This is a genomic window from Aestuariivivens marinum (assembly GCF_022662175.1).
GTDB classification, from domain to species: domain Bacteria; phylum Bacteroidota; class Bacteroidia; order Flavobacteriales; family Flavobacteriaceae; genus Aestuariivivens; species Aestuariivivens marinum.
This window is the reverse complement of sequence record NZ_JAKMCR010000001.1, coordinates 749,730-807,400: the sequence shown is the minus strand read 5'-3', so window position 1 is coordinate 807,400 and position 57,671 is coordinate 749,730. Positions and strand designations below refer to the sequence as shown.

The window sequence follows — 57,671 nt, the reverse complement described above, 5'->3', positions numbered from 1 at the left end:
GTAATATAATTGCCATGGCGTACCATAACCAATGGATTCACATTTTTAAGTGTAATGACGCCTATGACTTCACCATTAAATACCGCGCGAACCTGTTCCCCCTTTTCAGTTACGATGCGTACACCATTGCTTTTTATGGTAAGTGACCTGTTAATAGGATGGGGTTGGGTACCATAACGTACTTTTACAATGCCACTTTCTACTGGCCAAGGTAGTTTCCCTTTGTTGGCCAAAAAGTTTGAGGCCAATATTTTTTCTTCGGGTGTTAGGGCAAAATTAGTTGATGATGTAGATTTACCCGCCCGCTTATTTGAAAGTACTATGGCTGCCTTAATTATTTTTTCAATCTCTCTATCTATACGGGCTGCCTCTTGCTGTTTCGCTCTTATTTGTGCCGTATATTTATTAATATTCTTTTTAATGGAACGCATCAACACTTCATGTTGCTGCCTTGTAGATTCAAGTGTTTTTTGAGTTGTTCTATTGTCTGCAATCAGCTTTTCCTTTTCTGCCCGTTGTTTCAATAAATCCTGATTTGTCTGTTGCAGTTCTTGAGTTTTTGCCTTAATGGTTTCGCCTTGTTGCCTCTGGTGATTGGTGTATTGTTTAATGTATTGTAAGCGCTTGTAAGCTTGCTTAAAATCGTTTGAAGACAATAAAAACATAACCCTACTTTGTTTGTTTTTACTCTTATAGGACTTCACTATCATGGCCGCATAATCTTCCTTTAAGGCTTTTAATTCATCACGTAAAGCAGATATTTTTTTTTGATTGGCATTGATTTCCCTAGATAAATAGTTAGCTTGCTGGTTAGTGATTTTTATTAAATTATTAAGCACACTAATTTTATAATTGAAATCCTCTATAAGTGATAATTCCGATTTGGCCTTTGACTTGTTTTCAGCTTGTAAGGCATTCATTTTTTGGATTTCCCTACGTAATTCCAGTCTACGAGTTTCAAGTTCTAGCTTTCTGTTTTGTGAAAAAGCTAGTGTTGTGAAACACAATAACATGGTTAATATAACTCTAAATATGTGCTTATTTTTAGTCATTACAATTCTATTTCATCATATCCAGAAGGAATTTTAAAAGGAAACCTTAAGTCTTGATTTAATGACATACTTTTAAATTCCAGTTCAACCGTTAACTCCTCAATTGCTTCAACAGCAATAACCTTTATACGCTCTGGAAATGATTGTTTTTGCACTTCCTGATATTGTAAATAATCTATTTGTAAATGTCTTGATAACGCTGACTGAGAGATTTGTTGTGATTCTATTTTAAAATGCGATGGATTTAATATATAGAAAATATCGATAAGTTCCTGCTGTCTTTTAGGTTGTAAGGCATATTTCCTATCGTGAATGAATGAGCTGTACGAACCGTCTTTTAAGCTATATAATGCCTCTCCCAATAGCAAATTTTGAACCTTTTCAAAATCTAAATCAGTACCTAAAATTTTACTTAAATACTTATAATCCCCATCAAAATAAGTGTTGTCCAACTTGTTATAAAAACTCAACTTATCTGGTGTAATAAGCACTTTTACTAACGATATTGGTGATGAAGTCAATAATATTTGCTTATCTTTTTCCATACGCAAATTAACAGTATACCCTTTTGAGGAATTACCATTAATAATATCAATTTTAACCCGGGAAGCTAAAGTTTTAAATTTTGGGGTTCGTTTAATATTTTCCCTTATAACTTGCTTTGTCGTCAAATTTAAATTCGCTTCGCCTAAACTTAAGCTTTTGTAAGACTTACAGTTTAATACTAATAAGCATAATAAAAAAAGTATATAATGGTGCTTTTTCAAGAATCTATTTTTTATTAGACGTTTGTAATTGTTTTGCCTTATAACTAAACATTTTAGCCTTTACTGTATTGTTTAACAAAGTATAAGACTTACTTAATTGGTTATAAAAATCGATTTCCATTTTAGTGTTATCGACAATGTAATCTATCCCTTCTTCAAGAACTTCTAACGCCCTATTTGGTTGATTCATTGCATTCAAAGCAACACTACTGATTAAGTAAAATAGTGGTTGTGATGGATATTTTGAAAGTGCATCAGAGCTTTGCTCCAATACATGCTCAAATTGATTTAGATCCAATTTCAACAATAAAACATTTTGCAACACACTAAAGTTATTATTGTCTAATCGCAATACTGATTCAAAATAACTCAAGGCCTTTTCTTTGTTCCCTTTGGCCAAGTAATATTGGCCCAATTCTTCCAATGTTTTAATGTCGCTCTGACTTTCTGCCAAGATCGTAGCTTCTATCAATTGGGCCTCGTATTCCGGGTATTTGTCTACAAATTTTACAAAATCTGATAACACCTTAAGCTTGGCGTCTGGCTTGATTTCTTCACTTTTCAAAACAATCTTCATGGATTCAATTGCCTGCTCTGATTGGTTGTCGTCTAAATAAAACTTATAGAGAGCCAAATGTACCAATTGGGAATTGGGGTTAATTTTCAATAGTTCTTTTGCGGTTTCAAAAGCTTTATCTTTTTGATTGTTTTCACTATAGTGAAAAATAAGTGCTAAGTAATTGGATTCCTTTTTAGGAGTATCATTAACACGCTGTTCCAAATTCTTAATCTGTTCTTTTTTACGTCCCGTAGCTTTATAAATCTGATTACGCAACCGGTCTCTGTTTGTTGAAATGCCATGTGTTTTATCCAATTCGTCTAAAAGTGCTAATGCCTCATCATATTTTTTCGTCCTTACATAAAGTGTGGCCAAATCCTCTTTATAATCAGGGTGGTGCTTAACCAGTTGCTTAATGGTTTCTATTGCCTTTTCGAAATCGTTTTGAGCAGCATAAAACCCATATAGTTCATCCAAATACCATTCATTATCAGGTGCTTTACTGACCGCTTTTTTTAAGGCGTCTTCGGCAGCAGCAAAGTTTTTAAGTTTGTTGTAATTTTTTCCAAGCTCAAAATACAATACAGCTGGTTCATCATTTAAACCAATACATTTTAAAAGTGCCTCAACTGAACGGTCGTAATTTTCTATCCCCTTTTGCTTTAAGGCTTCATAAAAATATTCCTGAAACTGATCTTCAATATTACCTAAATCATCATCAGGTGTTTTATTAAAATCCACTTGAGCAGAATTAAACCGAGGAACAAGAAATAGTATTCCAAAAGACAAAATAATTATATAGGTCCTTGTCTGCATAAATTATGGGATATAACAAATCTTTTTCAAATAGTATTCCAAAATTTTAAATTAATAGGATTACTTTCTTCAAGGGAATGACAAAATATTATTCCAATACTGAATAATCGCCTATACTAACTGAAATATAATTTCCATTATACGTAACATGATTGCCAATCATGGCGTTGTCTAAATTAGCGTTTTTAATGGTTGTATAGGTTTGGATTAAGCTATTTTTAACGTTGGAATTTTCTATAATCGAATTTTCACCAATGGATACATTAGGTCCAATAGTTGTATTTATAAGTTTAACATTATCTCCAACAAAGCAAGGTTCAATAATTTGGGAATTTTCCAATTGAACAGTTGGCTCAACCAATTGTTCCTCGCCATCTTGCTGCAAAAACCCTAGCATTTTGGCATTTGTCTGAACAGTAATGGCCTTATTGCCGCAGTCCATCCACTCATCTACCTTTCCTGTTTTAAATATAAAGCCTTCGGCCATCATTCGTTTTATACCATCATTAATTTGGTACTCCCCTCCATTAGTAATATTTTCATTTAAAACCTCTTGTAGTTTGTTTTTTAAAACCCCCACATCCTTAAAATAGTATATGCCAATAACAGCATGATCACTTACGTAAATTTTGGGTTTCTCTACCAACTCAACAATTTCCTTTTTATCGTTAAGCTTTACCACACCATAAGCTTCTGGATTATCAACTTGTTTAGTCCAAATCACGCTATCGGCCTGATTGTCCAAATCGAAATCCGCTCGAATTAGTGTATCGGCATAAGCAATTACCGCAGGTCCAGACAAAGAAGGTTCGGCACACATAATAGCATGACCAGTTCCTAAGGGTTTATCTTGACGATAAATAGAGGCTTTGGCACCTAAGCTTTTAGCCAAATCTTCCAGGCTATCAATCACATCATTTCCAAACCAAGCGGAATCTCCTAAAACAAAGGCGATCTCTTCTATTGGTTGCTTTAATATCTTAGCAATATCTGTTACCAACCTATGTACAATAGGTTTTCCTGCCACCGGAATTAAAGGTTTTGGTACGGTTAAACTATGTGGGCGCAATCTGGAACCACGACCTGCCATGGGGACTATTATTTTCATTTTATGAGTTAAGTCGTCTTTCGATTAGTTGTCAATTTAATTTTTCCAAACACCTATTGTCAACAGATAGGTAAACAAATGTTTTATTTAACATTCTGGTTTCAAAAATCGTTAATTGTAATTCTCTATTTATTTTACCCCAGTACTTCCAAAGCCACCTTCTCCTCTTGAAGTTTCAGATAATGCTTCAACTTCAATCCATCCAGTACGTTCGTGCTTGGCAATCACTAATTGTGCAATGCGTTCCCCATTTTGAATTTCAAAATCCTCATTGGATAAATTCACTAAAATCACTCCTATTTCACCTCTATAATCGGCGTCAATAGTTCCAGGTGCATTTAATACTGTAATGCCTTTTTTAGCTGCCAAACCACTTCTTGGACGAACCTGAGCTTCATAACCTACAGGAAGTTCTATAAACAATCCTGTGCCTACTATACTACGCTCTAAAGGTTTTAGAGTTCTTGGTTCCGATAAATTAGCCCGTAAATCCATCCCTGCTGATGCTAAGGTTTCGTAATGGGGTAAATCGTGATTGGATTTATTTATGATTTTAATATTCATATTATTGTTTTAACAATTGTTTGATTTGTTTTTTCTCAGAAAAAAATACAATTCCCAAAAATACTAAAACAAAAACAGTATTCAAGTAATAATTACTATTGGTATATAAGACTAAAAGAGAAATTATAAGAGCCAAAGCTAAAAAAGTGCCTATTTTTTTTAATTGGTATGGTACAGGATAAAACCTTTGTCCTAAAATATAAGACAAAACCATCATTACACCGTAAGCTGCCAATGTTGCCCATGCCGAAGCCATAAAACCCATTTTAGGTATCATTATATAATTAAACGCGATAGTGATTAATGCTCCAATAACTGATAAATACATCCCATACCGTGTTTTATCAGTAAGTTTATACCAGATTGCCAAATTAAAATAAATACCTAAGCATAAATTGGCCAAAAGTACTATAGGCACTATGTCCAGGGCTATCCAATAACTTTTGTCTTTAACTAAAAAAACTTTGAAAATATCGAGGTAGGCCACTATGAAAATTAACATAAAACTTCCAAAAATTACAAAGTAATTCATAATAAGTGCATAAGTGTTTTTAGCATTGGTTTCCTTTGAATGTTTAAAGAAAAAAGGTTCTGCCCCTAATCTAAATCCTTGAATAAAGATGGTCATGAATACTGCAATTTTATAGCATCCGCTATAAGCTCCATTTATATCTTTTCCCAACATTTCAGGCAACAACCATTTGTCAAAATTCTCATTTATAACATAGGCTAATCCTGCTACCATTATCGGCCAGCCATAACGAAATAATTGCTTAAAAATGGTAACATCGAACTGAATTTTTGACTTAACGAAGTAAGGTAATAACAATATTAAGGTTGCTATGCTGGCTAATAGATTAGCAATAAAGATGTATTTTACCAAATCGTTACTGTCATAATCAAAAAACTGAATTCCAAATTTGGGAATAGCCCAAAGAAAAAAGAAATTGAGCACTACATAAATAGTGATATTGGAAAGCTTTATTACAGCAAACTTGATAGGTCTTCCTATTGCCCTTAAATACGCAAAAGGAACTACCACAAGTGTATCTAATACTAGCACCCCAATTAATAAATTGAAATAATTTAATTTAAGGTTTACTAAAGCAGCTAATTGCTCATTAAAACTAAAAACAATACTAAAAAATAGTACTGTAGTTGCTGTTAAACTAATCAATGCCGTTGAAAACACTTTCCCTTTTTCATTACTATTGCTAAAAAACCTAAAAAATGCAGTTTCCATTCCATAAGTTAATAATACATTAAAAAAGGCTGCGTAAACATAAAACGTAGTATTGTCAGAATAACTAGAAGTTTCTAAAGTGCTTGTATGTAAAGGCACCAAAATAAAATTCATTAATCTTGGTAAGACAGTTGCTAAACCATAAATAATGGTGTCTTTAAAAAACGTTCTTAATGTACTCAAATATATACCTTTTATATCGCTAAAAATACATTTTTAGAAAACGCTGACCAAAGATAAGTTAAAGCTTCTTTGATGGGGTGCTGGGATAAAAGATAGGTTTATTTTTAATAATCCCAGTAATTTTATAATATTTTCTTTTCCCTCTTTCTGTAAAGCTCAACACACATTCATCCTCCTTCAAATCAAAAGGGCTGTCTTGTTTTATTTTTGGTGCTTTATTACCATATTCAGCAAAGGGTTTGTTAGTCATTACAATATCTGGTTTAGTCGTGGCTATAGAGAACCTCCCAATATAAAGATTTGGGTTTGTTTCTTCTAATTTAACCCCTTTCCTTTTAAAATAAACACTGTCTAAAACAATTTCCGCCGATTTATTTTTAATAGGTATATAAATATTTATACCTGTACCTCCTTCCTTTAGTCCAGCAACCCAACTTTGGTAATACACTTCACCTATCTCTACAGCAATTGTATCTTGTAACTTTAATGTTGACGTACATTGAGAAAAACTTAAAGAGACAAAGGCAATTGTACTTAAGATTATATATTTACGAAATAAAATCATACTTTAAGGTTTTCTTTAAAGGTAATTAATCAAATTCTATTCCATAAAAAAACCTTACTATTCTTAGAAACAGTAAGGTTTATATATAATAGAGGTACTGAAACAAGTTCAGCATGATTATACTTAATTGTTTAAGGCTTCCGCTCCACCAACAATTTCCAAGATTTCATTGGTAATTGCTGCCTGACGTGCTTTATTATATGATAAAGTTAATTGATCTTTTAACTCTTTAGCATTATCGGTAGCTTTATGCATGGCCGTCATACGAGCGCCATGTTCAGAAGCAAACGAATCTCTAACCCCTTTGTATAATTGAGTTTTTAAAGACTTTGGAATTAACTGCTCAACGATTTCAGCTTTGCCTGGTTCGAAAATATAATCGGCAGTGGAAGTGGCAGCTCCTTCAACAGGAACGATTGGCAAAAATTGCTCGGTCATCACAATTTGGGTTGCTGCATTCTTGAATTTATTGTAAACAATTTCAATTTTATCAAACTCACCAGCAACAAACTTATCCATTAACAATTGGGCAATCTCGGCAACGTTATCAAAAGTTAAGCTATCGAATACCTCACTTTTGTTGGCAATAACCTTGTTGGTCTTTTTAAACGCATCATTAGCTTTTTTACCTATAGCCAAATACAATACTTCTTTACCAGCATAGGTTTGTGATGTTAACTTATTAACTTCTTTGATAATGTTGGAATTAAATGCTCCTGCTAACCCCCTGTTAGAAGTTATAGCTACAATTAAAACCTTGTTTACTTCACGTTGTGTCGAAAATTTACTCCCAGAATCAGCATCAAGCGTTGCACTCAAACTTTGTAAAAGCTCGGTAAGCTTATCGGCATACGGACGCATAGCTGTTATAGCATCTTGTGCTTTCTTTAACTTTGCAGCTGATACCATTTTCATGGCACTGGTAATCTGCATGGTTGAAGATACCGATGATATTCTGTTACGTATTTCTTTTAGATTAGCCATAATCTCTTTTTGTCATTCCGCATTAGATGCGGAATCTATTTTAATTGAACTTCAAATTATGAGATTCCTGCCTTCCCTTCGACTGCGCTCAGGATGACACACAGGAATGACAACATGCTTAATATTTCGCAGCTAAATCTTTACAAACACTTGTTAAAGTATCTGTAACCTCATCAGTTAATTTTCCTGCTTTAAGCGTATCTAAAACGTCTCTATGCTTAGCGTTTAAGAATTCAATAAAATCCCTTTCAAACTCTTTTACTTTTTCAACAGGAACGTTTCTTAATAAGTTTTTAGATCCAGCATAGATAATCGCAATTTGGTCTTCTACTGTATAAGGATCGTTTTGTGCTTGCTTTAATATTTCTACATTACGCTTACCTTTTTCAATTACATTTAAGGTAGATGCATCTAAGTCTGAACCAAACTTAGCAAAAGCTTCTAGCTCACGGTATTGTGCTTGGTCTAACTTTAATGTACCAGCTACCTTTTTCATGGATTTAATCTGAGCATTACCCCCCACACGAGATACCGAAATACCAACGTTAATCGCTGGACGTACACCAGAGTTAAACAAATCACCATCTAAGAATATCTGACCGTCGGTAATAGAAATTACGTTAGTTGGGATATATGCCGATACGTCTCCTGCTTGTGTTTCGATTATCGGTAAAGCAGTTAAAGAACCTCCTCCTTTTACAATTGGTTTCAACGATTCTGGAAGGTCGTTCATGTTTTGGGCAATAGCATCGTCGTTGATTACTTTTGCAGAACGCTCCAATAAACGTGAGTGTAAATAGAATACGTCTCCAGGATAGGCCTCACGTCCTGGTGGACGACGTAATAATAACGACACCTCACGATACGCTACCGCCTGTTTAGATAAATCATCATAAATGATTAATGCTGGACGACCAGTATCCCTAAAATACTCACCAATAGCAGCACCAGCCATAGGAGCATATACTTGCATTGGCGCAGGGTCGGATGCGTTTGCCGCAACAATAGTAGTATAGGCTAAGGCACCTCTATCTTCTAATGTTTTAGCTATGTTTGCTACGGTAGATGCTTTTTGACCTACAGCAACATATATACAGTATACAGGATCACCTGCATCGTAAAATTCTTTTTGATTTAAGATAGTATCGATACAAACTGTAGTTTTACCAGTTTGACGGTCACCAATTACCAACTCACGTTGTCCACGACCAACAGGAATCATTGCATCGATAGACTTAATACCTGTTTGTAATGGTTCGGTTACAGGCTCACGGAAAATTACCCCAGGTGCTTTACGTTCTAAGGGCATTTGGTAAGTATCTCCAGCAATAGGACCTTTACCGTCTATTGGGTTACCTAAGGTATCAACAACGCGCCCTACAATACCTTCTCCTACATTGATAGAAGCAATTTTATCGGTGCGCTTAACAGTTGATCCTTCTTTAATGTCTTTAGAATCCCCTAATAATACGATACCAACATTGTCTTCCTCAAGGTTAAGTACAATACCTTCTAAGCCACCTTCAAACTCTACTAACTCACCGTATTGTGCGTTAGACAATCCATATGCACGTACAATACCGTCACCTACAGTAAGTACTGTTCCTACTTCATTTAATGAAGCCGACGCTTCAAATCCTGCAAGTTGTTGTTTTAAGATTGCTGATACTTCAGCTGGTTTTACTTCTGCCATCTTATTTTAATTTAATGTAAATTCTCTTTTTAATTTGTTAAGCTTATTGGAAACACTAGCATCATATTGCTGATCCCCAATTCTTAAAATGAAACCACCTAAAATGCTTTCATCTACTATGTTTTCAAGCTCTACCGCTTTGTTTGTTAATTCCTTAATTTTCGCCAGTACTTTAAGTTCTAAATCATTGGTCATTGGAAAGGCTGTTGTAACCTTGGCCACTTCCTTACCCTCTAATTCATCAAACAGCACGCTGTACTTTTTGGCCACTTCATTTAGAATATCAATTCTTTTGTTCGTAATCAACACGTCGAACAATCCCGTTGTAATAACATTAAGCTTTGGAAAAACAGCCAACAATGCTGCTTTCTTAGTTTCAGATTTTGTTACCGCATTATTCAATAGATTGCTAAGTTCTTCACTTTGTTCAATAGTATTGGTGATCAGTTTCATATCATCATTCACAACACCGGCTTTCTTTTGCTCTGATGCCAATGCCAAAACTGCTTTTGCGTAACGTATTGCTGCTCTGCTTCCTGCCATTATATTTAGTTTAATGTTGCTTCACCTAACATAGACTCCACCAATTTTACTTGTTTGTCTTTATTAGATAATTCTTCACGAACTACTTTTTCTGCTATTTCAATAGATAGGTTAGCCACTTGCGCTTTTAAATCGGCGATAGCTGCTTTCTTTTCTGTTTCAATAGAAGCTTGTGCTTGGGCAATTAATTTAGCCGAAGCCTCCTTAGCTTCGTCTTTGGCATCCTCAATCATTTTATTCTTCATTTCCCTAGCTTCCTTCAACATGGCTTCACGCTCTGTTCTGGCTTCTTTTAACAACTTTTCGTTATCTGCCTGAAGATTTTCCATTTCTAATTTGGCTTTTTCGGCAGCATCCAATGCATTTTTAATACCTTCCTCTCTACTTTCTACAGCATCCAAAATAGGTTTCCATGCGAACTTTTTTAACAAAAAAACTAAAGCCAAAAACAAAACTGCCATCCAAACGAACAATCCTAAAGAAAAGCCTCCAAATAATTCTTCCATAATAAATTATATTTTTACCCTTAGACAAGCTCAGGGCATGTTTTTTTAATTTAATTTAAAAAGAACAGCTATAACCAACCGTTATAGCTGTTTCCTAGTTGTTTTACACTGCAAAAAGTGCAGCAAATCCAATACCTTCAATTAACGCTGCTGCAATAAGCATAGCGGTTTGAATTTTTCCTGTAGCTTCAGGTTGACGAGCGATTGCTTCCATAGCAGAACCACCGATTCTACCAATACCAATACCTGCTCCTATTACTACTAAACCTGCACCTACGATAGCTGGAATCTCCATAAAATATATAATTAATTAATTAAACATTCAATATTAATGATGATCGTGTTCTTCGACCGCCATACCAAAATACAATGCTGACAACACTGTAAAAATATAAGCCTGTAATGCTGCCACCAACAACTCCAAAATCCCCAACACAAAAGCCAACAAAAACGACAATGAACTACCTAACCAGTTATTGAAAATAAACATCATCCCTATAATACTCATGATTACCACGTGACCCGCTGTAATGTTTGCATACAAACGAATCATTAAGGCAAAAGGTTTAATAATGGTCCCCAATAATTCAATCGGAGCCAATATGATTTTCATTGGCACAGGAACCCCTGGCATCCAGAAAATATGCTTCCAATAGTTTTTGTTTCCTGAAAACGTAGTGATAAAATATGTGATTAATGCCAAACACAAAGTCACCGCTATATTGTTAGTCACGTTCATCCCTATTGGTGTTAACCCAAATAAGTTTACTATCCAGACAAAGAAAAATACGGTTAACAAATAACTCATGTATTTTTTATACTTCTTTTCCCCAATGTTTGGAATGGCAATCTCATCACGTACATATAACACAATAGGCTCCAAAAAACGCCCCATTCCTTTTGGCATACCATTATTGGTTTTATATGATTTAGCCATTCTGCTAAACATGAAAAATAAAATAGCAAAAACCATAGCGATTAATACTACATTTTTGGTGATAGAAAAATCTAACGGTTTTGCATTTGTCGGATGGTTTTCGGCATCATTATTAATTGTACCACTTTCATCCGTTTTATATATTTTATTATGATACAAAATATAGTGATTACCATCTACTTCAGCTACAGTTTCACCATGATGGAATTTTGAAGACGAAAATACTTTTAAACCATCATCCCATAGAATTACTGGTAACGGAAATCCAACGTGATTTTCTACACCCTCGTGAGTAGTATATGAAAACAATCCGAAATCATAAGAATCCAATAAGTGGTGCTGGATATATTCCTTAATCTCAGTCCTTAAATCTCCTTTAGGCTCATCGTGTCCGTGTTGTTCTTTTCCATAAGAGACAAAGGTTAATAAAAAAAGTAATGCTGTTATTGGTTTTAAAGCTATTTTTTTTCGCATATCACTTTATATAAGAGTGGCTTAAAAATCGCTGCAAAGGTAATTTTTTATCTCAAAAACAAAAACAATTTTTTCTTTTATTTCCTCGAGCAAAATGAATTGGGATTTTTAATGAAATTTGCTTCTGAAAAAATAGGGGTTGTTAAAGCTACAGATCTAATTATCAAGAGCGTTAAAACCTATAGACAATACTTATTGGTCAATTTCATTAAGCCATTTACTAAGACTTAAAGTTTCTAAAATCAACCCTGTTGCATAAGGTATAAAGAATGCAGCAAATTCTAATTTAGAAACATCTTCATCCTGCTTATAAATAGGATAAAAAACAATAAAGAATATGGTAAACTTTAATACACTACCTGCCAAAAACAAGAACCCCAATTGACTTTTATACTTATTTCGTAAAATATAAAGTAGTCCAAAAACCCCAATTACCAGTAACAGGTTTACGATATAGGATAAAACAATTTTATTTTCAAACAAAGGCTGTTCAAAAAGTTTTAAAAACCCCAAGTGTAAAACAAAAGTAATTGCCAAAAGACCTGTTACTTTTACAGTGAAGCGATAAAAAGGGTTCTGCATTAATTATTAATTCTATTGATTTGTTTTAGAACTACATAAAGTGAAACGCCAACGCCCAGAAGTGTCATAATTATTATATATAGCTTGTCTCCATTGTTGTATTTCACATCCAACCATTTACCTAAAAGCACGAATAGATAAATGGTAACACCCATTTGCACTGCAACACCAGAAAGTGCTGCAACATTTTTAAGCTGTTTTTTCGGATCCTGATCCTTGTTGTCTTTGTTGTTGTCCATTGTTCATTTCTTTTACTGCTCCTTTCATCATACAGGTCACATTAAACGTTGCACCTGGTTCTACAGCCAGTTTGCCTACTACCACTTCGCCTTGAATATAGGCAGTAGCTTTAAGGGTTAAAGTTCCTGAAAGGGCTAATTTGCCATCGAACTTACCCTCAAAATAAGCTTCTGTCCCTTGAAGGGTTCCCTTAATAGTGCCTTTTTTACCAACAACCACCTTACCTGTAGTTTTTAAATTGCCCTCTATGGCACCATCAATTCTTAAGTCCCCTTCACTATTAATATCACCTACTATTTTGGTGCCTTGTGCAATAATGTTTTGACTTGATGTTCCTTCTGTCATGTTTTTGTCTTTTTTGTTATCAGCAAACATAATATGTAAACTTAATTGTTATTTAAACTTAAATATGCTTCCAAGTTCTTATGGATTTGAATAATTTGATAATTACGTGAGGATATTGCAAAATACGGTTTTCCTATTCTGCGTTTATCTTCCTTAGTCAATAATTGGTCAAATGTCTGTGCTACTTGTCCATTGTTAAACCCATGAACAAGTACAAAAGCTGTTTCAGGACTATAAACATCTACAGATGACTTAAGGTCGTAATACTTCATGTTTTTTAGTACAGTATCCAATTCCTGTTGAAAGCCTAACATGATTTCCCTATCCGCTTTATCAAACTGAAAAACAACTTTATAATGATTTGAAATGCTATCGTTGGCCTGCACAAACTCTGTACTTGATAGCTGCGGCAACACCTTAGATTGTATGTCTTGTGCCTTTAGACCTTCGGGTGTGTTGGCATAAGTAACGGCTATGTAATTAATAGCTTCACTATAGGGTTTGTAGCCATATAATCGGCCAGTGGCCGTTGCCTTTAACAGTTCAAATTTAGAAACAATAGGGTCTCCATCAAATGCATTTATATATTCCTCACTCTTGGCTATTACCGTTTCATAATCTTGATTTAAATGTTGTTCATAAAGTGCCTCATAGACACTTTCTGGGCTGTTTTCATCTGCAAAACTGGCCAATTCTGGATTAGTTAGAATGGTCGCGTAGCGAGAATCTGGGTAGTTGGTAATGATTTCGTTTTTGGTAATTTCGGCTTCGCCGTTTTCACCTAACAATTCATAAATTTTATATAAATTATATTTTGAAGGCAATACCAAACGCTCCTCTGGATTGCTATTCAATAAATTTTGAAATTTGTCTTTTGCCAATTGGTACTCCTTGAATTTTTCCTTGTAAATGAGTCCCAATTGATAATAGGCATAGTTACGATCCTGCCATATACTATCGATTTCCTTTTCTTCGGAAGGAATCTTGGAAATATAAAATTGAGGATCATATCGTTCTTCTTCAGTTGCTGTGGCCAACAAATCGCCTCCAGATATAACTACAGCTCCTCCTTTTCCTGATTTACTGGACCATCGCCAATTATCTTCCAACGTTCTATTACCCCAAATTTTAACAAATTCATTTTTACCATAAGCCACGGTTGTTGGGTTGTAAAAATAAAATGTGCTCGCCTGCCCTGGCAATCCGCCAAAACTAGGGTTAGGGTTTTGACCCGATGGACTATTTAATGGTCTCCCTTTTATTCCTCCTGAAGTAATTATTCCTTTATTTCTACTAAGTGCTTCTTCAAGTTCTTTATCCTTCTTGGCTTTTTGCTCCAAGCTGTCGGTAAACGCTTCAAAGAATGCCAATCGTTCTGCTTCTGGAAGATTAATTAAGCGCAATAAACTGTCATTTACTTGAGCAACATTTTCATAATAAATAACATCCTCTAAATTATCCCGTTTCTTTTTAATAACACGATACGGTTTAGAATTCTGTACCAAGTTACCCATAGTACTGTCATAATATTGTCCAGCATCCCGATATAAAGAAGCATCGAAATTCATATCCCCAAGAATTTGATAATTCTTAGCTTTTAAAAATTTGTCTGGAGAATTGGTGCGTAATGATTTATTATAATAGGCCTTAGCTAGCGAATCGGAACCATTGCTAGCATAGTAAACTGCAATTTGATGATAAATTTTATCTAAAAAAGGTCTATTTTCACGATTTTCCTCCAATTCAGTAAGCCATTCTCTTAACATCACCTTATCACCATTATCATAATCGAAATTTTTGATTTTTTCAATATGGGCGCTGATCATATAGATTCTTGGCGTCTTTCTATTGAGTTCAATGACACGATCGAAAGCCATATTCGCACTATCCTTATACCCCAATTGGTTATACAATTGTCCTTGAATAAAACGATAACGCCCCCGTTCATCATTATTTTTTGTTGCAGTTGCGGCAATTTCCAGCTGCACTATAGCGGTATCTATTATTTTTTCGTTAATATAAGCTTGGGCGAGTGTTGAAGTGGCATCGGCTAAATCTTGCCCCTCTATATGTTCCTGTCTTAACAATCGTTTCAAATTTTTTATGGCCAATTCGTTATTTTCCAAACGCATATTGGTTTTCTCACGCCATATTTTAGCCTGATTGATCTTATCGCTAGCGGGATACTTATAAAGGATATAATTGAAGGCCTCTAAAGCAGGCACAAAACGCTGATCGAAATAACGGGCTTTACCCAAAAGCAAATAGGCTTCATCCATTTGTGGATTTTTTTCCCTGCCACCAATATTCATACTGTGTTTTTGAATGGCCTTTACCGCTTTTTCTTCAGCTCTAGAAAAGTTTTCACTTTTGGATTGCCCAGGAAGCATCACTTCATCCAATATTTCCATACGCTCAATAGGAAGAACCTCCCAATAGTTATCCTGATAGCTTTCGTTTAAGCTGTTGCGCCCTTCTTCTAAAGCTAAGTAACCATTATAAAGTGGATTGAATTCTGTAGTAATGGCATGGTAATTTCTACTTACAAAATTATCCTTCTTTCTAGAACAGCTTGCGAGTATGACAATGGAAACAACAATGACCAGTAACCCTTTGGAGAATGCTTTCAATACCTTGATTATTTAGTATTATAAATAACTGTATACCCTTGCATATATTATGCAAGTAGGTAAAAATAAGCATCTTTTTTGATTATGCTATAAAATCGATAGACTTTTGGATAAAAAGAACTAGCTTCATCTATGGGTTTTACAATGAAAAAATTCACGTACTTTTGTCAAAAAATTTCTCATGTCGTCATTTCATAAGCTTTCTATAAAAAACATAAAAAGAGAAACCGAACAATCTATAAGCATTACTTTTAATGTTCCAGAGAACCTAAAGGAAGCCTTCACCTTTAAAGCAGGACAGTATATTACCCTAAAAACTCAAATTGACGGTAAAGAGGTTAGGCGTGATTACTCGTTATGTATTTCCCCAAAAAGTGGCGAATTAAAAGTAGCGGTAAAAGAAGTTACAGACGGCACCTTTTCTGCATATGCCAATAAGCAATTAAAAGTTGGTGACACCTTGGAAGTTGCCCCACCCAAAGGTCGGTTTACTTTCGAACCTAACGATTCAAAAACCAAAAACATTGCTGCTTTTGCAGCGGGTAGTGGTATTACTCCGGTATTAAGCATTATTAAATGTGCTTTAGAGGAAGAAGTTTATAGTAAGGTTATTTTGGTGTATGGCAACAAAACAACAGGCGACACCATGTTCTTGAATGAACTCTTGGAGCTTCAGCATCAATATAAAGACCGATTTTCCATTCAGTTTGTGTTTAGCCAACAAGACAGCGATGACTCTATTTTTGGCCGTATTGAACAAAGCACGGTTAACTATGTGATGAAAAATAAACACAAGCACATTGAGGTAGATGCCTTTTACCTTTGTGGCCCCGAAGCTATGATTCATACGGTTAAGGATGTGTTAACCGAACATGGTATTGATGAAGATCGTATTCATTTCGAACTATTTAAAGCGGCTAAAGTTGATGAAGTCGAGGATGCTATTTCTGTTTCTACAGGAAAAACCAAAATTACGGTAATTGTTGATGATGAAGTAACCACTTTTGAAATGTCGGCTAAACAAACCATTTTAGAAGCGGCACTCGATGAGGATCTAGATGCGCCATATTCGTGTCAAGGTGGTATTTGTAGCAGCTGTTTGGCGCGCCTTAAAGAAGGAAATGCCACAATGAGACAAAACAACATTTTAACCGACAGTGAAGTTGCCGAAGGTTTGATTTTAACCTGTCAAGCACATCCAACCAGTCCAACTGTTGTTGTGGATTACGATGATGTGTAAAAATCGCCTTTAGATAATAAATTTGGATTTTTAAATGTCTCTGCATTAGTGAGCTTCAATATCCATCTATTAGGCGATAGACTTAATTTTTTCTATGATTATTTCGGGTAAAATACTTCCCGAAGCGTCTTCATAGCCTTTTGGGTATTTATTACCATAGACCGAAGTTGGGACTCTGGGATATTTGTCCCTATTAGAAAGCAGTGCGTAATCTGCTGGTTGGTTAAAAGGCGCAAAACCAGCAAACGGATGCGTTACCCCCCAAATAGTCACCACTTTTATACCCAACATAGCAGCGATATGAGCATTCCCCGAATCCATAGATAGCATTACACTTAAATTTGAAATCAAATCCAATTCTTCCTCTAAGGATAATTTCCCAGCAATGTTGATAGTATTTTCAAAAGTTGCTTCAATCTTGTTTAAAATAGCTATCTCTTCATTTCCGCCTCCAAATAAAATGACTTTATAGTCTTTTGATAGTTGTTCTACAACTTCCTTCATCAAATCTAAAGGGTATTCTTTGCTTTTGTGGGCTGCAAAAGGTGCAATGCCAATCTTCTTTCTAGAATCATTCCCTATTAGTGCTAATATATTAGTACTGAAAGCCGATTTAGGAGGAAATGATGGATTTGATAAATCTAACTGAAATCCAAAAGTTTGAAACACATCTACATAGCGTTGATGCGTAGTAGTTAGCTGTTTGAAAATTCGACCAGAAGTTAATGCCTTTTTTTCTTTTCTTCCTTTGTCAATAGATACAAAGCGTTTGCACCTAATAAACTGCTTGAGTATTTTACTTCTCAACACACAGTGTAAATCGGCTATAGCAAAAAATTGGTTTTGCTTATTAAGTTCACGTGCCAATTTGTAGAGCCCGAAAACACCTTTGTGCTTTCCTTTTAAATCTGCTGGAAAAACAGTAACATTTTTTATATCCCTGAAAAATGGTGCAAAAAAGGCACGTGTTAAAACTGTTAGTTTAAGTTCGGGATACTGTCGGGTCAATGCTCGTAAAACAGGAACTGTCATGGCCACGTCACCCATGGCTGATAGGCGAATGACTAGGATATGTTTGGATTTATTAGACATAAGACTATTATGTCATATTGAGTGTAATCGAAACATCTTTTAGTGAGATTCTTCACTTTCACTTCGACTGCGCTCAGTGTGACAGCTCAGAATGACAAATATTATTTTTGAGAGCGTAAAACCGGGTTAAGCTCATCATCATTGTACATCTTCATCTGCTTGTATACCTTCATATACTTATCACCTTTTTCTATATCATTCAATAGCGTATCTATTGCGGTAGATAAGTCCACACGTTGCTCTAACAATACATCCAATTTTTTTTGGCAAGCAGTCCTGTGATCAGCTGAAGCATCGGTACGGGTAGCTTCTTCATTCATATGATAAATTTTCAATGCCAAAATAGACAATCGGTCAATCCCCCAAGCTGGACTTTCAGTATTAATTGTAGCATCTGCTTTAGGGCTTACATCTTTATATTTTTCTAAAAAATAACTATCGATATACTCTACCATATCCGTTCTATCTTGATTGGAAGCATCAATTTGACGTTTTAATTTTAAGGCAGCCACGGGATCTATTTGGGGGTCACGAATAATATCTTCATAATGCCATTGTACAGTATCAATCCAACATTTTCTGTATAATAAATGCTCTATTAAATCGCTTTTTAGATAGGCATTTTCAAAAGGTTGGTCTACGGTGTTAACAATATGGTATTTTTCAATAACCTCCTGAAATATCTTATTCGCTTTACTGGTAAACATGGTGTATATTATTTTATTGTACAAAAGTACGTGAATTTTTTCATTTAACCCTTTACATAAACCAACCGAAACAAATGTATTTTTTAACCATATAATTTATATTTACTTAACTTTATCTATATTAAATCTTTGTATCCCATGCAACTACACAATCTTGCTGAACAAAATTCCATATTAAATAGGTTTGTTTCCGAAATTAGAAATACAAAAGTCCAGACAGATCGTATGCGCTTTAGAAAAAATATAGAGCGCATTGGCGAGGTTTTGGGCTATGAAATGAGTAAAACATTAAACTACAGTGAAACTCTTATTGAAACACCTTTAGGAGCTTCTAAAATTCTTTTACCAAAAAATGAAATTGTGCTTTGTTCCATATTACGAGCTGGGGTACCCTTACACTATGGCCTGCTAAATTATTTCGATATGGCCGATAATGCATTTATTTCTGCTTACAGACATCATAAAAGCAATCCTGAGAGTTTTGAAATAATTGTTGAATATTTGGCCTGTCCCTCCATTGAGGGCAAAACACTCGTGCTATCAGACACTATGTTGGCTACCGGACAATCATTAAAAGCCGCATATGAAGCATTAAAACCATTTGGCTCTCCCATAGATATCCATTTGGTTTGTGCTATAGGTTCCCAAACTGGGGTAGATTATGTTAGCAAAAATTTCCCTGATAATACACACTTATGGATTGCTGCTATAGATGAAACACTTAATAGCAAAAGTTATATTGTACCAGGTTTGGGTGATGCTGGTGATTTGGCTTTTGGTGAAAAATTACAGCATTAAAGTAACAAAAGGCAATAAGATTAATGCAACTAAAAACACTTCTCTAAACCATTTTTTCTTTATGGTTTCAATATAATTTGTGATGATTATGGCTAATGGAGTGAACATAAACAAAAATTCACTACTATCCTTTTTAGGCGCCAAAACAATGACTGCAACTGCCATTATAAAGGCAAACAATATAAGGTTAAAAGATGGACGAAGTGCTTTCTTTTTTTTCTTGATTCTCCTCGTATAAAAAATCAAAGACCACAATCCAAAAATTAACAGAACCGCTATTACAACAATAAAACCCGCTCTATTGTAATAGCTAAAATCATAACTTATGTACGGCAAACTCTTAAAGGCTCCAAAATAACTATCATAATACATTATTGAAGCAGCGACCGTAAAAAAAAAAACTGTTATGATCCCTATAAAAGGAATAATCCAATGATTCAATTTATTATCAGTATAAAGCATTAATGCTACAATAATGAGTACAAAGAATAAAATTGACCAAAAGTAAAATAAGGCTGCTATTGCAATCCAAAAAGCTGAATCAAATAGTTTTTTATTCAATTTCGTTTGGGAACGAATGCTCAAAATGCGCCTTAATGCCAATAGAATAAAAAAATTAGCAAAAAGCACGTTGGTGTTTTGTGTGGTTTCTAATACTGCCAAAAGAAACAAGCTGTATAACAATATTTCATAATTATTATTTTTTGTTAATCCATTTTTACTAACAATAAAATTTAGTAGTAATACAGAACTGTAACAGACAAAAAATAAAACAAATTTTTCCATAACCAAAGTTATTGTAAACGGTTGTGTGGAAAATTTAATGTTTGCTATTAAAAAAGCTAAGGCCGTAATAAAAAATACCAGAATGAAATTTATTGGCTTTGATTTACTAAAAATGCTTGTTATCATTAACTGTTTTTGTATTTTTGCCTTGTAAATATACTAACTATATACGGTTAGAAAATAATAAAATTTTAAGATGAAAGATTTCTTTTATGCTATTGAAGATTTATTTGTAAATGTTCTTTTCGCTCCTTATGATGCCCTTAGAGCATTAGAGCTTGAGAACTGGTTTGTCGCAAACACAGTGTCTTGGCTGTTTTTAATAATAGGATTTGTTGCTATGTTATATTGGTTAAAACAACTTAAACTATTTAACGACAATAACGAAGAAGATAAAAGCGTGTCTTCCCATTCGTTTTTATAAATCGAATCCAATATCCTTACGATAATACATCTTATCGAAATGTAGTTTTTCTATGTTTTGGTAAGATTTTTTTATGGCCTCCTGGTAAGTGTCACCATAAGAGGTAATGGCCATAACACGTCCGCCCGAAGTTACAATTTTTTCATCTTTTAGTACTGCCCCGGCATGAAACGGAATGGAATCCTCTATGGTTTCAACTCCTGTAATTACATATCCTTTTTCATAAGCTTCTGGATAGCCCCCGGACACCAACATAATTGTTGTGGCTGCACGCTCATCTATTTCAATGTCAATCTCATTTAAGGTGCCATTGGCCATCGCCGAAAGTACGTCTACCAAATCGTTCTTTAACCGTGGAAACACCACTTCGGTTTCGGGGTCGCCCATACGCACATTGTATTCAATCACTTTAGGGTCATCTCCAACTTTAATCAGCCCAATAAACACAAAGCCCACATAAGGTAAGTTGTCCTTTTTAAACCCTTCAACCGTAGGTTTAACAATACGTTCTTCAATTTTATTTAAAAACTCAGGAGTAGCAAATGGTACCGGGGAAACCGCTCCCATGCCGCCTGTATTTAATCCGGTATCGCCTTCGCCAATACGTTTATAATCTTTAGCCGTTGGTAAGATTTTGTAGTTTTTGCCATCGGTTAGTACAAAACAACTCAACTCAATACCATCAAGAAATTCTTCAATCACTACTTTGGTACTGGCTTCACCAAACTTGGCATCGACCAACATGGATTTAAGCCCAGCTTTAGCTTCATTTAAATCATTTAAAATTACAACACCCTTTCCAGCTGCCAAGCCATCGGCCTTTAACACATATGGTGGTTTTAAGGTTTCCAAAAAAGCATAGCCTTGTTCCACAGTATCTTTGGTAAAACTCTCGTAAGCGGCTGTTGGGATATTATGGCGGTATAAAAATTCTTTCGCGAATTCCTTGCTCCCTTCTAAAACAGCGGCTTCTTTTTGTGGACCAATCACTTTAACGTGTTTAATCGCCCTATCATTCAAAAAGAAATCGTGAACACCATTAACCAAAGGATCTTCAGGCCCCACCACAACCATATCGATAGCCTTGTCCAAAACCAAATCTTTAATAGCTTCAAAATCATTTACACCAATATTTACATTGGTCGCTATTTGAGCTGTTCCAGAGTTACCAGGCGCTACAAATAAATTTTTACATTTTGGGCTTTGAGCTATTTTCCAAGCAAAAGTATGTTCTCTTCCTCCAGATCCTAAAATTAAGATGTTCATTGTTTTGTGTTTTCTTAAGGGACTGTCTGAAAAGTGTCATTCCGAATGAAATGAGGAATCTATTGTAAAATAAATTTTTAATTCACAGTAAATAAAGATTCATCGCTTCGCTCTGAATGACAAGACAAATCACTTTTCAGGTAGCCTCGACAAGTTAATGTTATTTAATGCGTTGCATTAATAGTTGTTTTTCGAGTGCAAAAATAAAATTAATACGCCCATTTCACGACTATTTTTTGTTTACTTTACAAAAAATTCTTCGTTTTGAATCTGTTCAACCTTGCTTTAAAACTTAATGGCTTTCCAATTGGAAGAGCTAAGTACTTGTTGAAAACGATTCAGGATAAAAATGGTGAAGCCTTTAAAACCTACATTGAAACCCAAAAACAGGACATTGTTGCTTTTCATTTAAAATACAACTCCTTTTATAAATCCTTTGCTAAAACTTCAAATCCGTTAGACTGGGACAGCGTTCCCATTATGACCAAATCGGATTTACAACAGCCTTTAGAAACACTTTTGTCAGATGGATTTACTAGAAACAATATCTATATAGATAAAACCTCTGGGGCCTCGGGACATCCCTTTATTTTTTCAAAGGACAAGTTTTGCCATGCACTTACTTGGGCAGTTATACAAGATCGATTTGGGTGGTTTGGTATTAATTTTAACAGTACAAAACAAGCTCGGTTTTATGGCATTCCTTTAAACAAGAAAAACTATTACAAAGAAAAGTTAAAGGATTTTGTAAGCAATAGAATTCGTTTTAACGTTTTCGATTTGTCCGATCGTGCTTTTGAACAATGGATAGCTATTTTCAAAAACAAACCATTGGAATACTTGAATGGTTATACCAGCCCTATAGTACAATTTGCTAAATATTTGCAACGAAAAAATATGGTGCTCAAAGCGGTTTGTCCGTCACTTCGTTTGTGCATCGTAACCTCGGAAATGCTTTTTAAAGATGACCAAGTTCTTATGGAAAGCCAATTTGGGGTACCTGTCATTAACGAATATGGCGCCTCAGAGCTTGATTTAATTGCTTTTGAAAATCCTAAAGGCAACTGGCAAGTAAATAGCGAAACCCTTTTTGTAGAAGTGTTGGATGATGACAATAATCCGCTGCCTTATGGTGAGGAAGGCCGCTTAGTGATTACCTCTCTGTATAATAAGGCCCAGCCGTTTATTCGGTATGATATTGGTGATATAGGTACGCTCTCAAAAGACAGCAGTTTAAAATCTCCCATTCTTAAGAAACTTATTGGAAGAACCAACGATGTTATTGTTTTACCAAGTGGAAAAAAAGCTGCCGGACTAACCTTTTACTATATAACTAAAAGGATTATTGAAAAAGATAGTAGTGTTAAGGAGTTTGTTATTGAGCAACTTAAATTAAATACTTTTAAGGTAATTTATGTAAGTTGCAAAACCCTTTCGGATAAAACAATAAAAGCTATTATTGTCGAAATGGAAACCTATTTGGAACAAGGGCTTCAAATTGAATTTGAAAAAGTCGATAAATTGATCCGATCAAAAAGTGGTAAATTAAAGCAATTTACCTCCTACTTAAACCAAAGCACATGAACATCACCTTAGTTGCAGGAGCAAGGCCAAATTTTATAAAAATTGCACCTATTATTGAAGCCATTCATAATAAGCAAACAGAAGGATTTCTTTTAAATTATAGGTTGGTTCATACCGGACAACATTATGATGAAAATTTAAGTGGAGCTTTCTTTGAAGAGCTCAGCATCCCTGCTCCTCATGTAAATTTGGGTGTGGGAAGTGGCACCCAAGCAGAACAGACTGCAGCCATTATGATTGGTTTTGAAAAGGAGTTGCAAGAAAATCCTTGTGATGTGGTTTTGGTGGTAGGCGATGTTACCTCAACCATGGCCTGTGCTATTGTAGCTAAAAAAGCACATGTAAAAGTCGCCCATGTTGAAGCAGGTATCCGTTCGGGAGATCTTACCATGCCCGAAGAAATCAACCGTATAGTCACCGATAGTTTAACCGATTATTTTTTTACTACTTCAGAGTATGCCAATGAAAATTTAAGACAATTAGGGGTTGAGGTCCCTAAAATTTTCTTTGTAGGCAATGTAATGATAGATACATTACGTAAACATGAATGCAGATTTAAAAAACCACCTCTATGGGATGATTTAAAACTAAAGAATAAAAACTATCTGGTCATGACCCTTCATAGGCCTAGTAATGTTGATAGTGAACAGCTAGTGAAAAAGCTAATCGACCAAATTATTAAGCTAAGCAAAGGATATCCTATTATCTTTCCAGTACATCCAAGAACACAAAAACTATTGAATGCCTTGCACTTGAATTTTAAAAATCTTCATTATGTAAATCCGCTGGGTTACTTAGAATTTAACTATTTAGTGAAACACGCCTTAGCCATTATTACCGATTCAGGAGGCATTACTGAAGAGGCTACTGTTATGGATATTCCCTGCATTACCTTAAGAAATACTACCGAACGTCCTGAAACTTGCACCATAGGCACCAATGTGTTGGTGGGTAATGATCCTAAAAAAATTAAAAAGGCCTTTAAAACATTGTTTTCAGGCACTTGGAAAAAAGGGTCTATTCCTGAATTATGGGATGGCCATGCCGCTAAAAGGATTGTTAATCACTTAACAACCATAGTTTAAGTTATTATGAAAGATATCCTCATCATAACTAATTATTTTCCTCCTGAAATAGGTGCGGCTTCCAATCGCATCTTTCAATTAGCGGAAGGGTTACAACAGCATCATTTTAAAGTGACAGTCGTGGCGCCTTTGCCCAATTATCCCAACGGTAAAATTTTTGAAAGTTATCGAGGTAAATTTAAACATACTTCAATAGAAAACAACATTACCGTCCATAGGTTATGGCTTTATGCCAGCAACTCAAAAAATAAACTCTTACGGCTTTTTGCGATGCTGTCCTATAGTTTGAGTCTGATTTGGTTTTTTCTTAGGCATAACATCCCTAAAACCGTCATTATTCAATCCCCTCCACTATTGGTCGCTTTTACCTCAATATTCTTTTTGCGTTCTAAAAAACGAAAACTTATTTTAAACGTAAGCGATCTATGGCCATTGGCTGGTTTAGAACTTGGTGCTTTAAAAAAAGGACTAAGTTATCACATTCTAGAACGCATTGAACAATTTAATTATAAACATGCCCATTTAATTTTAGGCCAAAGCCAAGAAATATTACATCATGTAATTTCTACCTTCCCTATAAAAGAGACTTTACTATACCGTAATTTCCCAAATTTTAAACCTCCCCAACTTATTGAAAAACAACATCAAACAAACAAAATAAAACTCGTTTATGCTGGGTTATTAGGCCTTGCCCAAGGCGTTTATAAACTATGTCAAGAATTAGATTACACAAACATCGAATTTCATATTTATGGTTCTGGACCTGAACAGAAAAAGATTGAAACTTTTATTTCACGCCACAATAAATTAGATATTGTTTATCATGGTGAAATTTCCAGACAAAAATTACATGACGAATTAATAACATATGATATTGCCATTATTCCTTTATTACATCGCATTTATGGGTCTGTTCCTTCAAAAATCTTTGAATATGCTCGGCTGGGGCTACCTGTAGTCTATTTTGGTGGCGGAGAGGGCGAAACTATTGTGAAAGAAAACAATTTAGGATGGTCGGCAAAAGCTGGAGATTATAATAATTTAAATATTGTAATTTCTAAATTAAACCCTGTTGAGATTAATTACGATTTAAAAAAACAAATTCAAATAAAAGCATTAAAAACTTTTGATTACAACTTACAATTAGACCAATTAATTCAGACCATTTAATACGCTTTTTCTTCTCCTTTTATGGCATTTGTAAATGTTAGGAAAATGATTTTAATATCCAATAACAGCGACCAATTTTCTATATAAAAAATATCATACTTTATACGGTTAATGATATCCTTGTCCTTTTCAATTTCTCCCCTATACCCTTTTACTTGGGCCAACCCCGTGATACCTGGTTTCACATGGTGTCTAAAAATAAAATCATACCTGTTTATTTTTTTCGAATAATCTTCTGTATATGTAGGCATATGGGGCCTTGGCCCAACAACCGACATATCACCAAAAAACACATTAAAAAATTGAGGTAATTCGTCCATATTTGTTCTTCTTAAAAACTTTCCAACTTGAGTTAATCTATCATCGTTTGGCTTTACATAAGTACCTTTTAACTCTTTAGTAATAGTAAGAGAACGATATTTGTAGCAAATAAATTCCTTATAGTTAATTCCATTTCTTCTATGCTTGTAAAATACAGGACCCTTTGATTCCAATTTTATTAAAATTGCTAAAAGTGGCGTCAGCCACGATAAGATAAATACTATAACCAATAATGAAAAAACTACATCAAAACTTCTTTTTAAAGCCTTGTTTAAACTATTATTAATAGCTACTTCTTGAATGGACAAAACCGGTAAGTAACCATAATACTCCATTTTCAATCTTTTATCCAATAATCTGTTTGTATTAGGAATAAATTTAATATTACAATGGTGTGTATCTGCATATTTTACATAATCATTGACTTGCTTTTCGGTTAATTCATCAATGGAACAATAAATTTCATCGATAGTATTGGTTTCCAAAAACATCAAACTATCCTCAATTGTCCCCATAATACCTTTCTCCTTAAATTGACCAAAAACACCCTTAACATGATATCCTAATTCTTTATTTTTATTGAATATTCGTAGAAGTTCTTTTGCATTATCATTAGATCCTACCAGAATAATATCCCTAATGTTTCCTTTTAAATATAATCGGTATGTTTTTAAGATATAAAAACTTAGAAGTTTTAAAGACCCTATTATTATAAATACATAAAATAAATATTTTAAAGTAACTATCGCTGGTGTATTAATACTCCTAAATGCACCTTCAAAAGCAAAAACAATTATCATAAAGACAAATATCTGTTTAAACAAAAGGGTGGCAATGTTTAAAACAGAGGTATAGCGATATACATTATAAAATTTCAACAAAAATGTTGAAAGGAACCATAACGATGTAGAGTAAATAAAAAACAGGAAGTATTTGTTATTTAAAAAATCAGAAGGGAAAAAATATGACTCCTGCACATTTAAATTTAATAGTTCAAAAGCCAAGAAGTTTATTATAAAAAGGTCGAATACAATTAAAAAAGGTCTTAATAATTTTGAATATCTCCCTCTTTTATATTCCATAAATTATCTGATGTTAAACTTTGAAAAATCTCTATGATTGGCTCTATAGAGCTCATCTATTGAGAGGCTTTTAAAATAATCATATGTTTTTTGCATGCCTTCAGCGCGTTCTACTTTAGGTTCCCATCCTAATATTTTTTTAGCTAATGAAATATCGGGCTGTCGTTGCATAGGATCATCTACTGGTAAATCTTTATAAACTATTTTTTGTTGCGTTCCAGTTAGTTTAATAATCTCCTGTGCAAAATCCATTATAGTGATTTCGTTGGGATTACCTATATTCACTGGTAACGCATAATCACTTAATAACAACCTATATATTCCTTCAACCTGATCGTCTATATAACAAAATGAACGTGTTTGGGAACCATCACCAAAAACGGTTAAATCCTCTCCTCTTAAAGCCTGTCCAATAAACGCTGGAATAACGCGACCATCATTAAGGCGCATACGAGGCCCATAGGTGTTAAAAATACGCACAATTCGAGTATCTAAACCATGAACCCTATGATAGGCCATGGTAATGGATTCCTGAAACCGTTTCGCTTCATCGTAAACCCCTCGAGGGCCAATAGCATTGACGTTACCATAGTAATCCTCCGACTGGGGATGCACTAAGGGGTCGCCATACACTTCGGATGTTGAAGCAATAAGTATCCGCGCTTTTTTGGCTTTCGCTAAGCCTAAAAGATTATGGGTTCCTAGTGAGCCCACTTTTAAGGTTTGAATGGGAATTTTTAAATAATCGATAGGACTTGCTGGAGACGCAAAATGTAAGATGTAATCTAAATCACCTTCAACAGAAACAAACTCGGTGACATCGTGTTCTATAAACTCAAAATAGGAATGCTCTTTTAAATGGGCTAAATTTTTAGGATCTCCAGTAATGAAATTATCCATTCCAATAACGTGATAGCCTTCAGCAATAAAACGGTCACATAAATGTGATCCTAAAAATCCTGCGGCTCCTGTTATTAAAACACGTTTCAATCCTTATATCTTTTAATTGTCAATTTTTTCAGTTAACAAATTTAAAGGAATAACTTCAAAGCCATTGCTTCTTTTTTGATAATCTTCACCTCCATAAATGACCTTGCCTCCTTTAAAACCCGTCATTTCATTCCAATATTTTAATCCTTTAAAATAATCTTGGGTAATCGTCTTTCCCGATTTTATCTCTATAGGCATTAACTCATCAAAATTATCTATTACAATGTCTATTTCATTTCCTTTATTATCCCTCCAAAAATATAGGTTTTTTAATTGCCCTTTATTTAACCGTTGTTTTAACAGTTCTACCACGACCATGTTTTCAAATAGACTGCCTTTAAATGGGTGTAGCTCCAATTGATTGGCATTTTGAACTCCCAATAGCGCACAAGCTAAGCCAACGTCATAAAAATATAGCTTTGGCATTTTAACGATCCGTTTATTAAAGTTATGATGATGGGGGGATAACCTAAACAAAATAAAACTGGCTTCCAATATACCTATCCAAGATTCTATGGTCTTACTATCGACACCAACCTCTATTGCTAAAGCACTTTTGTTCAACAACTGGCCAACCCTTCCCGCACATAATTTCATAAATCGTTCAAAAACAACTAAATTCTCGATATTCTTTAATTGTCTAACATCTCTCTCAATGTAAGTTCTTATATAGTTTGAAAACCATTTTTGAATTTCAAATGGTTTATCGTATAACGGAGGATAAAAGCCTTTAAACAACTTTTCATGGATAGATTTTGGGGCTATATCTTTTATTTCTGATAAGGTAAATGGCAATAAATTTAAATAACCAACTCTTCCTGCTAAACTTTGAGATATATTTTGTTGTAACAAAAAGTTATTTGAGCCCGTTAAAATAAATTGAGATACACCTACATTATCATCTAACACCTGTTGTAAATAAGAAAACAGCTCTGGTGTTCGCTGTACTTCATCTAATATAGCACCATTTGGAAATTGATCTAGAAAACCTCTTGGGTCTTCTAAAGCAAAGTTTCTCGTATCTGGGTTTTCCAAACTCACATAAGGTTTCCCTGAAAAGACCGCTTTTACTAGTGTTGTTTTGCCCGATTGCCTAGGGCCAATAACCGCAATGGCCTTATACTGCTTAGACAAACTTAAAAGTTCTTGTTGTGCTTCCCTTAAAACCATAGGCAAAGATACTAAAATAAGCGTACAATTTCGGAATTAAATTCCGAAATTGTACGCTTATTTGTTTTTCGACGAATTTAAAATGCAACTTAAAAATCTGTCGAATGGAAGCGGAATTCTCCTTCTTGAAACATCAGTGTATAAATCGCTCATTAATTTCAAAAAAAATAGTAGAAAAGAGAGAAGCTTTATTTTACGTGACAATAACCCGTCATTCAGAAGGAGTGCAACGACTGAAGAATCTTTAGTTTGAATAACTTTCTTTTTTGATATTCTTCACTACCATTTCGCTTCGACTCCGCTCAGCGACCACAACTCAATCACCACGACTTCTCCCAATGTCCTTACTGAATGACAAAAATCAGAAACCCTTACCTATGGTATAACACACAAAACCAATTTTTTCGAGGGATCCTCTGTCTAAAATACCCCTGCCATCAAAAACAAAGGCAGGCTTATACATATTCTCGTAAATCTTTTGCCAATCGTAAGTTGTAAATTCGTCCCATTCTGTTAAGACAGCAACAGCATGCGAATCCTTGCAGGCTTCATAAGGATTATTGTTTACTGTTAGCAACTGTCTATTTTCTTCTTCAGTACGCGAATTTAAATAGTCTAAATCGGCATACATGCGTTCTTCACTAACTTTAGGATCGTATACCGAAATATGTGCTTGCTCGCTTAACAAATTATCGGCCACCTGTATGGCTGCAGATTCCCGTGTATCATTGGTATCCTTTTTAAAGGCCCAGCCTAAAAAGGCTATTTTCTTTCCCGAAACGGTATTGTAGAGGGTGCTTACTATGTTATCAGAAAATCGGTTTTTTTGATAGTTGTTGATTAGAATAACCTGCTCCCAATAATTGGCCACTTCCTTTAAACCATAGGTCTTAGCAATGTATACCAAATTTAAGATGTCTTTTTGAAAACAGGAGCCTCCAAAACCTACCGATGCCTTTAAGAACTTAGACCCTATTCTAGAATCCATCCCAATGGCCTTAGCCACTTCATTCACATCGGCCCCTGATTGTTCACAGATGGCAGACATAGCGTTAATAGACGATACGCGCTGTGCTAAAAAAGCATTAGCTGTTAATTTAGATAGCTCTGAAGACCATACATTGGTGGTTAAAATACGTTCTTTCGGTACCCAATGGGCATAGATACTAACTAAGGCTTGTATGGCTTCTTGGTCTTCTTTAGTTGTATCACCACCAATAAGTACTCGATCTGGATTTAGTAAATCCTGAACGGCTGTCCCTTCGGCCAAAAATTCTGGATTGGATAATATTTGAAACTGTACCCCATTGCCTGTATTATCCAATATATTTTTTATTGCTGAAGCAGTTCGAACAGGCAACGTTGACTTTTCTACAATGATTTTATCTTGCTTTGCTACTTTGGCTATTTGTCGCGCACAAAGTTCAATATACTTTAAATCGGCTGCCATACCCTTGCCTTTGCCATAGGTTTTGGTTGGGGTATTCACTGAAATAAAAATCATATCGGCTTCGTCAATAGCCTGATCTATATTCGTTGAAAAATACAAGTTTTTATTTCGTGCTTCTTTAACTACTTCATCAAGACCTGGTTCAAAAACAGGTAATTTACTTAAATCAGTATCATTCCAAGCAGCAACACGCTTTGCATTAACATCAACAACAGTTACTGTTATATGTGGACATTGCTGGGCAATCACGGCCATGGTTGGACCACCTACGTAGCCGGCGCCGATGCAACATATTTTTTTTACAACCATTAAAACTTTTACTTTATAATCTTATAAACATAAGATAATTTAAATAATCATGAAGATAAAAAGGCTTAATAAGTAATCTTCGGAATAAATTTTTAACTAAACCCCAGATTACATTACATCTAACTTTTCGTATTCAGAGTTCAAACTTTTAAACTCAACCACCAATTCTTTCATTTTCTTAACTATAGTTCCTATATCATGTTTATGTGTAGCTTTTATAATTTTTTTAATTCCTTCGGATACTTCTTCATATTTATCGTTGTTCTCTCTTACAATCATAATTTTTTCATGATAGGTAGGCAGAGTTTCCGATTTGTCATTTAGCAATTCTTCATAGAGCTTTTCACCAGGACGTAATCCAATTGTTTTTACTTTCATTGTTTTATTGGGTATGTACCCTGCTAAACGAATCATTTTATGAGCTAAATCGATTATTCTTACCGCTTTGCCCATATCAAAAATAAATATCTCACCACCTTTTCCCATGCTACTGGCTTCCATGACCAATTGACAAGCTTCTGGAATGGTCATGAAATATCTTATAATATCAGGATGTGTAATCGTCACAGGTCCACCAGATGAAATTTGTTTTTTAAACAATGGTACAACCGATCCATTAGACCCTAATACATTACCAAAACGAGTGGTAATAAATTTGGTAGTTCCCTGTTTTGTTTTGTGAATATGATAGTGTAATGACTGGACATACATTTCGGCCGCTCTTTTACTGGCTCCCATAACGTTACTTGGGTTAACGGCCTTATCAGTAGAAATCATAACAAATCGTTCTGCCTTATACTTCACAGCCAAATCAGCCACCGTTTTAGAACCTTGAATATTTACCGAAACCGCCTCGGACGGATTACCTTCCATTAATGGAACATGCTTATAAGCGGCACAATGGTAAATAATTTGGGGGTAATATTCTTGGAATAGAAACTCTAATCTTTCTTTATTCCTTACGTCGCAAATAATGGGAACAAACTCGAGTTGTGGGTATTCCTTTTCTACTTTTAGTGACAAGGTATGTAAAGGTGTCTCAGCTTGTTCAATAACGACTAGTCGTGAAGGCTTATATTTTCCCAATTGATTAACAATTTCAGAGCCAATGGAGCCTGCGCCACCAGTAACAAATACTGTTTTTCCTTGTATGAGGTTTAGAATATTAATATTGTTGATTTTTATGGGGTCCCTTCCCAATAAATCTTCAATTTGAATGTTTTGAATGGTACTATTGACCCCTGTAGTAAAGTCCAATTCTGAAATGGAAGGTGCCCTGTATACCTTAATATTATGCTCTATACAGTTTTCAATTCCTGAGATAAAGTTTTCATTTTTTAAATCATCTTCCATGACCAATACGCCAGTTGCATTATGCGCTCTCACCAACACATGAATCTTCTTCTTGATATGTAATATTGGTATGCCTAAAACACGCTTATTACTTTTTTGTCCATCATACTCCAAAAACCCTAAAACCTTAAACCGTTTTGGCAATTCATTCTCTATGGCCACGGCAATAGAAATAGAGGGTTGGGAAACCCCTAGTATAAACACTTTTTCGACTTCTGGATTTGTATCTGCTATAAACTGTGCATAGACTTGTTTAATGATGAGCCTATAGCAAAAAAGTCCACAAAAAAGGCCTAAAGGAAAAATAATGTAGAAGAGGGAAGGAAAGAGGTTCTTTCCATAAAAAGCATTCAAGAGTACATCTGCTAAATATAACCCTGTTGCTGAAAAAAATGACGCCAAAAAAAGCTTTGCTGCATCTATATAGGTTGAGTGCCTTATAACGCCTACATAGGTTTTTAAAATTAAAAAGAAAACAACAGTTATTAATTCTACTACTATAATCTGATATAAAAACTGCCTGTTTAAAAAAGAAAATGTAAAATTATTGATTACAAACTCTGTAGCAAAAAGAACGAAAAAAACAGCTTGCATATCCCACCATAAAATCATCCATCTAGGCAAATAATTTATATTATTGATACCTAATTTAAAAATCGTGGTTCTAAGGACCAGTTTAAAAAGCTCTTTGATTTTATTCATCCTTTCTCAGTAAGCAAACCAAGCAAATTTAATAATTTAATTGGTTCTACTAGAAATAAAGTCCTGAATTACACTTTCTATTCTATTTCTGTCTTGAGTGGTTAAATTTGAACCTGAAGGTAGGCATAACCCTCGATTAAATAATTCTTCAGCTACTTTTTCGCCATAGTAAGGTACCTCTTTAAACACGGGTTGTAGATGCATGGGTTTCCATAAGGGCCTGGATTCGATATTATTATTCAATAAAACCAATCTTAGGTCTTCACTACTAAAGCCAGCAACTTCTTTATCGATAAGGACACAACTTAACCAATGATTAGAAAAAAAGTCTTTATTTGGTTCTTCAAAAATTTTAATTCCTTTTATGCCATTAAAAAGCTCTTTATAAAACTGGTGCATTTGTCTTCTTAATTCTATATGCAGATCCAGCACTTCCATCTGCCCTCGACCTATACCCGCTAGCACATTACTCATCCTATAATTGTACCCTATTTGGGAATGTTGATAATGCGGTGCTTCATCTCTAGCCTGAGTAGCCAAAAAAATGGCTTTCTCTTTCATTTCCTTAGTTTTACAAACTAAAGCACCGCCTCCTGAAGTGGTAATAATTTTATTCCCATTAAATGACAAAATTCCAAAATCACCAAAAGTGCCACATTTTTGTCCTTTATACTTTGAACCCAAAGCTTCTGCAGCATCTTCAATTAAAATTATACCATACTTTTGGGCAATTTCTGTTATCACATCCATTTTTGCAGGCATGCCATACAAATGAACTACTATGATTGCTTTTGGTTTTTTGCCTTTAGATATTCTATCAAGAATGGCTTTCTCTAAATACTTGGGGCACATATTCCATGTGTCTTGCTCACTATCTACAAATATTGGTGTTGCGCCTTGGTAGGCTATAGGATTTGCAGATGCTGAAAAGGTCATACTTTGACAAATAACTTCGTCCTCCCTTTTAACTCCAGATAAAATTAATGCTATATGGAGAGCTGCAGTGCCTGAACTCAGCGCAGCAATATTACTATCTCTATTAAGGTATTTTTTTAAATCGTCTTCAAAATTTGTGACATTTGGACCCAAAGGTGCTACCCAATTGGTATCAAAAGCTTCTTGAATATATTTAAGTTCTTCTCCTCCCATGTGGGGAGAGGACAGCCATATTTTATTTTTCATTATATCTAATTATTTTACCAGGATTACCTACAACTACAGCGTAATCTGGAACATCAGAAATTATTACAGAACCAGCACCAATTGTAACCCATTTACCAATTTTAACTCCTGGTATTATAACAGTTCTTGCTCCTATTAAAGTGCCTTCACCCACTAACACATTCCCTGTTACCGTTGCATTTGGGGCTATGTGAACAAATTTTTCTATTATGCAATCGTGTTCTATAATAGCTCCGGTATTTACTATACAATGATCTCCTATTAATGAATTTGCATTTATAGCGGCCGATGGCATAACAACACTTCCTTTACCAATTTTGACTGAACTTGCTATTATACTTGACGTATGGCAAACGGAAAAAAAATCATGCTTAATTTGTTTAGAAATAAATTTTCTTGTTCTATTATCACCAATACTGATTAAAAACTCAGACCCTATTAAAAATTTAGTATCATCCTTATATTTCCCAAGAAAAGGAATGTCAGAGAAAGTGCTTTTTGTAGGGTCATCATCAAAAATCCCAGAAATGTCTTTCCCGACAGATTTAATAACATCCACTATTACTTTTGCGTGACCACTTGCTCCGTATAAATATTTCATTAGTTATTACCTGTGAATTTTACCGTTGTTGCTTGATTCTTTGTATTAATGTCTTTGGATTTCAATACGTTAATGATTGTTTTAATTATAATTTTTAAATCTAATAAAAAACTCAAATGATCAACATACCAGACATCGTATTCAAACTTTTTAGCCCAACTAATGGCATTTCTTCCATTCACCTGTGCCCAGCCCGTAATACCAGGTTTTACATTATGTCGTTTCTTTTGTTCACTATTATACAAAGACAAATATTCTGGCAACAAAGGCCTAGGCCCAATTAAGCTCATATCTCCTTTTAACACGTTAATTAGTTGTGGCAATTCATCTAAAGAAGTTTTTCTAATAAATTTACCAACTTTCGTTAAACGATTGGCATCTGGAAGCAGTTCACCATTAGTATCTTTTTTGTCATTCATCGTTTTAAATTTTATAACCTTAAAGATTCTTTCTCCTTTTCCTGGGCGTTCTTGAAGGAAAAATATTGAGCCTAAATTGCTAAATAACAATAAAACCACAACCAAAATAAGTATTGGGCTAAATACAACAATAAGAAAAAAAGCCGCCAAAAAATCTAATAAACCTTTAAAAAAACACCTATACATGATTCAAGGTTTTATATTCTTCCAATAAAGCATTATGAAAAAATGATCTTTCGTAATTTTTCACAATACATTTTCTAGCATTACTCTTAATTCTCGTAAATTTTTCCCTGTCCATTACATATGACTCCATTTCAAGAAATAAATCAGGAGCATTTTTAACCCTTATAATACTTCCATTGATATTATGAGTAATAATCTCATTGCAGCCATTAATATTAGAAACAATACTAGGCAATCCCATAGCTCCTGCTTGCATGACAACGTTAGGAAATCCTTCTCTATAACTTGGGAAAACCAATACATCTGAGATAGCATAATATGGCCTAACATCATTTACATAACCTGTTGTTATAATATTTTCGCTTTCTTTAATTATTGCTTTGGAAGATTGTGCTATTGGGTCAAGATCCTCTTCAAAAGGTCCAACCAACAATAATTTCATGTTATTATATTTTATTTTCAGTTCATTGAAAGATTCAACTAATTCATTTATTCCTTTATCTCCTACAATTCTCCCTACAAAAACAAAAACAAAATCTTCTTCTTTAATATTCAGCCTTTGTCTTAATTTATCAATTATTTCATTTTTTATTGATTCACGACTAAAATAACTTGTATCAATGCCATTTGAACTTCCATTACCAATTACTTTTAACTTAGATGGCTTTGTAAATTTCTCTTCTTCAATAATCTCTTTTAAACCGAAAGAATTTGGGTAAACCCTATGTGCACATCTGTATGTTAATTTCTCTACATAATTTAAAATTCTTCTTTTAATTCCATTAACCTCCAATAAGGGCAATCCTGCTACCGTATGTAATCTAATGGGCACATTTGTTATTCTTGCGGCCAACATGCCAACTATACCAGCTTTAGGTGTATGTGTATGTACAATTTCAGGCCTATGCTTTAAAAAGTAAACTACCAGTTTCAAAACAGAAATGACATCTTTAAAAGGCGTTATTTTTCTAGTCATTTCAACACAATATGTTTCCACTCCTTCTTTAACACCTACTTTTTTTAGATCAGTTTCATTGGAAGAAACAGCAATTACATTATAGTACTGATTCATAAACCTCAACTGATCTTCCAATAACTTATCCAAGGAAATTGGCACAGTTGTTATTCTAACTAGGGACTTCTTTAATTGCATTTTTAGATTGATAATAACTCAAAAAAATAAAAATGTAAAGATAGGGAATAAACATAGCATCGCATACGAGATGCTAAACCTAAATTGTACATGTAAATACTATAAAAGACTATAAGCATCACAAAAGTGCTAAAAATAAACATCTAGTTTTTTAAGTATATTCTTATGTTTTTTTTAATATTAATCTCCTCCCAAATTAAGAACCGTTTAACGGGAATAGGTCAAACTACAAATATTATTTTTTTCATTAATTCTTTTTTGTGTTAAATGTAGTCAAACAATAATTGAGTGTAATATATACCAAAAATGCAAAAAGTAATATTGCAAGTTTTTCAATACTAGAATCCAAACTCCCCCTTAAAAGATAAAACTCATAAAAAACCAAGCATAAAAAAAAGGATTTAAATAGATTATTTTTTGATTTTAAAAATAATTGATCTAAACACTCATTAATAATTATTAATATAATAAGAAATATAAACAATCCTAAAAATCCAAAATTTATATAACCCTCTCCAAAATAACTTATCGCAATATTACAAAATCCATCATAGTTTATTTTATCACATAGCAGAAAAGAACTAGTTCCAGTTTTCCCTTCCCATAGGCTATGCGGAATAAAAAACAACAACCCTCCTAATAATTGTTCCCCATAGGTTATAATATTTAACTTTATGACACAAATTGTATTTTGAAATGAATCAAAATGGGGTGTGGAAAACAATTCGCTAAACCCGTAATTAGAGCTTTTTAGGCTGAAACCATATCTAAAATGGTGTAAATAAGGGAACACGACCATAATCCCAAAAAGAAAAACCCAAATAAAATATCTTTTTAGTGTCCCTAAATATATATATATAAGAGGCAAATAAACCAGACCTACTTGAAAACGAGATATAGCGGTTGGAAAATTCATTATTAACAATATGAGGACTAAGAATATTTCAATCTTCAAATCCCTTATTTTATTCAACCTAAAAGAAATTAAATAAATAAGGGGAATTAACCTTATTGAATCCCTTAAAAAATATACTACATTGTAATTGTAGCCTATTAGGCTATCAAGATACTTTCTTGTATACAAGGCCCTGTAATCAAAATAGATAGTTGAAAAAAAGAATAAAAGTATGATTAACAGACTAATTATTACTTGTGATTTATTGTTTAATGTGTTATTAATTTCAAGATTTATTCCAATTCTATTTATGGGCTTATATTTCTTAATAAGAAAACCAAGAGTATTGTAAGTTACCATTAATATTATGGTTAATATGCCTCCTAAGAGAAAATCCTCTTGCATCAAAATCTTGTCGTTAAAAAAGTAAATATCTCTTTTGTATTGAATTAATGGTGAAAGTCCAAAAAACAAATAAATAAAGATGTGAAAGATTTTTTTAAGAGAAATTGCTCCTTTTTTTATAAAAAAAAAGGAACTCAAGTTTAAAATAACTACATATACAATTAAGGTTAATAAATCATAAGTCTTGAAATTTAATAAAGGAAAAACTAAATTAAATACACTAATGCAAATAATTAGAAAAAGATGAATTCCTTCTTCAAATTTTTTAAAATAAAATGTCATTTATTTTACTTCTTTAAGCAATCTATTATAAATATATTGAAATAGGGTTGGATGATACCATAGTTTACTGTCCAAATCATTTTTAGAAAACACCAATTTATCTTCTTCAAAATCCTTCAAAGCTCTTTTCAATAAATCAATCCCTTTAGATATTTGAAGTAGCGGATATGTTAAAAAGTTATCTTTATTCGTTATTTCAATTTTGTCTTGATAAATAATATCCCCTGTATCTACCCCTTGGTCAATTAAATGAACTGTAACGCCGCAATTTTCATAATCATTGTTAACCAATGCCCAATAACCACCATGTACACCTCTATATTTAGGCGTAATGCCTACGTGAATATTCATGAATTTCGCTTTTGTAGACTCTAAAACATTTTTGGAAATGATTCTTGTTCCATTAACTACAACTATATCTGGATTTAACTTATTAATCTCATCAATTACTTTATTTTCATTTATAGAGTTTACTCGAATAATCTTACTCTGGTCAAAGTCTTCATTGTTTAAATGATTATTTTCAATAATAGAACTTATTCTTTTTCTACTAAACTGCTTTAAGGCTAAAATTCCTAAAACCTGAAACATTAATTGCCCTAGGACCTTTCCTAGACCCAATCTTTTTATTCTACGCTTTAAGAGTAGATATTTATTTGCTCCCGGCTCCATTATTATTTTACAAATATCAAATTCATTTTTTATTGAATTATATACAAATCTTGATGACTGGGAGTTTTTTACAAGCATTAATACTTTCATATAATTATATGCCCACTGCACTAGACATTGTGCAGCTTTTAAAGTTATAGTCCTTATTTAATTTTTCGTAATGCTCTAAAATTTTGTTTAAAAATGAGAAGTTTTGCTGAAGATGACTACCATAATTATGTGGGTGCCACCATAAATGATATATTAATCCATTTTTAGCAGCATATGTCATGCTCCTTTTTATCCTTCTTAACCTTAATGTCTCGAACATTTTTAGACTAGGGTTATAAGGCCTTAAAAATCTACTTGATGGTAAATTATTAATACCGTTATTTCTTAGTTCTAAATTTGAATAACAATGATGCCCTGATATATTTATATATGTATCTATAAGTCTCATGATCCTACGCACCAGCGTTTCATCATCTTCATTTACAGATGAATAAAACCAACTTTTTTCATTTCCTCTAAATACAGAAATATTATTTTTTAATAAAATCTGACTATAATCTGAATTATCTTGATTTCTTGGAAAAACTATCGATTTTATATTTATCCCTTCTTTTTCTGCTATTTTTAAAGCACTCTTTATATCCGCTTCAAATGAGGCCTTGTTTTGCCCTTTTTCTAAACAGTAATAATGAGAAAATGTATGTGTACAAATTTCATGTTCTTTACAACGCTTTATTTTGTTTATACAATCTATTGCGCTATGATAGATTCTAAAATTTTCTTCACTTAATGAGTCTATATAGCCTAAATAAGGACTCAAATTATGGTCTACATAATTTGGCCTTATTTCAGGAAAATATTTTTTTAATTCTTGTTTAGTCCTCGCAAATAAAAAACCTACTATAGCAAAAGTTCCTTTTACATTATACTTCTTAAAATAAAAGAGTAAATGATCAATTACTTTAGGAACGTTTTCAATATTTACCCCATAGCTCTCTATAGTTCGCTTATCTCGAACACCCCACATTAACTCATAATCTAATGATATTACAAACTTACCTGCCATAACTATCTTTAACCAAAGTATTATTTTCAATACTTTCAACAAATTTTTCTATACTTCTTTTTTTAAGAAACTCATCAAATATAGCTCTGTTTTTATTTGAATCATTTTTTAACACAAAAGAAAGCGCCTTAAACAAATCATTTTCATCATTTACATTACATACAACTATATTTGGAATATCATTAATTCCTCCTGCACAATTTGTGCTTACAACCTTATTATTTTGAGACATCATTTGCAACAATACATTGGGAAATCCTTCAACTCTAGACGAAACAACACAAGCTTTCGCATTTTTAAAATAAGGATAGACATTTAAAACTAATCCTTGCAATATCACTTCTCTACTTAAGTTTAAAGATGCTATTAATTCTTTCAAAAAAATACGTTGATTTCCCTCTCCTAGAATTAAAAGTTTTAAATTAGCATACTCATTATCTTTTTTTAATTCTGAAAAAGCCCTAATTAATATATCGAACCCTTTTTCTTTAATTAAACGACCAGCGGCAACTATATAATCGTATCCTATAGAAATTCTTTCCTTTTCTAAGTTTGAAATTATACTAAAATCAATAGGATTATTTAAAACAACAACTTTTTTACTAAATGACGGATAAAATTTCAGTAATTCATCCCTCATTATTTGGGTTTGACAAATTAAGCTATCCACCTTTGAATAACCCAGATTATAGTAATTTTTATATATAAGCAACTTAATACCTGAGTATCTTTTAAAAATTAAAGTTGATTCTCTTGCTATAAATTTTTTTTTCCTTAATAGACCCCATTTAATAAACAATCCTAAAACCCCTGTAATCTTTACATGTGATGTGTAAATAAAATCAAATTCATATTTTTTTAACTTTCTTAAATCAAAACCAAAATCAATTATGCTTTTAATGTTTGTCTTACTTGTATAAATTGTTGTGTTTATGTTATCATAGCTATTCAAATCCTTCCAACTGTTTATAAAAGAGTCTTTCAAGAAAAAAAGATAAACTTGAGCACCTTTTTTTGCATAATACTCTGCAACCATTTTTAGATATTGTTCGGCTCCGCCTAAGCTATTATCTGGTAAAGCAATTAAAACATTCATCAGTTAAATAATTTTTGATATCTATTAATTATTTTTTCACTATTGAATTTTTTTCCCACCTGTTCTTTTATTTTTTTTGGATCCAACCTTAAAACCTCATCTATATTTAAAAGTTTTTCATAAAACTCATCTTCATTGTTAACTATATATCCATTAACTCCATTTGATATGATTTCTCGTGTACCTCCAGGAGCATCGAAAGCAATAACGGGTGTTCCTACCAAACAACTTTCCAAAACACTATTGGGGAACCCTTCTACATAGGAGCCCTGTATAAATATATCATTCTCAGCTAATACTTGAGCCACTTTTGAAGTATAAGAGACAAATGTTACTTTATTAGAAAGGTTAAGATGTTTTACTAAATTCTGCAATTCCTTTTTTAAAGGTCCATCTCCATATAGGGTATAGTGAAATTGGTATTCTGATATTTTTGATAGCCCTTCTAAAATTCTCTTATGACCCTTTTCCTTGCTCAACCTGCCAATTGTAACAAATTTTAACAAACTTGTTTTGTTCTCTCTTGTTTTTAAAGCATGCTTTTCAGTAATGGGATTGTTAATTATAATTAACTTCTCTTTAGGTATTTTAAAATTCTCATGCAAATCTGTTTGAATATCTTCAGATTGACATATAATTGCACCTAAATTTTTATAAGCAAAGTTAATAAGCTTTTTATTGACTAAAAATGAAACGTCATAAAAACGCCCCATGCTAGTCATTACACTTGCTTCTCTTGCTATAAATTTAGTTTTCCTGAATAAAAGTGCCAAGAACCCCATAAAAAAATTAATGTGTGTTATTGAGCTTACTACAATTTTTGGTTTGTATTTTACAATAAGAGCAATTATAGAGTAAATGGCACTAACAAAACGAGTTTTATTTAAAAATACAGTATCTAAATTACCTATATCATAAACACAATCCTTCTTAAACCCTATTACTATTAACTTAACTCTAAATTCTTTAGAATTTAATTGCTTTGCTACAAACGACATTACTCGCTCTGCACCACCTGCTCTTAATGATGGGAGTATGAATAATATTTTCTTTGGTTTCAAACTTACTAAAAATTAAATTCCCTATACCATCGCGCTAATACATAAACCTTCCAAATATTTGTTGCATAGTCTATTTTACCCTCAAGATGTTGATTGAATTGATTCTTAAATTTTTCTTTATCAAAACTTGGTAACTCATCTAAAAATTCATCATTTAAAACATTTCTAAACTCTTCTTTAAGCTCTCCTCGAATCCAATCACCTAATGGTATAGAAAAACCACTTTTAGGTTGGTTAAATACGTTTTCTGGAATATATTCTTTTAAAATATCTCTTAAAAGCCTTTTTCTTACCTTTTTGTGTAATCTATATGAGACTGGTAACGTTCTAGCAAATTCAACGATCCTATAATCTAAAAACGGGCTTCTTACTTCAACAGAATAGGCCATACTAGCCCTATCTACTTTAACATTACTATCGTTCTCTAACCACAATTTAATGTTTAAATCTGCAGCCTGTTGCATCATGTTATTAGATAAGTGCTTAAAAGATGAAAAATGCTTTAACCAGCTTATATCTCTCTTTTTTAAGAGGGTCTCAAAACCAATAAATATATAAGGGATAAATCCTTTTATGCTTTTTATATTTGATATAGTTCTTATAGACTCTCCCTTTTTATGGATTAGCCTAGTCAAAAACGTTTTGCCTATAATTTTCCTCAACACCAAAGGAACTTTATAAAAAATACGGACTTTTTTTAACCATGCAAAATGGTTATACCCTAAAAAACTCTCATCACCGCCATCACCAGATAGAGCTACTGTTACATGTTGTTTTGTTACCGAGTTTAACAGTAATGAGGGCAAAGCCGAACTATCTGCAAAGGGTTCATCATAGACTTCAATGAGTTTTGGAATTAGAGCCAATACGTCTGTCGCTTTACAAATAGTCTCTGTATGATTCGTATCAATAATTTCAGAGAATTGCTTTGCAATTTTACTTTCATCATATTTAGGGTTTTCAAAACCAATACAAAAAGTGTTAATTTTAGTTTCTGAAACTTCATTGGCTATACTGGTTACCAATGCAGAATCTATACCTCCCGACAAAAAAGAACCTATGGGCACATCAGATTGCAATCGAATTTTAACCGCATCTCTTAATAAGTCGTGGAGTTCTTCTTTGGCTTTAGCATAACTTACTTTTCTAGTTTTTACCCTCTGGAGATCCCAATAGGATTCCGTTTTATAGGATCCTTTTTCTAAATCTATTTCTAGCCAATGCCCCGGTTTTAATTTATGAATATCTTTAATTATGGAATAAGGGCTTGGCACATACCTGCAGTCTAGGTAAATTTGTACTGCCTCTTCATTTATCTGACTTGTTTTAGATATTAAAGGTCGCATTTGACTACATATTTCAAACTGTCCTTCTTTCCAATAATAATAAAAGGGCTTAACCCCCAAACGATCCCTTGCCGAAAAGATTTTATTAGTGTTTGAATCATAGATAGAAAAAGCAAACATGCCATTTATTTTGTCTAAAACACCTTTACCCCATACTTTATAACCAATAATCAAAACCTCGGTATCAGATGTCGTAGTAAAACTATAGCCTAACAACACCAATTCTTTTTTTATATCTAAATAATTATATATTTCGCCATTAAATGTAATATGCAAATTCTGATAAGAAAAAGGTTGATTGGATCTTTCATCCAAATCCAGTATCGACAATCTTAAATGCCCTAAAATAATATTGTTTATCTTCTCTATACCTGTATTATCGGGGCCTCTATACTTTATTTTTTCTAGTTTGTTTTTAACTTCTCCTTCTTTAAAAGGTATATTAGTTATATAGATTCCGCACATTGTTTGATTAATTTAAATGAAGTTTTTATTGAATACTTGAGGATGTGGATTCTAAAGTTTTATGCTTACTCTCAAATATCACAAAAAAAAGAGCAAATATAACGCAATATCCCTTCTCTAGTAATAAACCATGAGTTGTTAATCCAAAGAGGAGTAAAAAAATATAAAATCCAGATAATAAAAACCCGTTTTCAAATTGGTTTTTTGAAACTAATTTTAAGAGTAAAAAAAGCAAAAGTAAAATATACGCCAACAAAGAAATGATTCCTCCTTCTCCAAGAATTTGAATGTAAAAATTATGTATGGCATCTTCCTTATATAACTTTTTTCTCAAGGCCCCTAAACCATTACCAAAAAATGGGTTTTGCATTACTTTTTGAAATCCTATTTCCAGAGTTTTATCTCTATTACTAAAACTTGTTTCTTTCTTGTCTCCAATATTAAAAAAGGATAAAACATTGGCTATCTTTTCTTTTTTTTGGGGTGTTAAATTCTCATATTGTTCTTTTATATCCTTTGAAAAGATTATTGTCAGCAGCAACAATGAGAACAAACCGATTGATATAATCCTTAGCTTTGTTTTAATCTTTATGAGTTTACCAAAATAGTATAAATACAAAATAATTATAAAAAAAGAGATTATTAGAACCGTATTGGATAATGTTAAATAAATAGAATACAATAGAAACACAATGCTAAAAAATATTATCGCCTTTTTTATTCCTAACATTTGACTCTTCAGTGTCAAATACATTAACATGATAATATTAATTAAACAATAGGAAGCTGCTTTATTGGCATTGCCCCAAACACCACTAGCTCTAGCCCATTTATCTGGTATTAACTCCCCACTATATAGTACCCTTACATTAAGGCCATACAGATCCATAAAAAAAATCGTTGAGTTTGTTAAGAATAAAACAAAGGCTATAAAGATAAAAAAAGGCTTAAGATTATTATTTAAATCTAAATTCCTAAAATAAAAATAAAACAAAATAAAAATTAATAGGCTCTTCAAGTAGTTTGAAACCTGATTAACATAATCACCTAATGATAATTTAAAATCTAGGACGGATAAGAAAGAGCTCGTAAGGTAAACTAAAACAAAAAACAAAAACAGTTGCGCGACGGGCCCTACTCTGTTCTTTTGAAAAATTAAAACCCCTATAAGTCCTAGGAGCGTAACGATGAAAATGAATGGAGATAATATACCAAAGGTTCCTTTAGTTATAACCAAAATAAAATTAAGGTTTGTAAAAACAATTAAAACCAAGAAGCCCACTATAACATTTATTATTGCTCCTACACTAATTTTCATATTAAACCAAATTTAAGCCCTCCTGATAGCGTGAAAATTGGATAAAAAAATCATAATTTCCATAACTATTCCACTTAAAGCATAAAAAATAATTGCAAACTCTGGACTTTTTAATGTATATGCAATAAATATCAATAAAAAACTTAAGGTAAACCATACTGACTCAATAATTAAAAATCTTTTTTGCAACCCAAATATTATCATATTTTCATGTGCTAAAGAATTACAAAAGTTAAAAAAAACATACCAAACAATTATTTTAGCATAAGCTGCAGATTCAATCCATCTCGAATCAAAAAACAGTTCGAATAAGTCTTCTGCAAAAAACTGAAAAACAATAACTGGTATAATTGAGATTACAAATAGGGTAAAGGTCCCTTTTTTGTATAAAGTCTTAAACTTTTCGCGATTATAGAAAAACAATTCACTCGCCTTTGGATAATAAACTCTTCTAGTAGCCATGGAAAACAAAAACGCAGGAAGTCTAACTATTTTGTAAGCCAAACTAAAATTACCTAAAATTGAAAGCGAAAATAAAAAGGGAAAAGTTAAGGCGCAAATATTTTGAGAAGCAGAGTCTATGATGTTGCTCCATGTAAAATATTTAGGGAATTTTATATGTTTCTTACATAGAAAAATCAAATCATTTTTCTTTTGGCAGAAAAAAGAACGTGAAAATATTTTTTTAGCTTTAATCACATAAAAACATACATTAAAAACCAAGGATAGAATATATCCAAAAAGCATCCCTAACATGGGTAAAATATTGCTCAAAGAATATTGCAGCCCTAGTTTTGAAGAAGCCTCTAAGACAGCTACGGATGATGTGACCTTAAATTTAGATTGTTTTTCAAAATACATTTGAAAAGCATTCATTAATCCAAATAGAAAAACGCCCACAGGCACAAGAACCAAAAGAACATTATGCCATTTATTAGAGAGTATATTTAAGGAATAGACAATAAAGCCTATAGCACTTAAAAAAATAAAAAAAGCACCCCCTAGAGCAAAACAAATAAGCAATAGCCTTTTTGTTTCAATTTCATCTTTAGCTAAAATAATAGCTTTATCGTACCTCATTGTTGCCAGCGGAACAAGCAAACTTATTAATGAAGTACACAAAGAAACAATTCCAAAACTTTCTGGGGTATATATTTTGGTTAAATATAACATCCCAACAAAAGTTATAGCTTGTGCTATTGCCGTACCTCCAACAAGTAACCCTATATTGCCTAAAACTTTATTTTTTAACAAAATCAACTATTAACTTTAGATTCCTTAAAGAAATTAAATGATTGGTTTAACATCAACCCTGAAAACATACTGTAAAACAAAACCCCATTAATCCGGGATAACATGTTTTCACTTATCAGATTTATTGCAAATAAAAGAATAAAAATTACTAACAAAATGTTACCCGTCCTATACCCAACTGTTATTTGGTATAAAAGAGCAACCAAAAATAGCCCTAAAACAAATACCCCTCCAGATAACATTAAAGAAGCATAATAATTATGTGTATTTAGATTATTTTGAGCACAATACTCACAATCTTTTTTTTGATAACATTCTTTTAAAACCGCCTCCTCATCTCCAACACCTATTCCAAACCAAAAATTCTTCTTAATATTTTCAAATGAACAAGACCATACATTATACCTTACGTTTGTATCTTTCATTTCTTTTCCTTCTACAATACTAGATATTAAATTTTTAGCTTCATTAATATCTGTGAGTAGTCTTCTATCTCCAAATACTTTTTCATTTACTGATTGAACTTGTAAAATAGTAAATACACTAAAAAAACAAATAGAAATAAAAACCAGTCCTTTTTTAAAATTATCCAACTTTAATATAATATAAAGAGGAAATAAAAGTATTAATGCTAAAATGTTAGGAATTGAAGTGAAATAGATAATTGAACAGAAGAAAAAAATTACCAACAAAGTGTATATTACTTTCCTTAACGTCGAATTTTTAGAAAAAACCTCATTTATTGATAAAAAGAAACACCAAGCAAAACCTAAACTTAAATATGCCTTATGGATAAAAAATGTTGATATTTCATTTTCATTTATAAAATATCTAGATGCAGCAAAAGACATTTTTGAGAACTCCTTTAAAAGCTCTAAAAACCCTTGGTCGGAAATATTATAAACCCATGTCCCATCTACTCCCCGAAAACCAAGCCTATTAATTCCTTCAAAACATTTGATCAATAAAAAAACCCCTAAGAAGACATGAACGAAAATAAATAAATTACTGAGAACCCTAATTTTTTTTTTTGACAAAGCCGGTAAAACTAACAGAAATATAAAAGGGAAAAGAACAACATGTATCATTCTAACCAATCTTTTAAACCCTAGAGCAAGATCTTCTGTATAAAACAAAGTTATACTTAAAAACAGAAACCATGAACAGACTAAAACCAATGGCTTTACTCCTATTTCTTTTAAATTTACAAGTATTCTTTCTTTGTAATAAAAGAAACAAGAACTAAAAAACAGCACCAAGAAAAAAGATTGAAATGCATTTGGAAATATTGGATATAAAACCAACATACAGAGCAATAAATACGGTAATTCTTTCTGTATTAAAAAGATTTTAGCTTTAAACTGTTGTTTTCTTATCATTATAATACCAAGCAATTGTTTTTTCTATTCCTTCAGAAAAGGAAAATAATGGACTATAATCAATTAATCTTTTAGCTTTATTAATATCTGCCAACGAATGCTTAACATCTCCTTGTCTAGGAGGGCCATAAATAATATTTGAATTTTTAATATCAATATTTAAATTAGTCAAGCCCTTTTTTATAGCCTCTACTAATTCATTTAGACTAGTATTCTCCCCAAAAGCAACATTGTAAACTTGGTTAACAGCTTCTATATTTTCAGACAATACTGCTTTAATATTTGCTTGCACAACATTTTCAATAAACGTAAAGTCTCTAGAGTGTTCACCATCTCCATTAATGGTTACATCATTACTCTTTAAAAATTGACCAACAAATTTTGGAATTACTGCTGCGTAAGCACCATTAGGGTCTTGATTAGGTCCAAAAACATTAAAATATCGTAATCCTATAGTTTCTAACTCATACGTTTTATAAAATACATCGGCATATAATTCGTTCACGTATTTTGTTACTGCATAAGGTGATAATGGTTTACCGATGGTATCCTCAACCTTAGGGAGCCCTGGATGGTCTCCATAGGTGCTTGAAGATGCCGCATAAACCAAACGCTTTACTGTTTTAGATTCTTTAGCCGCAACAAGCATATTTAAAAAACCTGATACATTGACTTCATTTGAAGTTATTGGGTCGTTAATAGACCTCGGCACCGATCCCAAAGCTGCTTGGTGTAAAACATAGTCTGCCCCCACCATTGCTTTTTTACAGGTCTCAATGTCTCTAATATCTCCTTCAACCAACTCGCAACGTTCTTCTTCTTTCAAGAAGTTTTCTATGTTTTTTCTATGGCCTGTAGAAAAATTATCAAGAATAACTACCCTTTTAGCATTATATTTTAACAAATATTCTACTAGATTAGACCCTATAAATCCAGCGCCTCCGGTAATTAAAAAAGTTAATTGTGATAAATCTTGATTATGATATTTTTCTTGATACATTTTTACAATCTTTTATTGACTTCTTGATTATTTAAACTTCCTTTGACATCATAGACAACTGCATTATCTGCTTTAAGAGATTTTAAGTCTAATTCTAGAAATTCGTTATGCGCTACTGTATGTATTATAGCATCATATTCTTTACCTATAGATTCAATGGTGTTTATTCCATATTCTTCTTTAACTTCATTTGGTGAAGCCCAAGGATCATATACTTCAACATCCATGTGAAATGCCTTTAGGGCTTCATATACATCTATAGCTTTTGTGTTCCTGATATCTGGACAATTTTCTTTAAACGTAATACCCAGCATCAATACTTTTGCGTTTTTAACCGCTATTTCATTCTGCACCATTAACTTTAACACCTCTGTCGCCACATACTCCCCCATACTATCGTTTAATCGTCTTCCAGCTAAAATAATTTCGGGATGATAGCCTACTTCTTGTGCTTTTTGAGCTAAATAATAAGGGTCAACCCCTATACAATGTCCGCCAACCAGCCCTGGTTTAAATGGCAAAAAATTCCATTTTGTAGATGCAGCTTCTAATACTGCGTGTGTATCAATATCCAGTTTGTTAAATATCTTTGCAAGTTCATTCACAAACGCAATATTAATATCTCGTTGCGCATTTTCTATTACTTTGGCGGCTTCTGCTACTTTAATTGTAGGAGCTAAGTGTGTTCCAGCAGTTATTATCGATGCGTATAATGCGTCAACTAATCTTCCTGTTTCTGGGGTTGATCCTGATGTTACCTTTTTAATTTTAGTAACTGTGTGTGTTTTATCACCAGGGTTGATACGCTCTGGTGAATAACCACAATAAAAATCTTTATTATATTTTAAACCACTTACTTGTTCTAGTATTGGCACACATTCATCTTCGGTGACACCTGGATACACTGTAGATTCGTAAATAACAATATCCCCTTTTTTAAGATATTTACTTATGGTTTCCGAAGCTTTTATAAGCGGTGTTAAAATAGGACGGTTATTTTTATCAACTGGTGTTGGCACAGTAACAATAAAAACATTACAGTCTTTTAAATCTGTTTCATTGCTGCTTATAAGTAAGCCTTTATTAGTATCCTGTTTAATGACTTCCTTAAGATCTTCATCGCTTACCTCTAGAGTACTGTCATGTCCACTATTTAATTCAGAGACCCTTCCTTTGTTAATATCAAATCCAAGTACTTCATATTTTTTTGCAAACTCAACAGCTAAAGGCAACCCGACATAGCCTAGACCAATAACAGCTATTTTGTAATCTTTGATATTCATTTATTAAGTAGATTTAGTATGTTCCAAAACACTATATTTTGGACGCTTGGCAAAAGTACGATAATTCGCTACCTCTACAAGCTTAATTTTGTCTAATAGTTTATTTTCTTTTAGTATGTCTTTGGCAAACTTATGCCAAGTGATTGGCTTGGAATTACAAAAATGATAAACACCTAATGGCTTATTTCCTTTAATAATGTCCTCAACCAAATAAGTTGCTAAATCTTTGGTATTTGTAGGGCAACCTGTTTGATCTGTTGTAATGGAAAGGTTCTTTCCTTGTTTCGCACTATCAACCACAAACTTATAAAAGTTTTTACCATAGGTTTTACTATACAACCAAGACGTTCTTACAATATAATATTTAGTAGCGTATTGTTGAATATATTGTTCTCCCAATAGCTTAGATTTGCCATATTCATTAATAGGATTTGGTGTATCTGTAACTAAGTACGGCGACCTTTTTTCTCCATCAAAAACATAATCTGTTGAAATATGAATGAGTGTAACCCGATATACCTCACAAACCAAAGCCAGGTTTTTCACGCCTTCAGCATTAACCTTAAAAGCAATATCTGGGGTTTTCTCTGCTTGCTCTACATTGGTGTAAGCAGCACAATTGATGCAGTAATTGAATTCTGATGCGCTGAAGATCGCCTTTAATTCTGATTCATTGGTGATATCTAAATCTTCTTTTGAAACAAAGGTAAAATCAATATCGCTATCGTTTGAGGCATAAAGTTCTTGAATCGTTTTTCCCAACTGCCCCTCTGAACCTGTAACTAAAATAGTTGTCGTCTCTTTTTTCAATTGATAGATACTTTTGTTATATGGTTATATGGTTACAGGGTTATATGGTTACAAGGTTTTATGGTTAAATAGTTGTACTGTTTCTACTTTGTAACCTCTTAATCTTATCACTTTACAACCTTATCACCTCTTAACTTCTTACCCTCCAAACCTTATCACTTTATAATCTCTTCACTTTATAATAAATTCCTCGTTTTGCTATGTTTGTTCTGAATGACAAAAAGCTTCAAACGTTGGGAGCTGCAAATCCTTTTCAGAAATAATCAATTCGTTTTCAGGAAAATTCCAATCTATGCTTAACGTAGTATCATTATAAATAATACCTGCTTCAAATTCTTTTTTATAGAAATTGTCACATTTATAAGTAAAAACCGTATCATCTTCTAACACCAAAAATCCATGGGCAAAACCTTTTGGAATAAATACTTGCTGTTTTTTAACATCATCTAAGACAATGGAAAAGTATTTACCGAACGTTTGGGAATCTTGTCTTAAATCCACACACACATCTAATACCTTCCCTTTTGTAACGCGTATTAACTTAGCCTGTGAAAAACCTCCTGTTTGTAAATGTAATCCCCTTAAAACGCCTTTGGAAGATTTGGATTCGTTGTCCTGAACAAAGTTAACCGATAAACCAGTTACTTTTTCAAAAGCCTCTTTATTAAAGCTCTCAAAAAAATACCCCCGTTCATCCTTAAATACTTGGGGAGTTATCACAAAACAGCCTTTTAAATGTGTTTCCTCAATGTTCATAAGATGCTACTTGTTGCAGGTATTCCCCGTAACCACTTTTTAATAATGGTTTTGCTAACTCTAATAATTGTTTTTTAGAGATATACTCCTTTTTAAAAGCCATCTCTTCTATACAGCCTATCTTTAACCCTTGACGTTCTTCAATAACTTCTACAAACTGACTGGCTTGCATCAATGAGGCAAAGGTTCCGGTATCCAACCAAGCCGTGCCTTTATCTAAGATTTGCACATTAAGCTGGCCTTTGGTTAAATACGCTTTATTCACATCAGTAATTTCCAGCTCACCTCTTTTGCTTGGCTGAATCTGTTTAGCGATATCTACCACTTGATTATCATAAAAATAAATGCCTGGTACAGCAAAATTGGATTTAGGTTGATTTGGTTTTTCTTCAATCGATATGGCCTTTCCTGCTTTGTCAAACTCTACAACACCGTAGCGTTTTGGGTCTTGTACGTGATAGGCAAAAATAACGCCTCCTTTAGGCTTTACGTGCTCTTGTAAAGTTTTTTGAAGCCCTGAACCATAAAATATGTTATCTCCTAAAATTAAAGCAACACTATCCTCACCAATAAAAGATTCACCAATAATAAAGGCTTCTGCCAATCCGTTAGGTTCTTCCTGAACGGCATATTCAAACCTACATCCATAATCACTTCCATCCCCTAAAAGTTCTTTAAACCGGGGTGTGTCCTTAGAGGTTGAAATGATTAAAACCTCACGAATCCCTGCAGACATTAACGTAGTTAAGGGATAATATATCATTGGCTTATCATAAACAGGCATCAATTGCTTACTCATCACTTTGGTAAGTGGGTGCAATCGCGTTCCTGAACCTCCTGCTAATATGATACCTTTCATGAATTTAAGTTATAAAGTGATACGGTTATATTGTTATATGGTTATATTTTATATTGTTATGCTGTGACATGGTATTGGGTTATAGATTCTTCGACAAGCCGACAAACTATTAAATTGTAAATCATAATCACTTTAGGCTTTTTATTAAGTTAGACAGCATGCTTCTAATAAAATATACCGTTTTATATATTTCTTCTATATCCTTTAAATATTGTAATCTTACTGCAATTTCAATTTGAGTTTCCACTTCTGAAAGAGAACCTAAAGCAATATATAAAAATCTCGCAAATTCTTTTCCTCCTTTTCTTCCTGCGCCCTCAGCAATATTAGACGGAATAGACACAGCTGCTCTACGTAGTTGTGATGCTAGTCCAAAAGCTTCATTTGAAGGAAACTTTTCTGTCAGCTCATAAATTATAACAACCAAATTCATAGCCTCCTGCCAAACCTTTAAGTCTCTATGTGATTGTGTCTTTTTCAAACCATTGATGTTTTTATACGTTTATATGGTTATATGGTTATATGGTTATGAAGTTAAAACATTATATGCATACCTCTTCACTTCTTCACTTTATAACCTTATACCTTTTACACTTCAACACTAAGTATACTGTTTTTCATAATAGTCTTGATATTCTCCACTAGTAACATGGTTTAGCCATTCTTTGTTTTCTAAATACCAATTAATCGTTAAACCCAAACCTTCTTCAAAGGTTACCGACGGCTGCCATCCTAATTCACTTTTAATTTTAGAAGCATCAATCGCATAACGTAAATCATGCCCTGGTCTATCCTTTACGTAGGTTATCAGTTTTTCAGAAATTCCCAATGACCTACCTAACTTTTTATCCATTTGAGCACACAACAACTTAACCAAATCGATGTTTTTCCATTCGTTAAATCCGCCAATGTTATAGGTTTCTTTATTCTCTCCTTTGTTAAAAACCAAATCTATGGCCCTCGCATGATCTATAACATATAGCCAATCCCTTGTGTAATTCCCATCACCATAAACGGGGAGTGGTTTATTATTGATAATATTATTAATAAACAACGGGATTAATTTTTCTGGAAACTGATTCGGGCCATAATTATTGGAACAATTTGATATCACATAAGGTATACCATAGGTTTCTCCATAGGCTCTTACAAAATGATCGGAACTCGCCTTTGAAGCCGAATAGGGTGAATTAGGGTTGTAGGCTGTTGTTTCAGTAAACAGCCCTGTATCCCCCAATGTCCCATAAACCTCATCGGTGCTGATATGGTAAAATCGTTTTTCAGAAAAATCATGATTCCAAATCGTTTTAAAGGCCTCCAATAAATTAATGGTTCCTAAAATATTCGTTTTAACAAACGCCAAAGGTTCTTTAATAGATCGATCCACATGAGATTCTGCAGCTAGGTGAATCACGGCATCAAATTGATGTGCTTCAAAAAGACTGTTTATAAACGTTGCATCGGTTATATCGCCCTTGATAAAGGTATAGTTTTGTTTTTGTTCAACATCTTTTAAATTCTCAAGGTTACCAGCATAAGTTAAAGCATCCAAATTAAAAATATGGTAATTGGGGTAGCTGTTTACAAATAATCTAACAACATGGGAGCCTATAAACCCTGCACCCCCTGTTATTAAAATATTTTTCATTTCTTTGGTTTAATGCGATTCTTAAATCTTTAAATCTTGTCTTTAAAACGTTCTAAATATCTAACAAATTCTAGGCCAACAAGAACTATAAATGTAATAACAACAAAAAGAATAGCATAATATTTCTTTAATCCTAAATCCAAACCAAATAATGTTTTTGAATTATCTATTGAGCCACTATCTTGTTTGCTGGAGATGATTTCTATAATTTCCTTCTTTTCTTCTTGTTTACGTAAATTTTCCTTAAGCTTTTCTCGAAGTTTGATGTCGTTCATGAATAAATCATATTCCTTTGTTTTATCCTTTTCTGAATTGCCTTCAAACGTTAAGTTAACCTGCCCTCCTTTATCTGCATTGGTCTTTATACTTTCCTTTAAAATATTTTTATATGTTTCTTGTAAAGTATCCGATTTATCCAAGGCTTCTTGTAAATACTCTTCTTCTTTCTTTAATTCCAATGAGTCTTTATATCTTTCTTTTTTAAAATATTGGTTGTCCTCTATACCTTTAACAATTTTTTCAAACACCTCTTTTAAATTACTCCTATCACTGGCCCAAATGGTTATTTGTTGCATTTGGTGGTTATAATCCTTTTCATTTTTAAGATAGTCTTTGTACTTAATGGTTGATGCTAATGTAGAATCAAGTTCCTTCCGATATTTATCAAAATTTTTGATTTTTTGGTTTTCGGTAATAACGGATTCCATATCGAATCCTAAAATGGTCGACACGTCAACTTCAGAAGTATCTATGCCTAAAGCATTAGCCAAGGTTTTTGTGTCACCTTGATTGACCAAATCATTATAATACGATAGGGTAGCGTATAAATTTTCACCTACGCTCGGATAATTTTGTTTGACAACCATATGCGATTCATAAACCGGCTCGCCTGTTTTTTCTAAAACAAAGCCCAAGCCAATACCTAAAGCTCCAGCAATGGCAAACTTTATAAGGTGTTTTTTTATAAAGAAAACGCACCAAACAAAAGCTAAAAACAGTTTGTTCAATATGCTTCCTATAAACTTAAAAAAGCGCTCAAAGGCATTGCCTATTAACTTAAACAGCTGTCCTAAATCAACTTCCTCAGATTGCTGAGGCTGTGGCAAATCTTTACTCATAACTATTATTTATTAAATATTTGTTCTAAAATTTTTCTTGTTATTAAATAAGTTGGTTTAACACCAGAGGTTCCCAGTCCACCAGAAGCCAAAGTGCTTCCGGTTTCCAGCGGATTATCACTGGCGTAATAGGCATACCTTACTTTTACATTTTCATTAATATTACCTCTAATTTTCGAGGCTGCTTGTATGGCTTTTTGATAATGGGCTCCCTCCATTTCCAATCCAATGACATTCCATGTAGAGTTGTAAAAAAATTTTAAGATGTCCTTGTTTTGTAAAGACGTTCCTAAAACTGTTATCATCGTGCCTTCGCAAACATTTACTCCTTGATCATCTAACCCTTCTTTACTTAACTCATTTTTAAACGGGTAATTATCTGCCGTGCCTTCAAATATATGTGCTGAGGGTATCATAATGTCTCCCTTTGTGCCTTCTAAAATACCCGCCTTTCCCATGATGGAAATAGATGCGACATTCAAATGTATTTTATTCCCCTTAATTTTATAAGGTTTTAATAATTCGTCTATGGTTTCATAGGCTTGCTCACCAAAGGCATAATCCATCACCAATATAAGTGGTTTTTTATTATTAATAACAGATTTATCAATATTTAGATTGACATTGGGAGCGTCTAATACAGTAGTATCAAAAATTTGAACATCTATACTCGTGCCTGATGTATCTTTAATGTAGAACATTCCCTTTTGAAGCGCTTCTTTAGTCACTTTTAAACGCAGATCATTACTGTCTTTATTACTTAGTAACTCATACACTTCAAAAATATCTTTTTTAGCGACCAGTGTTTTTAAAGCTTGGGGCGCATATAGTGTATTCATAACACTATGCATATTGGCACTAATAATATGGATTTCCCTATCCAACAAGTTATTTTTATACAAAACCTCCTTAATGTTATTGGCCCAAATTTCGCCGTGAATATGGTGTCCTATGCGCTCTCTAAGCACAGGGCTAAAGGTTATGGTTCTTTTATTGTGGTTTACTTGCTCTTCTATAGCCAGTTTTCCTAACCAATATACAATATGAAGCAAACGCTCTGGTTGTTCAGGTGTGGCAAACGCTTTATAAATTTCGGTTAACTCCTTAAAGGTTCTACCTAAAATATAAGCTGTATGGGTAATGGCAATTTCCCGTTCTTCTTGGGTGAGTTTCTTTTTAGATAAGACCGCTTTTTCCAGCTTTTTCCAGTCTCGAGTAGTGGTGCCGTCATCATTTATAACTACTCGCTTACATATTTTATGTGACTCAATAAAAAGAAAAGTGAGATGTGTTAAAATATCATAAATATCCGATCTTCCTCTAGTAATCTCAATATTCATCTGCTCGGCATCAATCCTATAGCAATTGCGTCGCCTTTTTTCTGGAATTATAGGCTTAAAATGTGAATTGGCATAACCTTCGTCACTGGTAAGATTTATAAAGGTACACTCTTCAATACCTATGGGTAACCTGTCCATGACGTACAGCAATCCATTGAGTTCTGCCTTTTCCTCACCTATCGAACCATAAATCTCTGGCTTTAGCAACAACAACGATTCCCGCAAGGTTTCACCCGAAATGCCCATGGGTTTATAAAATCCCCTATTGAACAGGTGCCGCATGGTAACATACATGCGCTCAATAGCGTTAGAGCTTTCCTGTGCCCTGGTTCTTTCGTGTGACTTTTTATTACTCATTGTTGGTTTTTACCACAGCAAAGATACTTTATTTAACTAAATTCAGTTCTTTAACAGTATCTACAATTTTTCTATCGTTAGATAGTCTCGGAATTTTATTCTGCCCTCCCAATTTGCCAATGGATTTCATGTAATTTTGAAATCCTTTTTTCACAACTGTGGTAATTTTTAATGGCTGTAATACCTTTCCTTGAATTAAATCGAAATAATAGGAGTTTTGGGTTTGAAGTGATTTATCGATGCTTTTTGCTAAAGCTAAAATATCTTCTGGTTCATTTTCAAACTCTATAAACCACTCATGATATGGCAAGCCTTCTTTTGGATTTATCTCTGGGGCTACCGTAAACTCTGAAATACGGATATCTGTATTTTTAATAGCTTCTTTCATGGCCTGTTCTACTTCCTTTCC

Annotated in this window: 55 protein-coding genes (2 of these 55 cut by a window edge); 6 read left to right on the top strand and 49 right to left on the bottom strand. The window is 33.2% G+C overall.

Going from position 1 to position 57,671, the window contains the following annotated elements; all coding sequences use genetic code 11:
- From MR053_RS03430 to porW, 17 genes are all read right to left on the bottom strand, one after another.
- On the bottom strand, positions 1-1,052 hold the 5' portion of the coding sequence (locus MR053_RS03430) for a murein hydrolase activator EnvC family protein (protein ID WP_242131061.1). 172 nt of this gene lie to the left of the window's left edge; 1,052 of the gene's 1,224 nt are visible here — the first part of the coding sequence; its start codon is at positions 1,050-1,052; its stop codon lies off the left edge, out of view.
- Positions 1,052-1,723: a DUF4292 domain-containing protein gene (locus tag MR053_RS03425; protein WP_242131060.1), complete on the bottom strand. Its 672-nt coding sequence runs from the start codon at positions 1,721-1,723 to the stop codon at positions 1,052-1,054. Before MR053_RS03425 ends, MR053_RS03430 begins: the two co-directional genes overlap by 1 nt.
- A 100-nt stretch (positions 1,724-1,823) precedes the next feature.
- Positions 1,824-3,194, bottom strand: a complete 1,371-nt coding sequence (locus tag MR053_RS03420; protein ID WP_242131059.1) for a tetratricopeptide repeat protein — start codon at positions 3,192-3,194, stop codon at positions 1,824-1,826.
- Positions 3,195-3,282: 88 nt separating this feature from the next.
- Positions 3,283-4,302, bottom strand: a complete 1,020-nt coding sequence (locus tag MR053_RS03415) for a sugar phosphate nucleotidyltransferase (protein ID WP_242131058.1) — start codon at positions 4,300-4,302, stop codon at positions 3,283-3,285.
- Between the two features lie 129 nt (positions 4,303-4,431).
- Positions 4,432-4,866 (bottom strand): dUTP diphosphatase, encoded by a 435-nt coding sequence (dut, locus tag MR053_RS03410; protein WP_242131057.1) that lies wholly within the window; start codon positions 4,864-4,866, stop codon positions 4,432-4,434.
- Position 4,867: 1 nt separating this feature from the next.
- Positions 4,868-6,292 (bottom strand): oligosaccharide flippase family protein, encoded by a 1,425-nt coding sequence (locus MR053_RS03405; RefSeq protein WP_242131056.1) that lies wholly within the window; start codon positions 6,290-6,292, stop codon positions 4,868-4,870.
- Between the two features lie 58 nt (positions 6,293-6,350).
- Positions 6,351-6,857, bottom strand: a complete 507-nt coding sequence (locus MR053_RS03400; RefSeq protein ID WP_242131055.1) for a hypothetical protein — start codon at positions 6,855-6,857, stop codon at positions 6,351-6,353.
- A gap of 123 nt (positions 6,858-6,980) precedes the next feature.
- Positions 6,981-7,841, bottom strand: coding sequence for an ATP synthase F1 subunit gamma (gene atpG / locus MR053_RS03395; RefSeq protein ID WP_242131054.1), 861 nt, complete (start codon positions 7,839-7,841; stop codon positions 6,981-6,983).
- A gap of 118 nt (positions 7,842-7,959) precedes the next feature.
- Entirely contained in the window at positions 7,960-9,534 is a 1,575-nt protein-coding gene (atpA, locus tag MR053_RS03390) for a F0F1 ATP synthase subunit alpha (RefSeq protein WP_242131053.1), read from the bottom strand.
- A gap of 6 nt (positions 9,535-9,540) precedes the next feature.
- Complete coding sequence (gene atpH / locus MR053_RS03385; protein WP_242131052.1) at positions 9,541-10,077, bottom strand: ATP synthase F1 subunit delta; 537 nt, start codon at positions 10,075-10,077, stop codon at positions 9,541-9,543.
- A 5-nt stretch (positions 10,078-10,082) separates the two neighbouring features.
- Positions 10,083-10,583, bottom strand: coding sequence for a F0F1 ATP synthase subunit B (locus MR053_RS03380; RefSeq protein WP_223550166.1), 501 nt, complete (start codon positions 10,581-10,583; stop codon positions 10,083-10,085).
- A gap of 103 nt (positions 10,584-10,686) precedes the next feature.
- On the bottom strand, positions 10,687-10,878 hold the full coding sequence (atpE, locus tag MR053_RS03375; protein ID WP_102756010.1) for an ATP synthase F0 subunit C: 192 nt from the start codon (positions 10,876-10,878) through the stop codon (positions 10,687-10,689).
- A 33-nt stretch (positions 10,879-10,911) separates the two neighbouring features.
- On the bottom strand, positions 10,912-11,994 hold the full coding sequence (atpB, locus tag MR053_RS03370) for a F0F1 ATP synthase subunit A (protein WP_242131051.1): 1,083 nt from the start codon (positions 11,992-11,994) through the stop codon (positions 10,912-10,914).
- A 192-nt stretch (positions 11,995-12,186) separates the two neighbouring features.
- Entirely contained in the window at positions 12,187-12,576 is a 390-nt protein-coding gene (locus tag MR053_RS03365) for a DUF6168 family protein (protein ID WP_242131050.1), read from the bottom strand.
- Positions 12,576-12,815 (bottom strand): AtpZ/AtpI family protein, encoded by a 240-nt coding sequence (locus tag MR053_RS03360; protein WP_242131049.1) that lies wholly within the window; start codon positions 12,813-12,815, stop codon positions 12,576-12,578. The genes MR053_RS03365 and MR053_RS03360 overlap by 1 nt, the downstream gene beginning before the upstream one ends.
- The gene (locus MR053_RS03355; protein WP_242131048.1) at positions 12,766-13,191 is read right to left on the bottom strand and encodes a bactofilin family protein; all 426 of its coding nucleotides are present in this window, start codon (positions 13,189-13,191) and stop codon (positions 12,766-12,768) included. The genes MR053_RS03360 and MR053_RS03355 overlap by 50 nt, the downstream gene beginning before the upstream one ends.
- 11 nt (positions 13,192-13,202) lie before the next feature.
- Entirely contained in the window at positions 13,203-15,791 is a 2,589-nt protein-coding gene (porW, locus tag MR053_RS03350; protein ID WP_242131047.1) for a type IX secretion system periplasmic lipoprotein PorW/SprE, read from the bottom strand.
- Positions 15,792-15,972: 181 nt separating this feature from the next.
- Between porW and MR053_RS03345 the strand changes: the two genes are divergently transcribed.
- On the top strand, positions 15,973-17,031 hold the full coding sequence (locus MR053_RS03345; protein WP_242131046.1) for a ferredoxin--NADP reductase: 1,059 nt from the start codon (positions 15,973-15,975) through the stop codon (positions 17,029-17,031).
- 69 nt (positions 17,032-17,100) lie between these two features.
- On the opposite strand, the gene MR053_RS03340 is transcribed toward MR053_RS03345, so the two are convergent.
- Together MR053_RS03340 and MR053_RS03335 are read right to left on the bottom strand one after the other, a co-directional pair.
- Entirely contained in the window at positions 17,101-18,123 is a 1,023-nt protein-coding gene (locus MR053_RS03340; RefSeq protein WP_242131045.1) for a glycosyltransferase family 9 protein, read from the bottom strand.
- Between the two features lie 101 nt (positions 18,124-18,224).
- Entirely contained in the window at positions 18,225-18,830 is a 606-nt protein-coding gene (locus MR053_RS03335; RefSeq protein WP_242131044.1) for a DUF4254 domain-containing protein, read from the bottom strand.
- Positions 18,831-18,968: 138 nt separating this feature from the next.
- Here MR053_RS03335 and upp point away from each other — a divergent pair, with 138 nt between their 5' ends.
- On the top strand, positions 18,969-19,628 hold the full coding sequence (gene upp / locus MR053_RS03330) for a uracil phosphoribosyltransferase (RefSeq protein WP_242131043.1): 660 nt from the start codon (positions 18,969-18,971) through the stop codon (positions 19,626-19,628).
- On the opposite strand, the gene MR053_RS03325 is transcribed toward upp, so the two are convergent.
- On the bottom strand, positions 19,617-20,540 hold the full coding sequence (locus tag MR053_RS03325; RefSeq protein ID WP_242131042.1) for a DUF6427 family protein: 924 nt from the start codon (positions 20,538-20,540) through the stop codon (positions 19,617-19,619). The two genes, upp and MR053_RS03325, sit on opposite strands and share 12 nt — an antisense overlap.
- 70 nt (positions 20,541-20,610) lie before the next feature.
- On the opposite strand from MR053_RS03325, the gene MR053_RS03320 reads away from it, so the two are divergent.
- Complete coding sequence (locus MR053_RS03320; RefSeq protein ID WP_223550147.1) at positions 20,611-20,838, top strand: DUF6341 family protein; 228 nt, start codon at positions 20,611-20,613, stop codon at positions 20,836-20,838.
- Here the strand turns inward: MR053_RS03320 and purD are convergent.
- The gene (purD, locus tag MR053_RS03315) at positions 20,833-22,104 is read right to left on the bottom strand and encodes a phosphoribosylamine--glycine ligase (RefSeq protein WP_242131041.1); all 1,272 of its coding nucleotides are present in this window, start codon (positions 22,102-22,104) and stop codon (positions 20,833-20,835) included. The two genes, MR053_RS03320 and purD, sit on opposite strands and share 6 nt — an antisense overlap.
- Before the next feature lie 264 nt (positions 22,105-22,368).
- Between purD and MR053_RS03310 the strand changes: the two genes are divergently transcribed.
- The 3 genes from MR053_RS03310 to MR053_RS03300 are packed head-to-tail and all read left to right on the top strand — an operon-like array spanning position 22,369 to position 25,943.
- Complete coding sequence (locus MR053_RS03310; protein WP_242131040.1) at positions 22,369-23,688, top strand: phenylacetate--CoA ligase family protein; 1,320 nt, start codon at positions 22,369-22,371, stop codon at positions 23,686-23,688.
- On the top strand, positions 23,685-24,773 hold the full coding sequence (gene wecB, locus MR053_RS03305; RefSeq protein WP_242131039.1) for a non-hydrolyzing UDP-N-acetylglucosamine 2-epimerase: 1,089 nt from the start codon (positions 23,685-23,687) through the stop codon (positions 24,771-24,773). The genes MR053_RS03310 and wecB overlap by 4 nt, the downstream gene beginning before the upstream one ends.
- 6 nt (positions 24,774-24,779) lie before the next feature.
- Positions 24,780-25,943 carry a glycosyltransferase family 4 protein gene (locus MR053_RS03300; protein WP_242131038.1) on the top strand — a complete coding sequence of 388 codons (1,164 nt, stop codon included), beginning with the start codon at positions 24,780-24,782 and terminating at the stop codon, positions 25,941-25,943.
- On the opposite strand, the gene MR053_RS03295 is transcribed toward MR053_RS03300, so the two are convergent.
- From MR053_RS03295 to MR053_RS03165, 28 genes are all read right to left on the bottom strand, one after another.
- The gene (locus MR053_RS03295) at positions 25,940-27,346 is read right to left on the bottom strand and encodes an exopolysaccharide biosynthesis polyprenyl glycosylphosphotransferase (RefSeq protein ID WP_242131037.1); all 1,407 of its coding nucleotides are present in this window, start codon (positions 27,344-27,346) and stop codon (positions 25,940-25,942) included. The genes MR053_RS03300 and MR053_RS03295 overlap by 4 nt on opposite strands.
- A gap of 3 nt (positions 27,347-27,349) precedes the next feature.
- Positions 27,350-28,336, bottom strand: coding sequence for a UDP-glucuronic acid decarboxylase family protein (locus MR053_RS03290; RefSeq protein ID WP_242131036.1), 987 nt, complete (start codon positions 28,334-28,336; stop codon positions 27,350-27,352).
- Between the two features lie 12 nt (positions 28,337-28,348).
- The gene (locus tag MR053_RS03285; protein ID WP_242131035.1) at positions 28,349-29,506 is read right to left on the bottom strand and encodes an ATP-binding protein; all 1,158 of its coding nucleotides are present in this window, start codon (positions 29,504-29,506) and stop codon (positions 28,349-28,351) included.
- A 361-nt stretch (positions 29,507-29,867) separates the two neighbouring features.
- On the bottom strand, positions 29,868-31,265 hold the full coding sequence (locus MR053_RS03280) for a UDP-glucose 6-dehydrogenase (RefSeq protein ID WP_242131034.1): 1,398 nt from the start codon (positions 31,263-31,265) through the stop codon (positions 29,868-29,870).
- 108 nt (positions 31,266-31,373) lie between these two features.
- Positions 31,374-33,320, bottom strand: coding sequence for a polysaccharide biosynthesis protein (locus MR053_RS03275; protein ID WP_242131033.1), 1,947 nt, complete (start codon positions 33,318-33,320; stop codon positions 31,374-31,376).
- 36 nt (positions 33,321-33,356) lie between these two features.
- Positions 33,357-34,502 (bottom strand): aminotransferase class I/II-fold pyridoxal phosphate-dependent enzyme, encoded by a 1,146-nt coding sequence (locus tag MR053_RS03270; RefSeq protein WP_242131032.1) that lies wholly within the window; start codon positions 34,500-34,502, stop codon positions 33,357-33,359.
- A complete protein-coding gene (locus MR053_RS03265) occupies positions 34,492-35,103 on the bottom strand; it encodes an acetyltransferase (RefSeq protein ID WP_242131031.1) in 612 nt (203 codons plus the stop codon). Before MR053_RS03265 ends, MR053_RS03270 begins: the two co-directional genes overlap by 11 nt.
- Entirely contained in the window at positions 35,103-35,708 is a 606-nt protein-coding gene (locus MR053_RS03260) for a sugar transferase (RefSeq protein WP_242131030.1), read from the bottom strand. The genes MR053_RS03265 and MR053_RS03260 overlap by 1 nt, the downstream gene beginning before the upstream one ends.
- Positions 35,701-36,861, bottom strand: a complete 1,161-nt coding sequence (locus MR053_RS03255; RefSeq protein WP_242131029.1) for a glycosyltransferase family 4 protein — start codon at positions 36,859-36,861, stop codon at positions 35,701-35,703. The genes MR053_RS03260 and MR053_RS03255 overlap by 8 nt, the downstream gene beginning before the upstream one ends.
- A gap of 247 nt (positions 36,862-37,108) precedes the next feature.
- On the bottom strand, positions 37,109-37,660 hold the full coding sequence (gene wzy, locus MR053_RS14030) for an O-antigen polysaccharide polymerase Wzy (RefSeq protein WP_394800320.1): 552 nt from the start codon (positions 37,658-37,660) through the stop codon (positions 37,109-37,111).
- A gap of 783 nt (positions 37,661-38,443) precedes the next feature.
- The gene (locus MR053_RS03250) at positions 38,444-39,205 is read right to left on the bottom strand and encodes a formyl transferase (RefSeq protein WP_242131028.1); all 762 of its coding nucleotides are present in this window, start codon (positions 39,203-39,205) and stop codon (positions 38,444-38,446) included.
- 4 nt (positions 39,206-39,209) lie between these two features.
- Positions 39,210-40,172 carry a polysaccharide deacetylase family protein gene (locus MR053_RS03245; RefSeq protein ID WP_242131027.1) on the bottom strand — a complete coding sequence of 321 codons (963 nt, stop codon included), beginning with the start codon at positions 40,170-40,172 and terminating at the stop codon, positions 39,210-39,212.
- Positions 40,162-41,268 (bottom strand): glycosyltransferase, encoded by a 1,107-nt coding sequence (locus MR053_RS03240; RefSeq protein WP_242131026.1) that lies wholly within the window; start codon positions 41,266-41,268, stop codon positions 40,162-40,164. The genes MR053_RS03245 and MR053_RS03240 overlap by 11 nt, the downstream gene beginning before the upstream one ends.
- Positions 41,268-42,329: a glycosyltransferase gene (locus MR053_RS03235; RefSeq protein WP_242131025.1), complete on the bottom strand. Its 1,062-nt coding sequence runs from the start codon at positions 42,327-42,329 to the stop codon at positions 41,268-41,270. Before MR053_RS03235 ends, MR053_RS03240 begins: the two co-directional genes overlap by 1 nt.
- Positions 42,330-42,334: 5 nt before the next feature.
- Positions 42,335-44,140, bottom strand: coding sequence for an asparagine synthase (glutamine-hydrolyzing) (gene asnB, locus MR053_RS03230; protein WP_242131024.1), 1,806 nt, complete (start codon positions 44,138-44,140; stop codon positions 42,335-42,337).
- 25 nt (positions 44,141-44,165) lie between these two features.
- Entirely contained in the window at positions 44,166-45,458 is a 1,293-nt protein-coding gene (locus MR053_RS03225) for an O-antigen ligase family protein (RefSeq protein ID WP_242131023.1), read from the bottom strand.
- Positions 45,459-45,470: 12 nt separating this feature from the next.
- The gene (locus tag MR053_RS03220; protein WP_242131022.1) at positions 45,471-46,712 is read right to left on the bottom strand and encodes an oligosaccharide flippase family protein; all 1,242 of its coding nucleotides are present in this window, start codon (positions 46,710-46,712) and stop codon (positions 45,471-45,473) included.
- 2 nt (positions 46,713-46,714) lie between these two features.
- Complete coding sequence (locus MR053_RS03215; protein ID WP_242131021.1) at positions 46,715-48,091, bottom strand: O-antigen ligase family protein; 1,377 nt, start codon at positions 48,089-48,091, stop codon at positions 46,715-46,717.
- Positions 48,069-49,091 carry an SDR family oxidoreductase gene (locus tag MR053_RS03210; protein WP_242131020.1) on the bottom strand — a complete coding sequence of 341 codons (1,023 nt, stop codon included), beginning with the start codon at positions 49,089-49,091 and terminating at the stop codon, positions 48,069-48,071. Before MR053_RS03210 ends, MR053_RS03215 begins: the two co-directional genes overlap by 23 nt.
- A gap of 2 nt (positions 49,092-49,093) precedes the next feature.
- The gene (locus tag MR053_RS03205; RefSeq protein ID WP_242131019.1) at positions 49,094-50,374 is read right to left on the bottom strand and encodes a nucleotide sugar dehydrogenase; all 1,281 of its coding nucleotides are present in this window, start codon (positions 50,372-50,374) and stop codon (positions 49,094-49,096) included.
- 3 nt (positions 50,375-50,377) lie between these two features.
- Positions 50,378-51,184, bottom strand: coding sequence for a dTDP-4-dehydrorhamnose reductase (gene rfbD, locus MR053_RS03200; protein ID WP_242131018.1), 807 nt, complete (start codon positions 51,182-51,184; stop codon positions 50,378-50,380).
- Between the two features lie 198 nt (positions 51,185-51,382).
- Positions 51,383-51,940, bottom strand: coding sequence for a dTDP-4-dehydrorhamnose 3,5-epimerase (rfbC, locus tag MR053_RS03195; protein WP_242131017.1), 558 nt, complete (start codon positions 51,938-51,940; stop codon positions 51,383-51,385).
- A complete protein-coding gene (gene rfbA / locus MR053_RS03190; RefSeq protein WP_242131016.1) occupies positions 51,930-52,799 on the bottom strand; it encodes a glucose-1-phosphate thymidylyltransferase RfbA in 870 nt (289 codons plus the stop codon). Before rfbA ends, rfbC begins: the two co-directional genes overlap by 11 nt.
- Before the next feature lie 127 nt (positions 52,800-52,926).
- On the bottom strand, positions 52,927-53,280 hold the full coding sequence (locus tag MR053_RS03185; protein WP_242131015.1) for a four helix bundle protein: 354 nt from the start codon (positions 53,278-53,280) through the stop codon (positions 52,927-52,929).
- A gap of 120 nt (positions 53,281-53,400) precedes the next feature.
- Positions 53,401-54,447, bottom strand: coding sequence for a dTDP-glucose 4,6-dehydratase (rfbB, locus tag MR053_RS03180; RefSeq protein WP_242131014.1), 1,047 nt, complete (start codon positions 54,445-54,447; stop codon positions 53,401-53,403).
- Positions 54,448-54,476: 29 nt separating this feature from the next.
- Positions 54,477-55,565, bottom strand: a complete 1,089-nt coding sequence (locus MR053_RS03175; protein WP_242131013.1) for a hypothetical protein — start codon at positions 55,563-55,565, stop codon at positions 54,477-54,479.
- 5 nt (positions 55,566-55,570) lie between these two features.
- Positions 55,571-57,262, bottom strand: a complete 1,692-nt coding sequence (locus tag MR053_RS03170) for a DUF6909 family protein (RefSeq protein ID WP_242131012.1) — start codon at positions 57,260-57,262, stop codon at positions 55,571-55,573.
- Between the two features lie 28 nt (positions 57,263-57,290).
- Positions 57,291-57,671, bottom strand: partial view of a GH3 auxin-responsive promoter family protein gene (locus MR053_RS03165; RefSeq protein WP_242131011.1) — the 3' portion only. Its footprint extends 1,122 nt past the window's final position; the window shows 381 of its 1,503 coding nt (coding positions 1,123-1,503); its start codon lies off the right edge, out of view — the gene reads right to left on this strand; the stop codon is at positions 57,291-57,293.

Excerpts from the sequence above, each read along its gene's own strand:
- MR053_RS03355 (WP_242131048.1), bottom strand. The coding sequence starts at position 13,191 with ATGTTTGCTGATAACAAAAAAGACAAAAACATGACAGAAGGAACATCA.
- rfbA (WP_242131016.1), bottom strand. The coding sequence starts at position 52,799 with ATGAAAGGTATCATATTAGCAGGAGGTTCAGGAACGCGATTGCACCCA.
- MR053_RS03325 (WP_242131042.1), bottom strand. The coding sequence starts at position 20,540 with ATGATAACAAGCATTTTTAGTAAATCAAAGCCAATAAATTTCATTCTG.
- MR053_RS03345 (WP_242131046.1), top strand. The coding sequence starts at position 15,973 with ATGTCGTCATTTCATAAGCTTTCTATAAAAAACATAAAAAGAGAAACC.
- MR053_RS03300 (WP_242131038.1), top strand. The coding sequence starts at position 24,780 with ATGAAAGATATCCTCATCATAACTAATTATTTTCCTCCTGAAATAGGT.
- MR053_RS03175 (WP_242131013.1), bottom strand. The coding sequence starts at position 55,565 with ATGAGTAAAGATTTGCCACAGCCTCAGCAATCTGAGGAAGTTGATTTA.
- MR053_RS03265 (WP_242131031.1), bottom strand. The coding sequence starts at position 35,103 with ATGAAATATTTATACGGAGCAAGTGGTCACGCAAAAGTAATAGTGGAT.
- asnB (WP_242131024.1), bottom strand. The coding sequence starts at position 44,140 with ATGTGCGGAATCTATATAACTAATATACCTTTTAAAGAAGGAGAAGTT.
- MR053_RS03365 (WP_242131050.1), bottom strand. The coding sequence starts at position 12,576 with ATGCAGAACCCTTTTTATCGCTTCACTGTAAAAGTAACAGGTCTTTTG.
- MR053_RS03360 (WP_242131049.1), bottom strand. The coding sequence starts at position 12,815 with ATGGACAACAACAAAGACAACAAGGATCAGGATCCGAAAAAACAGCTT.
- MR053_RS03250 (WP_242131028.1), bottom strand. The coding sequence starts at position 39,205 with ATGAAAGTATTAATGCTTGTAAAAAACTCCCAGTCATCAAGATTTGTA.
- MR053_RS03415 (WP_242131058.1), bottom strand. The coding sequence starts at position 4,302 with ATGAAAATAATAGTCCCCATGGCAGGTCGTGGTTCCAGATTGCGCCCA.
- MR053_RS03380 (WP_223550166.1), bottom strand. The coding sequence starts at position 10,583 with ATGGAAGAATTATTTGGAGGCTTTTCTTTAGGATTGTTCGTTTGGATG.
- wecB (WP_242131039.1), top strand. The coding sequence starts at position 23,685 with ATGAACATCACCTTAGTTGCAGGAGCAAGGCCAAATTTTATAAAAATT.
- MR053_RS03280 (WP_242131034.1), bottom strand. The coding sequence starts at position 31,265 with ATGGTTGTAAAAAAAATATGTTGCATCGGCGCCGGCTACGTAGGTGGT.
- atpA (WP_242131053.1), bottom strand. The coding sequence starts at position 9,534 with ATGGCAGAAGTAAAACCAGCTGAAGTATCAGCAATCTTAAAACAACAA.
- MR053_RS03340 (WP_242131045.1), bottom strand. The coding sequence starts at position 18,123 with ATGTCTAATAAATCCAAACATATCCTAGTCATTCGCCTATCAGCCATG.
- atpE (WP_102756010.1), bottom strand. The coding sequence starts at position 10,878 with ATGGAGATTCCAGCTATCGTAGGTGCAGGTTTAGTAGTAATAGGAGCA.
- purD (WP_242131041.1), bottom strand. The coding sequence starts at position 22,104 with ATGAACATCTTAATTTTAGGATCTGGAGGAAGAGAACATACTTTTGCT.
- MR053_RS03270 (WP_242131032.1), bottom strand. The coding sequence starts at position 34,502 with ATGAAAAATAAAATATGGCTGTCCTCTCCCCACATGGGAGGAGAAGAA.
- MR053_RS03245 (WP_242131027.1), bottom strand. The coding sequence starts at position 40,172 with ATGGCAGGTAAGTTTGTAATATCATTAGATTATGAGTTAATGTGGGGT.
- MR053_RS03210 (WP_242131020.1), bottom strand. The coding sequence starts at position 49,091 with ATGTATCAAGAAAAATATCATAATCAAGATTTATCACAATTAACTTTT.
- MR053_RS03225 (WP_242131023.1), bottom strand. The coding sequence starts at position 45,458 with ATGAAAATTAGTGTAGGAGCAATAATAAATGTTATAGTGGGCTTCTTG.
- upp (WP_242131043.1), top strand. The coding sequence starts at position 18,969 with ATGCAACTACACAATCTTGCTGAACAAAATTCCATATTAAATAGGTTT.
- rfbB (WP_242131014.1), bottom strand. The coding sequence starts at position 54,447 with ATGAAAAATATTTTAATAACAGGGGGTGCAGGGTTTATAGGCTCCCAT.
- dut (WP_242131057.1), bottom strand. The coding sequence starts at position 4,866 with ATGAATATTAAAATCATAAATAAATCCAATCACGATTTACCCCATTAC.
- rfbC (WP_242131017.1), bottom strand. The coding sequence starts at position 51,940 with ATGAACATTGAGGAAACACATTTAAAAGGCTGTTTTGTGATAACTCCC.
- atpB (WP_242131051.1), bottom strand. The coding sequence starts at position 11,994 with ATGCGAAAAAAAATAGCTTTAAAACCAATAACAGCATTACTTTTTTTA.
- MR053_RS03335 (WP_242131044.1), bottom strand. The coding sequence starts at position 18,830 with ATGTTTACCAGTAAAGCGAATAAGATATTTCAGGAGGTTATTGAAAAA.
- MR053_RS03260 (WP_242131030.1), bottom strand. The coding sequence starts at position 35,708 with ATGTATAGGTGTTTTTTTAAAGGTTTATTAGATTTTTTGGCGGCTTTT.
- MR053_RS03240 (WP_242131026.1), bottom strand. The coding sequence starts at position 41,268 with ATGAATGTTTTAATTGCTTTACCAGATAATAGCTTAGGCGGAGCCGAA.
- MR053_RS03295 (WP_242131037.1), bottom strand. The coding sequence starts at position 27,346 with ATGGAATATAAAAGAGGGAGATATTCAAAATTATTAAGACCTTTTTTA.
- MR053_RS03400 (WP_242131055.1), bottom strand. The coding sequence starts at position 6,857 with ATGATTTTATTTCGTAAATATATAATCTTAAGTACAATTGCCTTTGTC.
- wzy (WP_394800320.1), bottom strand. The coding sequence starts at position 37,660 with ATGGTCGTGTTCCCTTATTTACACCATTTTAGATATGGTTTCAGCCTA.
- MR053_RS03215 (WP_242131021.1), bottom strand. The coding sequence starts at position 48,091 with ATGATAAGAAAACAACAGTTTAAAGCTAAAATCTTTTTAATACAGAAA.
- MR053_RS03420 (WP_242131059.1), bottom strand. The coding sequence starts at position 3,194 with ATGCAGACAAGGACCTATATAATTATTTTGTCTTTTGGAATACTATTT.
- MR053_RS03320 (WP_223550147.1), top strand. The coding sequence starts at position 20,611 with ATGAAAGATTTCTTTTATGCTATTGAAGATTTATTTGTAAATGTTCTT.
- MR053_RS03170 (WP_242131012.1), bottom strand. The coding sequence starts at position 57,262 with ATGAGTAATAAAAAGTCACACGAAAGAACCAGGGCACAGGAAAGCTCT.
- atpH (WP_242131052.1), bottom strand. The coding sequence starts at position 10,077 with ATGGCAGGAAGCAGAGCAGCAATACGTTACGCAAAAGCAGTTTTGGCA.
- MR053_RS03275 (WP_242131033.1), bottom strand. The coding sequence starts at position 33,320 with ATGAATAAAATCAAAGAGCTTTTTAAACTGGTCCTTAGAACCACGATT.
- MR053_RS03205 (WP_242131019.1), bottom strand. The coding sequence starts at position 50,374 with ATGAATATCAAAGATTACAAAATAGCTGTTATTGGTCTAGGCTATGTC.
- MR053_RS03255 (WP_242131029.1), bottom strand. The coding sequence starts at position 36,861 with ATGCAATTAAAGAAGTCCCTAGTTAGAATAACAACTGTGCCAATTTCC.
- atpG (WP_242131054.1), bottom strand. The coding sequence starts at position 7,841 with ATGGCTAATCTAAAAGAAATACGTAACAGAATATCATCGGTATCTTCA.
- MR053_RS03285 (WP_242131035.1), bottom strand. The coding sequence starts at position 29,506 with ATGGTTTTAAGGGAAGCACAACAAGAACTTTTAAGTTTGTCTAAGCAG.